We start from the raw sequence: 53,945 nt of genomic DNA on the forward strand, positions 1-53,945 counted from the left end.
GGAGGTTTTTGGTACACCAGAAACCTGCTGCACGTCAACTATCCTGTTGGAGATAGCCGCGAGATTAAAGTTCCCTTACAGCCCGTACCCTTACCATCTCCGATACCATCTCCAATACCTCCAGTACCAGCACCAACACCTCCAGTACAGCAGCCAACACCTACCATACCAGCGCCGCCAGTTGCGCCGTCTTTCAGGATTTGGCAAAGCACTTTAGCTGCTCAATTCAATCCTAGGAATCTTGCTCACTGGCAAACTCTCGGCTGGCAAATTATCGTAAGATTGCAACTGCCATTTATAGCGATCGCGCTTCAGGCCTTAGCAGCACCTGTGGCTGTATTCCAAGGTAAAACCAAAATTAGCAAGCAAAATAATATCATACTTTTGGTACTGCTGGCGGGGACAGGAATTCTGTATCTCGTTACACCTTACACCTCAGGTACGGGCGGAGAGTCGATCGGTCAAATCAGCCCTTTACTCGGTTTCAATCTCAGATACGGATTTCCCTTTTTAAACTTGTTGGGCGTCGCCGCCGCAGCTACAGCAACCAAGTTAAAAACTGCCAATCAAGTTGTAGTAGCAGTTGTTTTAATTAGCAGCATTTCAGGAATTGTCAGCAGCACAATTTTTGACATCATTAAAAAGGCTTCTTTTAGCGGCACCAGTATTATTTGGGGGAGCGGGTTAATTGACACCTTTAAATCTAATTTCGGTGCAGCCCTCAGTCAAACAACAAAAATATTAGCTCCCAGTTGGCAGTATTTAGGGATATATCCGTTAATTTATATTGGATTGCTGGTGCTGGCTGGGATTTGGTTCCAGCACAATCTTAGCTTGATGCGGTTGAAGAATTCCCTGGCGCGCCTGAAAAAGTCGAGCAAAATCGCGATCGTCTGTATCTGCATAGTATTGATGGTAAGTGCGAGTTGGGTGGCGAGGGAAAAGCGGGATCTTGCTCGCGCCGAACTCTATCGCAACATTTACGAATATATCGATCGCCATACAGCACCAAATGAAAGAATCGGCTTCAGTTTGAGTTCCCGCAGCTACCTGTTTTACGGGAAAAATTTAGACAGACAAGTTTTATATGTGCCGTTTAGAGCCGATCGACTTTCTGCATGGATTGACAACCTCAAAAAGCAAAAAATTAGTACCGTAGGATTCGGGCCCCTGACTGAAACAGACTACTATACCAAACAAGCATTATCTTGGCTGACAAGTCCCGAGGGCCCGCTGCAACCAGTTTTCGGCAAAGATTTTCATACTGAGTCAGTGCTGTATCGCTTAAAAAATTAAAATAGCACTTCCCACCTAAACTATAGCCTTTGTCAGAAAAGTGATGTACAGGTTTAGGTTTTGATTTTAGATATAAGATTAGATTTATTGCCAAAATAGCTAGGCACAGGCAAGATGCCTGTTCCACAATAAATTTGGCACAGGCAAGATGCCTGTTCCACAATAAATTTGGGACAGGCAAGATGCCTGTTCCACAACAAATTTGGGACAGGCAAGATGCCTGTTAAAAAAATTAATTAAAAAGACTGGACACCCCACAAACTTGTGCAAGTTATAAAATTTTCATTCCTTAGGTGGAACAGGCATCTTGCCTGTTCCAAAATTTAATTAAAAAGACTTTTGCAAAATCTCTATTTTAGATTAACCAATCATCTCAATTCCGTTAGCAGCGGTTAAATCATGCCGAGCGAACCAAAATTGATATGATTGCTCAACACCTCATTTTTTTGAGAAATGCTACAGACATCCTGTCAAAATAGCTAGGAATGGACAGGAGAACAGTTCCCAAATTTAATTGAAAGGAATTTTGCAAGAGATATAATGAAATCAGTTACATCCCCTATATTGTTCGTTTGACGAACTTCATTCTATAATGAACAAAGCTAAAACAGTATTTTCAATTATTGTCCCGACTTACAATCGCCCCGAAAAATTAGCAGCGTGTCTTCAGTCGTTTGTGGAACTAGAATATCCGCGCGATCGATTTCAAGTCATTGTCGTCAACGACAGCACCGAAATATCAGTAGAAACTGCAATATTCCCTTTTCAAAATCAGTTAAATCTCACACTTCTAACACAACCAAACTCCGGCCCTGCAACGGCGCGAAATACTGGATCTTCAGCAGCAGTCGGCAAATTTTTAGTATTTGCTGACGATGACTGCACTGTGGTGGCAGATTGGCTGCAAAATCTGGAAAAGCGATTTGTGGAAACACCAGACTGCTTAATCGGAGGTCGAACTCTCAACGCGCTGCCGGATAACATTTATTCTACGGCAAGCCAGCAACTGATCGATTATCTTTACAGTTATTACAATGCGATTGGCGATCGCGCGCAATTTTTCACTTCTAACAATTTTGCCCTACCTGCTGAGGCTTTCCAAAAAATCGGCGGCTTTGACACAACTTTTGCTCTAGCGGCTGGAGAAGACCGCGAATTTTGTTTTCGCTGGCTCAATTCCGGGGGGCGCGCCATCTACGCTCCGGAAGTTACAGTTTATCACTCCCACGCACTAACTCTGCGGAAGTTTTGGCAGCAACAATTCAATTACGGCAGAGGAGCGTTTTTGTTTGGGCAAATTATCTCGAAAAGCGGGACTCAGGGGAAAATGCAACATCCGTCATTTTATTTAAATTTGCTAACTTATCCATTTTTCCACACAGCGGGGATTCAAAAGCTATTAATTGCAGCATTATTTTTAGTTTCTCAGGCGGGAATTGCGGCGGGATTGTTTTGGGAGAAAAACGTTTTTGTTGAGAAATTAGACGAGCTTCCTTAAAACAAGCGTTATCAGGTTCGTAGTGAGGACTTTAGTCCGCAAAAAAACAGAGGACGGAAGTCCTCACTACCAAAAAAATTGGGGCAGGTTCGTAGTGAGGACTTTAGTCCGCAAAAAACAGAGGAATCAAGTCCCAACCAGCGAACCAACTTTGTACAAGTTCGTAGTGAGGACTTTAGTCCGCAAAAAACCGAGGAATCAAGTCCCAACGAGCGAACCAACTTTGTACAGGTTCGTAGTGAGGACTTTAGTCCGCAAAAAACAGAGGAATCAAGTCCCAACGAGCGAAAAAACTTTCAGAAAAAAGAGGACTGAAGTCCTTACTACAAACCAATTTGTGATTACATAAATCCGTGTTCAGCTAAGAATTCAGGTGTAATTGTTCCTAAACTGTTGGCAGGTGTTTCTTCCCATGGTTCGGAATGGTGTTTTGAGCCACTGCGGATAAATTTTGCTACGTATTTGCCGAGGATATCTGCTTCTAAATTGACCAAGCTTCCTGGCTGTAAATAACTGAGATTTGTCTCAGAAAAACTGTGGGGAATTACGGCTATAGCAAACCAAGTTCCGTCTGCATCACAATCGGCTACCGTGAGGCTGATGCCGTTGACGGCGATGCTGCCTTTGGAAACGATGAATGGTGCAACTTGACGCTGCCATGCTGAATGGGCTGCTGGTGGGGCAGCAAACGTCATTTCCCAAGCGTTGGCGGTTTGGGTTGATGTTGCTAAAGCGCCGATCGCATCTACGTGTCCCGTCACAAAATGTCCGCCCAATTTGCTGCCGGCGCGCAGGGAGGTTTCTAAGTTTACCCACGCATCGGGGACTGCTCCCAAAGTCGTGCGGCGCAAGGTTTCTGGCGAAGCGACGGCAACAAAACCTTGCGGCAGAACTTCTACTACTGTCAAACACACTCCATCTACTGCTACGCTGTCCCCTACGGCTAAATCTTGTAAAATCTGGTAGGAGTTGCTTGAGGTGCAGGAAATTTGGAAGTAATCGTTGCCTAGCGGCTTGAGTTTTCCTAGAGATTGAATTAGTCCCGTAAACATAAGTATTTTCCTGTATTCGAGAGATTATTTACCTGAAAGAATTGGTTGAAAGCGCATCCCTTGTAAGGAGAAATTCAAAGCAGGCTATTGATTGCTCAAATCCTCTTGGTTCCAGGTAGAGGTGCCCGTCATTCTGTCAAGTGTCAACAGAATGAAATCCAACGGCCGACCGAAAGCAGGCTCAGGAGATTTTGCGATCGCCGTCTCCCCGCCAGCCACAGGATTTTCGATTTTTCCACTTTTCCATTTGAGATTAAAAAAACTGATACGCCAGCTTTCCCCCCTGCTGTAGAGTCTATAGCAGCTAATCTCAAATTGCCGATCGACTCACAGGCCAGCTTTCCTGCACAGCCGTGTTGCAGGCTCGATCGAAAATCTCCAATGCTGAGGATGCCACAACGCGATCGACGAATAGTTCCAAAAAACCTAGACAATTTTTGTAATACTGGATTCAGGTTATCTCTATGCCCAAGTTCTCCACCGCCTTACGGTTTCTTAATTCTATGAGGCCGATCGAATGATTGAAATGAAAGTCGCTGGAATTGCCTTAGATGCAGCCACGCGCAGTCCTATTGTCTTATTGAGAGACGCTACTGAGCGGCGCGCTTTGCCTATTTATATCGGTCAGGAGCAGGCAAAGGCGATCATTAGCGCCCTGGAAGGCCACAAGCCTCCTCGACCTTTAACTCACGATTTGATGGTCAATTTCTTAGAGGCCTGGAATCTTACCTTGGAGCGCATAGTTATTCACTCGCTGCAAGATAACACGTTCTATGCCGTGCTGATCGTCCGTCAGGGTGAAGTTAAAAAAGAGATCGATGCCCGCCCCAGCGACGCGATCGCCCTGGCCCTGCGAACGAACAGCCCCATCTGGGTGATGGAAGAAGTCGTCGCGGATGCTTCGATACCGGTCGATCGAGATGCTGATGAAGCCGAACGCCGAGCCTTCCGAGAATTTATCTCAAACCTGCGCCCGGAGGATTTGATCAAAAGAAGTGGCTTGGGCCAAGGCGAAACTTCGTAACCTGTATGCGCTATCGACGGTTTGGCAAAACAAAGTTGCACTTGTCTGTATTTTCCTTAGGAACCATGCGTTATTTGGCTTCTGAGGAAATTGCCTGTCAGACTGTGCGGCAGGCGGTGTCTCTGGGTATCAATCACTTAGAAACTGCTGCGGGTTACGGTTGCAGCGAGGAATATCTCGGCGCGGCGCTAAAATCTGGTTTGTCTGTCGATCGATCGCGCCTCCACATTACTACGAAAATACCCCCAACGGAGGATGCAGCAGCAACGGAACGCTGCATCGATTCATCTCTGAAACGCCTGAATTTAGATTATATCGACTGTCTGGCAATTCACGGTTTGAATACTTGGGAACATTTGGCGATCGTGCGATCGCCCGCAGGCTGTATGTCATCTGTAGCTAAAGCTGTGGCTGACGGCCGCATTCGCCACGTGGGCTTTTCCACTCACGGGCCTTTGGAGCTGATTTTGGCTGCGATTGAAACTGATTTGTTTGAATTTGTCAACCTCCATTATTACTATTTTTTTCAGCGCAACGCCCCGGCAATTCAACTCGCCAAAGACAAAGATTTGGGCGTTTTCATTATTTCCCCGGCAGACAAAGGAGGGCAACTCTACACGCCGCCGTCCACTCTGGCACAATTGTGCTCGCCTTTCTCGCCTTTAGAGCTGAACTATCGGTTTTTACTGAGCGATACTAGGATTGGGACTCTGAGTGTGGGGGCTGCAAACCCGATCGAATTACAGCAACCTCTGGAATATGCCGATCGCGACTTTCCCCTCACCTGCGCCGAAATCGCTGCCTTCGGTTCGATAGAATCAGCGATGGCAGAGCGTTTGGCAACCGACAAATGCAGTCAGTGCCATGCTTGTTTGCCGTGCCCAGAAAACATCAACATTCCCGAAGTATTGCGGCTGCGGAATCTCGCCGTCGGCTGCGATATGACAGACTTTGGCAAATACCGCTACGCCATGTTTGAAAATGCCGGACATTGGTTTCCCGGTAACAAAGGCAACCGCTGCACCGATTGTGGAGAATGTTTGCCCAAGTGTCCCGAAGAGTTAGACATCCCCACCCTGCTCAAAGATACTCATCAGCGACTGGGCGGCAAACCAGGGCGGCGGTTGTGGGATTGATTTGAAGCAGCCAAAAGGTAGATTGAGGCGATCGAAGGTGAATGAAATAATTAAGTTCTATGTAAGTCATGCCCGCAGCAAAATATGGAAGAGTTGCGAGAAATACCTGTAATTTTATTGATGTGTTTGGTTTTGTTAAAGCAAACAATGGATTTTAGATAAGATCAAAAAATCTAAGATCGAGACTCGATTTAATCTCGTTTAGGCGCGCACCGGCATCAGATTTTGATAACCGCAGCGTTCTGGTTAACAGAGATCGAGACGCTCGGAATGCAGTATAATTTCGATCGAATCGAAAATCGAACTCAGTCGAAAATCAAAAATCGAAAATCGAAAAATGGGTCGCCTGTCATCTACAACCGATTCAGCATCTACCACTATGGCTCAAACTCAGTTAAACGATAGCCAGCCAAATTGTCTGGAGCCAACTTTAGTTGGGACTTCCCCAAGATTTAAAGCAGCTTTAGGCTCGTGTACCTACAACTTGTCTGTCACCAAAAACCAGCTAATTGGACTGCTAGCTTTACAAACAATCTTGCCAGCAGGACTAGCGGGAGCAGCATTTTGGCTAACATCGGCAGTGGCCAGCCACCAACTGCAAAATCAAGCTAAATCAGAACTGAGTCAGAGCGAAACTAACTACAATGTCCCGCTAGCTCGCGCCGCCGAGCGTTTGCAAAAGTCTTCTGACAGCAAAAAAATCGCCGAAATAGCGTTAAATTCAAACAGCGGTAAAAATATATTAAAATTGCGAAACTCAGTTAAGCAAATACTAGAAAATCGAATAAAAATAGGGGAAATTGACAGCGCTGCATTAGTTGGAAAAAACAGGGAAATCTTGGTAAATATCAATCCCAATCACAAGGGAAAAAGTTTTAACCTGCAAACAATAGTCGATCGAGTATTCGCGGGGAAAGAGCCAATAACTGCCAGCGAAATTATTGCTAAATCGGAAATTGACAAACAATTCCTATCTGTGCCTTCGGGAATCGGCGATCGTCCGGTTATCGTCCGCTATGCAGCAATTCCGGTAAAAGATCCCAAAAATCAGACAGTGATTGCTGTCTTAATATTAGGAAAAATTCTGAGCCAAAGGCCGGAAGTTACTATCCGCGAAACCGTCAAGTTACACGGCGGGTACGGCGCTGTGTACGCACCGCTTCCAGACGGCAAATTTGGGCTGGCCAGTTGGGAAACAGCCACCACAAACCAACGATTACCCGATGTGCTGAACCCAGACACATCGCTGCTACAATCTGCACTCGCCGCGGCCGGCAAGCCCGCGATTGGATATCTACCAAGCAGCAGTCAAACTGATGCAGTAGCTGCTAAATCCCTGGAAAATTTGGCTGGAAAGCCCGCAGCAATTTTAGTGCGGGGCATCCCCAAAACTTCGATCGAAAGCTGGTGGCTTGACAGTTGGCTGCTGCTGGCACTATTTTCAGCAGCAGTTCCCGTCGCTTTGGCTGTTGCGGTAGTCCGCCGGAATCGCCAAGCCGTTAACTCAGATTTACCGACAGCAGACGCGAACGCACCGTCTAATTCTACCGCCGAACCGCCGCAGCAATCTCAGAAGCTCGATCGCACTGCTGAAAATTCATCTGACAATTTAAATGTGGGCGAATTCCCCGGCTTGTTCGCCAAAAAACCGATTTTAGACAATCGATTATCGCTGGATTTTAAATATAAAATATTTGCGGGCGATCGCCCGATATTCAATTTGCCCATCCCGGTAACTGTGGAAACCCTACAATTGCCCGCAAACTGCCTGTCACAACAGCGGCGGCAACCAAATACAGGATTAGACAAAAGCGCGATCGCCCTAACTCAAGTCCAAGAAGCTTGGCAAGACTTAAATCGCGTCAACTTGGAATTGGAGCGAGAAATACTCGAACGCCAAAAGGTTCAAAAAGCCCTGCACAAGAGCGAAGCACTGCTGCAAGCGATTTTAGACAACTCAACAGCGATTATTTACATCAAAGATGTTGAGGGAAAATACCTGCTCACTAACCGCCATTTTGACAAGTTGTTCCACTTGGAAAAAGAGCAAATCACCGGTAAAACCGACAGCGATATTTTTCCCGAAGACAAAGCAGCAGCCAGGGAAGAAAACGACCTGAAAGCGATCGCCACCTGCTCGCCCCTAAGTATTGAAGAAGTCATACCTCAAGACGACGGGCCGCACACTTATATTTCTCTCAAATTTCCCCTTTGCAACTCCACAGGGAAAGCTTATGCAGTCGGTACAATTTCTACAGATGTGAGCGATCGCAAACAAGCCGAACTCACCCTAGAAAAAGCCAAAGCAGAATTAGAAAAACAAGTCGAAGAGCGCACCCTATTCCTCAAACAAGCCAACGAAATTTTGCAGTTTGAACTCGCTGCAAAAGTCCGCGGCGCCATCACAGTCAGACAAATGACGGCTCAAGTAGCCCGACACGCCAGAACAGTTGACGGCATTCTCGGCGCTTCCCTCGACCTGATCTTTCTAGTCGATCGGTCAGGAAAGTATACTTATATCAGCCGCACCGCAGCCCAAGCCTGCGGCATGAACGCCAGAGACGCGATCGGCAAAACCTGGCGCGAATTAGGTTGGTCGCCTAAAATTTTACAGCGAGTTGAGGACGAATGCAGCAGCGTATTTGCCACAGCCGAGCCAAGCAAAGGCGAAGTAACGATCCCCACCGCAACCTCGGGAACCCGCGACTACGAATACATTCTCAGCCCGGTGTGTGCCACAGACGGCAGCGTGGAAGCCGTGGTAGCGACACTGCGGGATATCACGGAACGGAAAAACGCCGAGGAAGCGTGGCAATTGGCAAAAGAAGCGGCAGAAATCGCCAATCGCGCCAAGAGTGCTTTTTTGGCAAACATGAGTCACGAGTTGCGGACTCCCCTGAACGCGATTATCGGCTACAGCGATATGCTGGTGGAAGATGCCGAGGAGTTGGGCAATTTAGAAGTAGTTTCGGATTTAGACAAAATTCGGACTGCTGGGAAACACTTGCTGCGACTGATTGACGACATTCTAGACATTTCCAAAATAGAAGCTGACAAGATGGAGATTTATCTCGAAAGCTTCGATGTCGGCGGCTTGATCGACGAGGTGGCGACAACTGTCAAACCGTTAATGGAGAAAAACGGCAATACCTTGCAAGTATTGAGTGCCGAGAATATTGGCGCCATGCACGGCGATTTGATGAAAGTGCGGCAAGTAATGCTGAATTTGCTCAGCAACGCAGCTAAATTTTCATCCGATGGGGCGATCGTACTTACTGTCGAAAGAATTACCAGCGACGAGTTAAAAAATAAATATCAACCGCAAGTTGCTCAACTGTTAATTTTGGATGCAGAATTTTTAGTGTTTCGAGTCAATGACACGGGAATCGGCATGACACAAGAGCAGCAACAGCGACTGTTCCAACCTTTCACCCAAGCCGACAATTCAACTACTCGCAAGTACGGCGGTACAGGTTTGGGACTGACAATCAGCCAGCGTTTTTGTCAGATGATGGGCGGCGATATTGAAGTTAGCAGCGAGTTAAATAGCGGTTCAACATTTACTGCTTTTCTGCCCGCTTCCTTATTTAGGCGATCGGAATTTTAACTTTTTTGCAGGTTCGTAGTGCGGACTTCAGTCCGCAAAAATCCCAGGTTCGTAGTGCGGACTTCAGTCCGCAAAAATCCCAGGTTCGTAGTGCGGACTTCAGTCCGCAAAATCCCAGGTTCGTAGTGTGGACTTCAGTCCGCAAAAAATCCCACAAAACTCGCATTCCTGACTACAAACCGACTTGAGAGGACTAGAAACGAACAAATAACTTTTGTAAAAAATCGACCTCGGTAAATTTATGAATTACCACAAAAATCATCGCAAAAATCAAGTTTTCCGCCCCCGGCACAGCATTTTGACAAAAACTTTATTTTTGTGGTCGATTGCCAGTTTTAGCTGCATCACAACCTTGCTGTGGGGACAATCTGTGGCATTATCCCAGCAGCCGGTTTGCCCGACTGGCGATGCTGCCAATTTTCCATCGCCACCGCTTTCGCAAACCGAAAAGAGCACGCCGAGTCTGTGGTTGGCTCAAAAACAGTTTGGTGGCAAATTGCTCGATCGCTGGTTTGTCGATCGCACCAACACTTGGGTGATCATCATCGTCAACCGCCAACTGTGGAGTTTACTAGATTATATGGAGCGCTATCAGTTTGTCAACCGCTTCGGCGCTGCGTCGAACGAATACGGTTACAACCTGCGAGTTTGCAATCGTCAGGGGACGGCTTTAGCGGTTTATGCGTGTAAGGGCGATCGACAAAGCTGTAAAATAGACTTAGAATCTCTCTCAAATCCCGGTCTCCGAGGCAAACTGAAGGGCTTTTAGTAGGGTGCGTCAGCAGCGATTTGTTTTCGGGATAATCGATAAATCAAGAGCTGACGCACCTGCATTTTAGCTAATACAATATCTTTTGTTATTCGGTGAAAAACAATGAAAACAACCCTTGAACTTCCGGGTGAATTAGAACCTTTTCGCCAAGAAATTGAAAGTTCAGAACAGCCTGTTATTAAAATCACTTACGAACGAAAGGCTACTGATTTCTGGTCAAGCAAATTTGGCGGAGTGCCTTACTTGCCCAAAGGTTACGATTTTCCCAAAGATAGTGATGGAAAATATATGCACATTTTGGCACAACTCAATTTTGAGGAAATCTTTGCCCAAGTGCCAGATTTAGCACCTTTCCCCAAAAAAGGAATTTTGCAGTTTTATATCGGTGGCACAGATTTTTATGGCATGGATTTAGACAATTTGGACAACCAAAAAGATTTTAAAATATTGTATTTTCCCGAAATTGACACAAATAATTATCAAACAGATTTTGCTTTTTTGTTGAATCAAGAAGTTAAGGGATTTTTACCTTTAAACTATAAATACGTGAATAATCCGCAAGAATGTTTGGCTTTACAGTTTAGTCCTGACAATGAGTGGGTTTGCCGAGAAGACTATCAAATTAATAATTTTCTTGGACAACAAAAGCTTAAACAATTCTTTGATGTAATGGATGCAGATGATTACAAATTAAATGATTGGTATTATGCTAATTTATACGAGATTGACCATAAAATAGGGGGATACGGCTACTTTACGCAAACTGATCCTCGTGAGTATAGTCCGCAATACCAAGACCATAAAGTTGTACTCTTACACATGATTAGTGATAATGAAATTTGTTGGGGTGATGATGGAGTAGGTAACTTTTTGATTCGTGCTGAGGACTTAGAAAAATTAGATTTTTCTCAAGTGATTTATAATTACGATTGTTATTAAAATTAAAATAACAACACTTCAACCCGTGCTATTTTTTTATTTTGCTAAGGTACGTTGTTGCGCTTCAGCACTCTTTGGAAGCATCTCCTTTTTGCAATAAGCATTTTTTCTTTGAGTGCGAGCTTAAGAACTCGCGTATTTTACAACACGCGAGCGGGGAAAGCACTATAAATGCAAAACTGTGATTCTCCCCGCTCTTTAATAGATTAAAGAGCGCTGAATCGCAACTAGGTACCTCAAAACGTAGTGAAATTTTAGCCTTTCACTACTTGCCTAGTTTCTTGCCAGAGCGATCGATATTGGGCAATGCCCGCGTCCCCGAAAGGCAGCAGAAAGTCGCTCGCAGCAAGAATCTTAGCATCCGGCAGCAACACCGGATTAGTGCGAATATCCGCAGGCAAATCCTCGGGTTTCATGCCGACAATTATCGGCGAACTAGCCTTAGCCAGCAAGGATAATTGAGGCGCAATCTGAGGCTGCAAGCAAAAATTAATCCATTTTTCCACTAACGAAACTGGCTTTCCTGACGCGGGTTGTACCCACAAATCTGTCCAAAGTGCAGTTCCAGAAGCAGGAATTACTACGGCTATATCGCTTTGAGTTTGCAACAGCGGCAGCACGTCGCCAGAAGAACCTACGGCTAACCAAGTATCGCCTAAAATTAACGGTTGCAGGTAAGCGTCAGAACTGTAAAATTTAGCTTGAGCGTGCAGCTTTGCGAGTTCTTGTTTGAGGTTGGGAACTTTATCTAATTGCTGGGTATTGTAAGATTTTCCGAGTTTTTTTAATGTTAAACCTATCACTTCTCTTGCACTATCCGGTAGCGAAATTCGATCGCGCAATTCGACTCGCCACAAGTCACTCCAATCTTTCGGAGTCCACCCCAAATCCTTAAATTTGTCGGTGCGATAGGCAATTACCGTACTTCCCCAGCGGTAAGGTGCAGCCCAAACTTTACCTTTAGCGTCTAATTGGCCGTCATCGTTGCGCCGGACGAGTTTTTGCCATCTTTCGGGCAATTGCGACCAATTAGCAAGTTTAGCAGGATCGATCGGCTTAATCAATTTTTGCCGAATCGCCAAAGTCAGCCAATAATCTCCCAACATCACCAAATCAGCTTGATTTTTGGCTGAGGGTGTCCGTTTCCACTGTTGCAACAAAGCAAATAATTCTTTTAACTGGGCTTCTTGCGTTACCTGCAAAAGCGGAGACGGTTGTGAATCGCGGCTGAATTTGCTGACAATTTGCGCCGGAATACCGTTTTTGAGCGATCGAATTTTCAGAGTGGGTTTCGAGTCGCACCCTGCCGCCAATTGACTTAAAGTTAGGGTGGCTGCCCCCAATAGCAAAGACCTTCGTTTCACCTGTAAACCAGCTTTTCTAAATATTGACCGATGTTTTGTGTTCTGCGCCCCGGCAAATCATGGTTTGTCGAGTCCGGTAGTTGGCACCGAACGATCTTATTTCTTTTTCAAACACAAAGCCATTGTACTCGCTTCTGATGCGATCTGACTGTGTTTGGCTCAAACCGCTGGCGGCGCGCACTTAATTTAACACGAGGCTAGGCGCTGCGACTCTCAGAAACCGAGTTTTTTTAACTCTGATTGAAGGTTTGAACCAAGTATTGTAAAACTTCATTGAGTTTATAAGCAATTATAAACAATAATGGTATTATATTGTTGTGAGTGTTGAACAAGGAATACGCATAGCCCAAAAAACGCAACTCTCAAATGCAACTAACAGAGAGGCACATCATTAAATCAACGGAACACCGTTTCGCCCAAATAGACGAACTAGCTTTCAAGTCCAAAAACCTCTACAATGCAGCCAATTACGTCATTCGTCAGAGCTTTATTTATGGATGGGGTTATGTCAATTACAACGAAATGAACCGATTGATGAAGTCTCACGAAGCATATAAGGCTTTGCCTGCTAAAGTAAGTCAGCAAATCTTGATGGTGCTAGACAAGAATTGGAAATCGTTTTTTGAAGCCGTTAAAGCTTACAAAGTTGATTCTTCAAAATTCACGGGTCGCCCAAAATTGCCAAAGTACAAAGATAAGACTAAAGGGCGAAATCTTCTCGTCTACACGATTCAAGCAATTAGCAGCAAACAGTTGAAGAAAGGAATCATTAAACTTTCGGGTACAGAACTTTTAATTAAAACCCAAGTCAATCCCCACCAGGTTTGCCAAATTAGGCTGGTTCCGAAATGTGATTCCTATGTAATTGAGGTAATTTATGATGCTTGTACTGAGCGTAGTCGAAGTGAACCGGAGTCAACCCTTGGCAACGCTAATTCTGTAGCTAGTATTGATTTAGGACTGGATAATTTAGTGGCGTTAACTTCAAATCAACCGGGATTTATCCCTTTGTTGATTAACGGGCGACCATTGAAATCGATTAACCAGTTTTACAATAAGCGGAAAGCACGATTGCAATCCCAGTTAAAAGGGAATCGCAAAACTTCGCCCCGCATTCAGCGCTTAACTCGCTGTCGCCATCAAAAAGTTGATAATTACTTACATCATGCTAGCCGTCTAATTATTAACCTTTTGCTGACCAAGCAGATTGGGACGCTAGTAATTGGCAAGAACGCGCAGTGGAAAACAGAAATCGAGTTAGGGAAGAAAAAAAATCAAAACTTTGTTAGTATTCCTCACTCTCGATTAATTGAAATGTTGGAGTACAAAGCTCGGTTGGCGGGAATCACAGTAATTGTGCAGGAAGAATCCTACACATCCCGCTCCAGTTTTTTAGGTTTAGACCCCATTCCTGTTTATGGAAAAACCGAAAAAGAGCCTGTGTTTACTGGTAAGCGGATTAAGCGGGGTTTGTACAAAACATCGACTGGTCAGCTAATTAATTCCGATGTGAATGCAGCGTACAATATCCTCAGAAAAGCAATCCCAAATGCGTTCCGCAATGGGATAGGGAGCTGCGTAGTTCAGCCGAGGCGGGTCGATCCGCTCAAAGTGAAAGGGAAGGGGGAGGGACTTAACGCCTCCCATGTCATGCAATAAATGACTATACTTTTACCAGCTATAGGAGTTAACCAACCTTGTTTCAGCATCCAACACAATCTAAAATCGCCAAATGGAACATCTTAAATCCTCAAACTCAGTCCCTAAATCTACCGCCAGCATTGGGAACACAACAATTATGTCAAAAATTAAATAATTTAGTGATAAATCCCAATTATGTAAAGATTTCCCTTATATGTAAAGATATAAGTTAAATTTCTCAGGATAATTGCATGGAAGCGTTACGCCAGCAAGTTACAGTATTGACTCAACAAGTCGATGCCCTGTACAAACTCATAGAAAATCTCAATGAAAAGTTATTAGAGTCGGCTAAGGAGACAAAGCTGACCCAGCAGCAAAACGACGATCGCTCTCTTACGGTAAGAAATCACAAAACCTCGGCGTATCAAAGCTACAGCAGTCTCGACGGACTACTAGAACACAAAGACATCTTGTTAGATGACAGTTATTTTGACAATAATTCCCAAAGCCAGGAAAAAGAGCTGAGCGCCGAGATTCAAATCCAGCGCCTCACAGCTCAGCTAACAGCAGCTTACAATCGAATTGCTGCCTTAGAAGAACAGTTGCTCGCCAAAAGAATCCACTCGCAACACGTAGGTGGCTCTAATTAAATATTGCAGCTTGGGAGCTAGTCTCAATCTAGACAAAAAATACCAGCAGCATTAACTTATGCTGGTCTATTTATAAAGGGATTGCATGAAATTTTTTGTCTCGCGCAGAGAGCAGCGAAAACTCTGTTTCACAGCAAGATATTTGGGACAATATTCTGTGATTTTTCGAGCATAAAAGCTACAAAAAGTAATATAATTATTCAGCCAAAACGAAGCTGGTTTAACAGCACGACTAGCTTCGCGCGTAGCTAGGCGCGTCTGAAATTTTGATGTTTAATTCCTAACATTCTAGGAAGCACAGAAAACTAAAAATCCGGCTTGTGAGTGTATTCCTCGTCTAATATTTAATTTCGCACCGTCCGGCTAAAGCTTCAACTGCTTGCAGGAGCTGAGCAGGAGTCCAATTGGCCAACAAGCCGCTGGCGATCGCACACGCGCCCGCACCCACACCTTCCTTAACATACCCGCGATCGTAAGCTTGCAGTTGTTCGTAGCGAGAACCCCCAAAACTTAGCTGTGCAGCCAACAGAGGCACACCGCCGATATTCTTAGCGAGTCCTACAGTGTCCCCTGTCGGGTCTTCGGCCACCCAGCGCGTAGTCCCCACCGCAACTTGCTCGGGACACCAGAACAGAGCATATTCTCGGGCGATCGCTCGCATCAAAGCGTACACTGCCAGCATTTGTGTGCCCCCAGCCAGAAGTACCCCGCAACTGCGACTCGCGGCGATCGCCATTCCCGCCACCGCTACCTGCATCGGATCGCCCACCGCCGCCACCAATTCTAGGGGAGTGCTGTTTTTTGCGCCGATTTCCCACCCAGCGCGATCGAGCCCCGCTGTCACCGCAGCCAATTTTTGCTCGTGATTGCAGCTAGGATGAGAACTGTTAACCTTTCCCGTCGCTGCAATACCCAACCCCATCAACACGCCCAAAGCAGTAGTTGTGCCACCAACTACGCACTCGCCTAAAATTAAATAGCTGCGATTAGTTTGGGCCGCCAATTTAGCGCCCCAAATTAATCCTTGTTCCAGCAAATGTTTGACTGTTTCTAGTTCTAAAGCATTCCCAGAAGTCAGACACTTTGCCGCAGTACCGCCCAAATCAATTGCAGGTACGGGAGGCGGTAGGAGCAAACCAGCATTAAACAGGTAAAGCGGAATTTCCAAAGCTTCGATTACAGCGCGAGATATCAGTACCGGCGATGCTCCGGCTTCTAGGGGCGGCAAGGGATACTGCGGCGACGGTTGGGGGCCGTTATACAAGAATTCTGCATCGGCCAAACAAGTAAATTGTCGATCGCGCGGGGTTGCTCCTGCTGCGGAAATCCCCGGAATTAACCCAGTCGCCGTAAATCCTAACACGCAACCAAATATCGGTTTTTGTCCCCGATAGCGATCGAGCCACCGCTGGCCCTGTTCAATTTTTGTATAAATACCAATCATAAATTAGTCAATGGTCATTTGTCATTTGTCATTAGTCATTAGTCATTAGTCATTTGTCATTTGTCATTTGTCATTTGTCATTTGTCATTTGTCATTTGTCATTAGTCATTGTTCAAACAGGTCATTTGTCATTTGTCATTTGTCATTTGTCATTTGTCATTGTTCAAACAGGTCATTTGTCATTTGTCATTGTTCAAACAGGTCATTTGTCATTGTTCAAACAGGTCATTTGTCATTTGTCATTTGTCATGGGGAATTGGCAGCGTATCATTTTTGTAAAAAGTATTTTTTTTGTAGTGCGAGGGGAGACCGCACTACACAAGCAACACGCTTGATGCTCCCTTATTCTTCCCTCTTCCTTCTTACTTCTTCCCTCTTCCTTCTTACTTCTTCCCTCTTCCTTCTTCCTTCTTCCTTCTTCCTTCTTCCTTCGTATAACTACTCTTCATAATCGAGCAAAACTTGCACCCAGTGCGGCGGCCGGGGAATCGGATTTCCCAAACGATCTAACAGCAGCAAAGCTACTAAATGCACTACAAATAAATAAACAAGATTGCTCAGCAAAATCATGCCGGCGGCGATCGCCCCAATGGTGCCCAAACTCGGCACGCTCAGCCAGCCCAGCTTGACAAACACCCATTCCACCATCTCTGTTACCTGCACTGTGAGGTAAACCCAGAGGTTTTGGCCCACCAAAATTGACAGCAGCCAAAACCGAAAAAAGAAGCCGAAAGTGCCGATTAGCGCGCCCAAACTAATAGATACAAACCAACTCGCTTTGCGCCTCCAAAGTCCTCCCAGCAAAACTCCCATAATTCCAAAAGGAATCACGTATAAAATGCTCCGCGTCGGGCCCATGAGTACCGACAATAGCAAACCCGAAACCAAAGCCGACATCCAAGAGGCGCGGTTTCCCCAGCGCAGGTAAACTAGGGCAATGGGTACCGGGAAAAATACCCGCAGCAGCGGCCCCAGCGGAAAGTAATAATTTACCAGCCAAATCAAGCTAGCGGTACTTGCCAAAAATGCCGTTTCTACGAGTCTTAAAGGCGCTTCCCCTAATTCTGGCGTCCGGGTATCTGGATTTGTGCGATCGTCCGCCATTGCTGAAATATCGGCGGTTTGTGGCTCATTATTTTTACTGAGGGAACTGCCCGAATTAGACGCGGCATCTGCTGACAAAAAATCACTCATCCGATTTTAGATTTTAGATTTTAGGACTTGCGTTATGTGGGCAATTTCCGGTTTTTCAATTTTAGATTTTAGATGTTACCCGACTTGCGGCCTGTGTAACCCAGAACCGGTTTCGCGAGTCAATGGCTCAATCAAATCAAATCTTGCTCGCTGAAACCGGGTTGAGGTAAGAACGCTAGTCTTATTTTAGATCGATTTTCTCATCAAAAATTTTCAACTAGATCGTGTGGTCACTTTGACATCTTGAATTACAAACACCGAACACAATGCGTGGTGAACGACATAATTGCTCGCGCTCCCGAGGAAAGCTTCGGTAAGCCCGGTGCGGCCGCGCCGCCCCACTACTATTAAATCTGCGCCCCAATTTTGAGCGGATTCACAAATACAATGCCCCGGATCGCCATCAACTTTGCAGTCAAATTCCGCCTGCACTCCTTGTTTTGCCGCAGCCTCGCAGTAATTTTCGAGCAAACTTTCAGAGTGTTTTACCTCTCTTTCCAGCCGCAAATTTTGAGCTTGATAAGCTTGATCCATCAACTCGACATTCATGCCCAAATCTACTGGAATTGGCACTGCGGTCTCGCCAATCGAGCTGACAGTTACGCAGTGAAATAGCATCATTTCGGCTCGATCGCTCGCAGCTAATTCTACAGCTTGATTGAAGACGCGGTGGCCGAGTTCAGAATCATCTACAGCAGCGAAAACTTTCTTAAAACTCACAGCTTTACCTCCAGCGGCAAATCATCAATATCCGTTAGTTAACAGAGAGTGCTTGTGAATTTAATTCAAGTTAGCCATCTCTGATACTTCTAGACTAACAGACGTTCCAAGGCGTGCAGGTCTGGAATGCACAAAACGTCACGTTCGCGCTGAATAGTTCCTTTTTTTTCCAGCTTGCTGAGCACTCGCGTTACTGTTTCCCGAGCCAGCCCGCTCAGGCTGCTCAATTCTCTGTGTGGGAGGTTAGGAATTTCTGTACCTCCACTTGACATAATTTTTCCTTGCCCCTCTGCCAAAAATAATAGAATATCTGCTACCCGCGAGGTACTGTCCGACTCTCGCAAACGCAGGCGGCGGTTGACTTGGCGGAGGCGGCGGGCCATCAGTTGAGCTAGCCGAATGCCTGCTAGGGGTTCGGTATGAATGAGCTGCACAAAGTCCTGTGATGGCATATTCCCGATTAATGTCGGAGCTAGGGTGATGACATCTGTCGATCGCGGTGCTTCTTCGATCGCTGCCATTTCCCCGAACAGTTCTCCTTTACCTAAAATATTCAGCGTTACTTCTTTTCCGTCTAGGTTGTAGGTGCGAATTTTCACCCAACCATCCAATATAAAATACACCGATGTTCCCCAGTCATTTTCTAGTAAAATCACTTGATTTGACGGATGACTGCGGGTAACGATGTGAACAGTTGCTCTCTCGATTACAGGATCGGGCAATCCTGCGAAAAAAGGAGTAGAAACTATCAATTGATTTATATTAGACTGCGGATCTCGGGTGTTAAAGCGGTCTTCCATGAGGCCATCATTTTAATTTATGCGCTTGAGCAGCGCTGGGCAAATAGAAATAGCTTGAGCCGAGTCAATCGATTTGAGATTCCTGATTGGAGTAACAATTATCTAAAATCGGCAATTTTTCCTCTAAAGTTTTGCAGTCAAAGGTGGAATATGGGAATTAATAGCCTCAAGTTCTGATTGCAACCTAGAAACTAAAGACTATACCATAATTTTTTAGATACATACATACCGCTGCTTAAATTTTATTCACAAAATTTAAGCAGCGCGACAAGCCGATGGTGCCGATCGAATTAGCGAAGACAAGCACTTCGCGCAGACAAGCTTAACACTCCTGAGAGATTTGTGGTCAGCGGGTGTTGGTGGGCCGCCTCGCCTGCTGCTAGCCGGAAACAGCGCCAATCTGCAACCACGGCATTGGCAGCCACCAAACCCGACTGCCCGTGCCTCGCATCGGTCAATTGTCAGCAACAACAGCAAAATCTACCTCAGGCTCTCAAGGTTTGCGCTCGCATGGAACTGAAACCGACGCAGTTTTCAGCAACCTTGGATGCTAGCCCCAGATGATTGTACCATTAATCTCTAGCGGCGAACACAGATAAAAAGCTACTATAAAAGGTTGCTTAAATTGAAAGGACGGGCAGCATCCGGCATCCCAGCATCCCAAATGGCAGATTGTTTGAGGTATTTTCCCAGTGCGTCCGAGATCGAGACAGAGGACTGGCTGCTGTAGAAGCACGCGGGGCGAGATCGTCAAACTGCGAGTAGCACGGTGGCTCGCACGGCCCCCGACTGGGGCAAAAATTCGTCAAGCGCAGCGCCCCTGGTGCTTGCCGAAGGGCCCGGATGCCCTAAGCTTCGGCAAGCACCAGCAGAATAGGAGATTGCAGGCAGCCGATCGCGCGCCAAGCATTTGATGGGCAAGTACCAGCTAACCTATCATGGCAATAGAAGTCATCCGAAGGGAAAAGCTTGATTCAAAGTTGTCAAAAAATGTTAGTAAATTATTGACGGACTCGCATTCAGATTATTCTATAGCAACCGCCAAAGCTGTTAAGACATAGATAACCTCATGAATAAAACCCGAGACCCCTCTACCCTTAACGGTTTGATTCCTTTAACTGTCAACTGTCAACTGTCAACTGTCAACTGTCAACTCTTCGACTCCCCTCGACTTCGCGGGCGGGCAAGTCGCGAGCGCGCAAGCTGTCAACTCTTCGACTCCCCTCGACTTCGCGGGCGGGCAAGTCGCGAGCGCGCAAGCTGTCAACTCTTCGACTCCCCTCGACTTCGCGGGCGGGCAAGTCGCGAGCGCGCAAGCTGTCAACTGTCAACTGTCAACTGTCAACTGCTATATCTATTGGCATAGCTGCCACTTGACTTCAGTCTTTTTCCGCTAAAAATTTTTCTCCCAAGCCGCATTCCCAGAGGTTCCGCCCTTGAATTCTCAGAAGTACAAAATTCAAGCACTGATTGCTGAGATTGACGAGGTACTCAGCAAGCCCGCACCCCGCTTGCCTTGGACAGGTTCGATCGATACTGTCCACCAGCGCCAACTGTTAGAGCGAGTTCGCGCTTATCTGCTTTCCTCTGACTCCAAACTAGCAGCCCGCGACAGGCCCGCCCCCCCAAATGTCCGCCCGGTACCCGTTCCAGTCCCCAAAGTGCCGCAAGTGACGGCTCGCCCCTCAGCAGCAGAGCAAATCAGGCTCGCCGTCACCGGAGAAATCAACCACCTGCGTTCAACCCTGACGGTGCCCCTCCAAGAAGAAGTAGAAGCCCTGCGGCAACAGCAGCAAGCTCTAATTCAAGAAATCAAACAGCTAGAAACAAAACGGCAGCAGCAACAATCGCTAGCTCAGCAACAAGCAAACCAACAGCAAATCATCTCCGAATTCTTGCAGGTACTCAGGAGTGGCTTAGAAGAAACCTTAGAGCGCGATTTCTCCCAAATTATCGGCAGCCTAGAAAATAAGTTGTTGCCTGCTACCAACGCCCCAGAATTGGAAGCCTCGGCTTTAAACCTACAAGTCTCTTCGGAACACCCGCTGCTGACACCAGCTCAGAGACTCGAGCAAATGGAACAGTTTCAAGCTCGTGCCGACAATCTGCTGATGAGGCTCGATTCGACCATGGGTATCGTGTTCGAGGCTTTGCACGCTAATCTCGAAAGCTATCAAGCTTCCTTGGGACAAGGCATCGAAAATATGCACGGTTTGAGCCAGCAGAGCGAAGCCATGTTCGCTGCTTTGGTCAGCCACTTGGCGGCACAGTTGGGGCGAGAAGCGTCTTCCTACGTCCAGCAGCCGATCGAATTCACGAATATCGAAAGTGGCACCCCCACAGCAGCAGAGCGCTCCCAAGCCGATCGCGCCCGATCGCAGGGAGCGATCGAACCCTCTGTCCCCCAGCCTAACCGCAGCCGCGAACTCGAAGAACAAGACAGATTGCCCTACGCCGGTACTGAAATTTCTCCCCAATTCGGAGAATTGAGGCGCGAGCGCGAGCGCCTGATCTATGGGATCTCGCTCCCTGATTTGGCAGATAATTTGGCAGGTGATGCACCCGAAACATCGGGAGAGGCCACTCAGTTTTCCGGTGGTGAATCGGAAGATATATTAGCAGAAACTGGGGAAAATATTGAAGATTTGTACGCAAGTTTGTTCGCCGGAGAAGTCGCCGAACTAGAACTAGAAAACTTTACGCTCGAAAATACAGAAAATACTGCGGAAAGAACAGCGGTTCCCTCTCAAGATCAGCAATATTATACAAGCGAACCTCTAAATAATGCAGAAGATTTGTTTGTGAATTTGCTGGATGAAGGCGAATCGCTAGAAGATTTTCTATCAGTTGAAGATTCAGACTTCGTAATCGGTAATTCGGTAGAGGATATAACTTTAGACACAGAAGATTTATTTGAACCGCAACCTGCAACCGTACCATCGGTTGGGGAACCGCCACACTCAAGTTCGATCGCCCTAACATTACCATCGGTAGGGGAACCGCCAGACTCAACAGCAGCGCCGGAAATTGACGCGGGCGATCGACCAAATCTAGAAACTCCTCAAAACCGAGGCGATGGATTCGACACTGCTGCTGTAACCCAGCCACCGGATTTGAGACCTGCCGAAGTGATCTCTCAGATCCCCAGTGCCGCACCTCGCGAGTCGAGAGTTAGTGAGGTTCAAACAGGGGATTTCGACCAATCTGCTAGGCTCGATGATGCTTACATCCAAGCTTCGCCGGAGGAGGATTTGCTACCCGTCGAGGTTGTAGATGATGATGACAGTCGATCGATCAAATTGGATGTGACTACTCTAGAACTGTTGGAGAGAGACCTCTACAATCTGGAAGGGTTGGAAAAGACGCCCGCGGGACGATCGAATTTCAGCGCAGGTAACAGCTTGGATTTCGTGCCGAGTTCCTCGGAGGAAGCAGACAATCCTTTTGCTGATGATGCGGAGGATGAACTCGGCTCCCTAGAGGATTTGTTCTCTGAGGATCTGGAACTCTCATCTGAGGATGAACCCTTTGTTTTGGACAACGAATTTGGGGACGATTGGTTTGCTGGGGAAGAGGAATCGCAGTTGACGCTAGACGAGATTTTGGTGAGTTTGAACGACACCGATCGAGCAAATACCGAAATTGCCCAAACAGACGAACTGCGATCGAGTTCTCCAGAAAGTCAAAAAAAAAACCTAATTTCGACAGAGACTAAAGCAGAACTTGCTGAGGACACAACCGAGATCGGCAAGGCGAAAGAGCAGCATTCTGTGACAGGGGCGATCGCCCCACCTTTTGCTGCATCCCACCATCGATCGCGATCGAGCTGGTATTTAGGCATAGATTTTGGTTCCAGCGGGCTGTCGGCGGCTTTGCTTGATCGCGCCAGCGGTGAGTTGCACCCGATTTACTGGGAAGCACCGCAGGCTGAGAGTCCTGCTGCGGACACTTTGTTTCGGATTCCTGCGGTGGCGGTACTCTCAGCAACAACCCCAGGGAATTCCGGCGATCGAGTGAGAGTCAAATCTGTGGGATTCCGACAGTTGACCTTGCCTGCTGGAGAATTTTTATTGCAAAATTTTAAACAGCCTTTAAAGGTGAGCATTCCTTATCAGCGGGAAGCTGCTGGGATGTACGAACCGCTGTTGCAGCAGTCGCCCTCGCAGGCTGTGTCGATCGCCCTGCCGCTGCAAGGTTTGCGGGCGCTGCTGGCTACTTTGAATCCCCGGAAGCAGAAACAAAAATTTGGTCGGGCGGGGGGGGATTTGGCGCCGGAACCGCTTTCTAATTTCACCTGCAAAGCTTCGGGACTGACAGCGGAAACTCTAGAGGTGGCGCTCTTAAACTTGCAGGGTGTAATTTTGGGAACTCCCGCAGGCTGGTGTGATGCTTATCGGTTTAACCTGCGGGAGGCTGTTTTGGGTGCGGATCTGGTGGCTGCTGCGGCCCAAATTTTTGTTGTGGAAGATGCGATCGCGACTTTACTTGCTGTTTTAACTCCTGTCAAAAATTCCTCGAAATTACAATCGCCAGCCCTGGAATCTGTTCGGGAGGAAGGCCAAACATCTGCGCCGCTGGTGGTGAATGCTTCGTCTTTTAGCGGGGGAACTTTGATTTTGAATGCGGGGGCGGCGACAGTGGAATTAGCTTTAGTTGAGTTGCCTTCCAACCTGCAAAATTTAACTCGCGCTGATTTTACTTGTCAAAGTTTTGATTTCGCCGGCAATGCTTTCGATCAGGATATTGTCTGTCAGTTGTTGGCGAAAAATGAAACATGGGGAATGTCGGTAGATTTGCCGCGTCCGGGGCATCCGGATTTGCCGAGTCGCTATCAGTTGCAGCAGCGCTTGCAAGGTTCTGCTTTGGGGCTGCAATTGTTGGAGGCGGCAAGACATTTGAAAGTTATTTTGCAGCATCAAGAAAGTTTTGTTTTGGATATTGGCCAGCAGCATTGGGATGTTAAGCGCCGAGATTTGGAAAGTTTGATTTTAGTGCCTTTTGTGCAGCAGTTGAACCGCGAATTAAATGCTTTGCTCAGCCGCGCGGGAATGTCGCCGGCGGGCATCAATCAGGCGATTTGTACGGGTGGCATGGGTGCTTGGCCTGCGATCGCCCGCTGGTTGCGCCAAAAGCTGCCGAATGCGATCGTCGTTCAAGATCGGGAATCGGAGGTCGATCGACATATTTCTCAAATGCACAATTCTGCATTAAGTTCGTTACCGCCCAACACAAAATTGTCACAAACCAGCGATCGGGTTGCCTGCGGGTTGGCGAGTCTGGCTCTCTATCCTCAAATTTTGGAGGTGTCGCAGCAGCAGTACAGCGACTTTTTTCTGTTGTGGGAATTAACACAGGTTTTGGGCGCCCAAAGTCTGAGCTTTGAGGAAATTTTGCAGTTGTTGGAACGCCAAGGCGTGAATACCCGCACCTGCGAGGCCCGAATCCAGCAGATTTTGGCAGGAAAATTGCCAGCGGGACTTTTGCCAGAGGAGCAAGATTTCATGATGCTGGCCGAGGAGTCGAGGCAAAATCCCGATTGGGAAGCAATTTTGGCCGAGCCACTTTTTTTTGAAGATGTAGTTAAGGGTTATCGCTTGAATATCGAGCACGCTGGGTTTGTTCGCGAATATTTAGCCCACCTCGCCTCTAGCAGCCAGCAAAAATTATTAGAACCTCTAACAATTGCTTGGGCTCTGGGCGCCCATACCTATCGCTAAACGGTGAAAAACCGGTTTTCTAGCGTAAAATTTGCCCTGTTTTCCCAAATCTTCGTAGCAGAAACTGTTTTTTTTGGTCACCAAGACTAAGTTTTTTCAGTAAATGTACTTAAATTTACGTAATTTTTAAACATTCTGAGAGGAAATACACACAAACTTTATAAAGTGTTGCAGCTTTTTAAAGATTGTGCAAAGCTCAGAACTTCACCTTCTCGATATTTGATGAGTTTCATAAGATGGACGTGAGATATCGTTAGACTTCAGATAAATCCAGTCAGTAACTCAGCCCTTTAGGGACTGAGCTTGTAAGAGAAATCGAGCAAGCTGTACTGACCAGACCCCTCGATCGTGAGGAGCCGTTATTTAGGTCAGGACACCGGAGAATGCGACGCCAGTTTTTCGCTCTGTCATCTGCAATTAAACAGTTTTAAAGTCACTGAAACAGTGTTGCAGGTCTAACAAGCCTTTATAACCAGGTCGAGGCCAACATTACCCCGCAAGGGAGAAAGGAGACCACAATATCTCCATTGGAGGGGCAACCATACCCCTCCAACCCCGCAAGGGGGTTCACGGGGACTTTAGTCCCCCGGGTCGTTTCCCTAGGAAGGACTAAAGTCGCCGAGTTTCCCACTTACCGTATTTCTTTTTATGAAAATTGCGATGGGTGCTTCTAAATCATCAGTATTATCCGAAATGTTCTCCTTATTTATTCCCAAACCTACTTACGCAGTTTGTGTATCAAAACATCAGGTTCACCGATCGGTAACTAGCAAGCTCAAACGGTCGATCGATATTTTGGGTTCGCTACTGGGATTAGTAATTGCAGCGGCGGTGGGGGTGCCGGTAGCTGTATTAATGCTATTCGACAGCCCGGGCCCGCTGCTCTACAGTCAAGTCCGCTGCGGCTTGAAAGGGCGGCATTTCAGAATATGGAAATTTCGATCGATGGTTGTCGGTGCAGAAAATCTCAAACACCTAGTTACCAACGAAGCCAAGGGTCATATTTTTAAGAATCAAAACGACCCGCGAATTACCAGCGTCGGGCGTTTTTTGCGGTGCACGAGTTTGGATGAGTTACCTCAATTCTGGAACGTGTTAATGGGCGACATGAGTTTGGTGGGAACTCGCCCCCCAACTCCCGATGAAGTCGCAGGCTACGACGATTTTCACTGGCAGCGTTTAAATGTCAAACCGGGCTTGACTGGGGAGTGGCAAGTCAACGGACGTTCTGGGGTTAAAGACTTTGACGATATTGTGGGCATGGATCTCGACTATCAGTACAAGTGGTCTGTTTTCTACGACATCAGTCTGATTTGCAAAACAATTTTGGTTGTCTTGAACAAACACGGTGCGTGTTAATCTACTGGCTGTTTTTGGGTTGTCTGTTTTTTGTTGTAAGCTTCGATTATTAGATGAATATTCAGCTAAAAGCTGTTTTCCTCAAAGTTAAACAGCTACAAAAAAATGTTAAATTAAGGGCAATCTTGTAAAAAAAGATTGCCCTTAATTTTTTGACTGTTCCTCTATCCTTCATCCTTCGGTCAACCCTAAACTGTTAAATGTCCGCCCTTCGGCTTGCTTCGGTGAGGACAAATTGCGGGCGAGGGTTCTTCTGTCAACTATCAACTGACTCTCATCTGTCAACCATCAACTATCAACTGTCAACTGTCAACTGTCAACTGTCAACTGCCTTATGAATTTGCCTAATTTGATTACTTTTTCTCGCTTGCTGGGAGTGCCTTTTCTGCTCTACGGTTTGTACGATCCAAGCGACCAAAGCCGCTGGATTTGTACCGCGATTTTTGTGGTAGCCGCGGCTACAGATTGGCTGGACGGCTATTTGGCTAGGAAGCTGAATCAAATTACCGATTTGGGAAAGTTTCTCGACCCTTTGGTAGATAAATTGTTGGTGCTGGCGCCGCTGTTAGTATTGATAGAGTTGGGTAAAGTCCCGGCTTGGGCAGTGTTTTTAATTTTGGGGCGGGAGTTGACAATTGCTGGGTGGCGTGTTAATAAAACCACGATTTCGGGAGCGAATATTTGGGGTAAATTGAAGACGGTTAGTCAGATTGTGGCGATCGCACTTTTAATCGCTCCCCTGTCCTCCGCCTGGAACTTTCCGGCATTAATTGCGTTTTGGGTTTCTGTGGCTTTAACATTGATTTCTGGCGCTATTTATCTGTGGCCGTCCCAGACTGCTGAGGAAAAGTAAGGAGTTTGCTATATAGCGTTTCTCAGAAAGATGAGGTATGCCGAGATGCTGCAACCCTTGCAGCAGCGATCTTTTCGGTCAAGATTCGTACCTCACCTTAGTGAGAAAGGCTATACAGAACCTCTATGGTATAAGTCCAGAGCAAGTTATAGGTTTAAATGCGAAAATTTTTGTATATCCAGCAACGGTATGAATCGCGCTGGTACGAAACACCCTATTTTAAATTAGCAACAAAAATGAACTTAGGAATTCGGGCTAAATTGCTGGCTAGCTTTGGAGGGTTGACCGCTTTACTCGCAGTTGTCGGATTTGTTGGTTGGTACAACACAGTTGAATTAGGCAAAGATGCGAAAAAATTGTACACAAATCAAGTTAAGGGGACTGTGGCTCTAGCCAACGCCGAGTCGGCTTTATGGAAGCTGCGTTACGGCTTCCCACAGTTTATTGTTTTACCAGAAAATCGATCGGACATTTTGAAAGAACAGCCGAAATTGTACAAAATAATTGACGATAACCTGCGAGAATATGCCGCAGGCGAAATCACACCCGAAGAGCAAGCAGCTTTCGAGAAGGTGCAAGATGCTTATCGTAGGTATATTGCAGCCAGACCGAGGTGGTTTGAGTTGGAGCAAGCAGGTAAAATTAAGGAAGCAGCAGAGTATCGCGCGGCGACTACCACCCCTTTTGGTGCCGCCACAATTCAGGCTTTTTCACAACTAATCGAACTCCAGCGAAAAGTCGGTGAAGAAAAAAATCATCAAATTGAAACCAAGATCGAGCGTTTAAGTATTTTGCTACTGTGTACTCTGATCTTGAGTTTGTTTAGCGCAGCAGTCTTGACGGCGATCGTCAGTCGCGACATAGTTAACCCTATAGTACAATCTGTCAAGAAGATTGCCTCTTCTTCCAGGCAAATCACTGGCGCAGTTGCTCAGCAGGAATCTACTATATCTCAGCAAGCTAATGTTGTGAATCAAACGACGGCGACGATGAACGAGTTAAGTGTTGCTTCATCGATGTCAGCCAAGCAAGCAGAAGCATCAGCAGTCTCTGCCCATCAAGCGCTGACATTAGCTGAATCCGGCAATCAATCTGTAGAAAACACGATGCAGGGGATAGTCACTCTTCAAGAAAAAGTAGGTGCGATCGCCAAACAGATTAACGACTTGAACGAAAATGCTGTTAAAATTAGTGGAATTTCTGAGTTGGTAGCGGATCTCGCCAACCAAACGAATATGCTGGCTCTCAATGCTGCTGTAGAAGCAGTCCGTGCTGGGGAAAACGGCAACGGTTTTGCTGTAGTCGCCACCGAAATTCGCCGATTAGCCGATCGCAGCAAACAATCAGCCGAGAACATTAATGATCTAGTTAAAGAAATTAAAGTTGCGATCGGCAAGACGGCGATGGTAACGGATGAAGGTTCACAAACAGCAGCACAAGCAATTAAACAAGCTGAAGGGACAAAAAAAAATTTCGCCGGTGTAGCAGAGTCGATAGACAAGGTATTTTTGAACAATCAACAAATTGCGATGAATGCTAACCAACAGGCGATCGCAATTCAAGAAGTGCTCGAAGCCATGAACAATGTTAATTTAGGAGCAACAGAAACGGCTACTAACCTCGATCTAGTTAAATTAAGCACAGATCAGCTAAACCAAACCGCAGCAGAACTTAAGAAGCTATCTTGACAGTTGACAATTGACAGTTAACAGTTGACAGTTGACAGTTGACAGTTAACAGTTAACAGTTGACAGTTGACAGCGTTAAACAATTGACAGTTAACTGTTGACAGTTAACAGTTAACAGTTAACAGTTGACAGTTGACAGTTGACAGCGTTAAACAGTTGACAGTTGACCGTTGACTGAAGGAACAAGCAACAAGGAAGCCGTAGGGTGCGTCGCCATTGTTTCATTCCTTGCATAAAGAGCGACAATCTAATAGCGACGCACCTCAGAAAGCTGATTCACTCTACAAACTTCGATATATTTGTAGGGACACGGCATTGCCATGTCCTAATCTCTACAAAATATTTGTAGGGACACGGCAATGCCGTGTCCTAATCTTCGATATATTTGTAGGGACACGGCATTGCCGTTTCCTAATCGCAGCTTAATAATGACTCCCAGACTTGCGGTAATGCACCGCTGTCACCCCGTCATTTTTGAGCAAATGACCGTTTTCAACTGCTGCATAAACTACCCAATGATCGCCACATTCCATCCGACCAATTACTTCGCATTCCAGATAAGCTAAAGCATCAGTCAAAACCGGACAGCCGTTGCTAGCTTCGGTTGTTTCGACTCCGGCAAATCTGTCTTCTCCCGGAGCAAAGTTTTTCATGAAATACTTACGCAACTGTCGTCCTTCTGCTAATATATTCAAGACAAATTTATCTCCGGCGTACATCAAAGCTTCGATCGCCCGATCCTTCGCTACAGCAATCGTCAAACCCGGAGGGCTAAACGTGGCTTGCGACACCCACGAAGCCAACATCGCACTTGTAACATCTCCTCGCCGCGCCGACAGTACGCACAGCGAACCTACCAATCTTCCTACAGCTTGTTCCGTGCGATCGCTCCCACCAGTCAACTGAGGTTTCGGCGCCCGCAATTTTTGCGACTTAATCAAAGCTTGAGCAAAATCGGTTCCCGCCTCTTTGCACTCGTGAATCGTCGCCGCCGTCGGCTTAAACTTCGCTCGAATCGGCTCAAATCCGATGCGATAGCCAGCATCTTTTAATTTTCCTTCAACTAAGTCGATCGCCTCTCCACTCCAGCCAAAAGAACCGAAAACCCCCGCTAACTTGCTTTTAGTTGCGGTAGATAACACAATTCCCAAAGCAGTTTGAATTTGCGTCGGTGCGTGTCCGGCTAGCGTCGGAGTACCGATGATAAATCCGGCGCATTTCTCGATCGCCTCTTTAATTTCTCCCGGTTCTGCAAATTCGCAGTTGATAGTTTCTACAGCAACACCGGCTTTCGTAATGCCTTTGGCGATCGCCTGCGCTAGAGTCGCCGTATTGCCGTAAGCCGAAGCATAAATCAAAGCAACTGTCAAGTCTTTAGAATTTTGTTGTTGGCTCCATTCCCGATACAAATTGCTCAATTCGTGGAGGCCGTAACGGACGATCGGGCCGTGACCGGGAGCATAAAATGCTGCTGTTAAATCAGCTAATTTATCCATTGCCGTCAGCACTTGTTTCGCCTGAGAAGCGTGCAGAGAATCATAATAATAGCGCCGATCTTCGCTGTAAACGCTCCACCCTTCATCAAATACTTGATCGCCGCAAACGTGAGAACCAAAAAATTTGTCAGTGAACACGATGGTAGTTTGCCGATCGTAGGTGCAAAGTTCGTCAGGCCAGCGGGGAGTCGGAGTCGCCAGGAATTTTAATTTGTGGCCTTTTCCTAAATCGAGAGTTTCTTCACCCCGAACGATCAAAATATTTAACTGTTGTTCGGGAAAAGCCGATCGCAAACCAATCGCGGCTGGATTCGTACAAACAAAAGCTACTTCAGGAGCCAATTCTAACAAAGCTTTAATTGTCACGGCTCTGTTAGCGTTAAAATGCCCCAAAATCACGTAATCTAGCTTGGTCAAATCTAGTCGCTGCTGCAAACAATCTAGATAATTTTGGGTGAAAGATTCCCCCGGCGGGTCGAACAAAGCAGTTTTGTCGGCTTGTATGATATAGCTATTTGCTGTTGTCCCCTTTTGCAGGGAATATTCTACTTCAAATTTGAGTCTTTCCCAAGTGCGCGATCGCACCATAAATGTATCAAGTGCGATCGGGATAAATTGCACGTCGCGGGGTCTGGCATTAGATGCGAGTGTCGGAGTCAAAGTGTTAGTCATTAATTGCACCTATATAGCAGTTGACAGTTGACAGTTGATAGTTGACAGTTACATAGCACTTGACAGTTGATAGTTACACCGTTTATGGGTTATGGTTTGCGGCTCTATTCATGACGCATTTATATCCTAAGTAATGTGTCGGTTCCTATATTAAGTTTCCTGTGGGGATGGAATTGCTGTTGTGAATGAGATTTAGATTTTTTTTAACCGCAGAGGGCGCAGAGAACGCAGAGGAAGAAAGAAAGGAATAGAGAAAGCAATCAAGAAAAGCAACTGTTTCCGTTGCCGAACTTAAGTCTTCCTAACATCCGTTACCGAACTTCCCTCTTCCTTCTTCTCTCCGACTAAGGACTTAGAACTAATCACTAATGACCACTGACTAATCACTAATGACCACTGACTAATCACTAATAGTGATTTCCGACTTTGCGGTGGTGAACTGCCGGCAATGCTTCAGGATGGGATACGCGGCCGCTATCGACGATCGCATATACGATATGATGATCCGAAAGTTCCATCCGGCTGACTACTTCGCATTCCATATAAGCCAAAGCATCTGTCAAAATCGGAGAACCGTTGCTAGCGGGTTGAGTTTTGACTCCAGCAAATCGATCGGCACCCGGAGCAAAACGCTTCAAAAAGTGCTTCATCAGGCTTTGATAATTGCCTTCTTCCAGCACGTTGAGAACAAATTTATCGCCCGCGTGCATCATCGATTCGATCGCCCGATCCTTAGCCACTGCTATTGTTAAACCCAGCGGTTTAAAACTAGCCTGCGTCACCCAAGAAGCCAACATCGCACTGCTAACCTCGCCTTTTTGAGCAGTAATAATGTACAATCCGCCGCTGATGCGTCCCAAAGCTTTATCAACATCGCTATCGAGGGATTTCATCTGTTTGACAGCCTTGTCTCGCGACAGCCACTGTCCCAAGTCGGTGCCGGCTTCATCGCAAAGCTGATAAATTGCTTCTGTGGGCGCATCTTTAATCAAAATGTTGGGAAATGCTTCTTTCAAACCCAACTCTTTGAACTTGTTTCGCAGCGGATAAACCGATGCGTCATCACCGCCGCCGGACTCGCACAAACCGAAGGATTGTTTGTTGTTAGCAGCAACTAAAATTGTATTGATAGCAGCTTCGGCATTCTCCGCAGCAGCGCCATTACTCGGCGGGGAACAAATTACAATCCCCCCAGCGCTACCGACAAGTTCCCGAACTTCTTGTAAATCGGCGATTTTCAAATCGATCATTTCGACGGCGACACCGGTTTTGGTAATCCCGTGGGCGATCGCTTGGCTGAGTCGATCGCTAAATCCGTAATCGGAAGTGTAAAATACCGCTACAGTGGTTTCTGACTTAGCTTGAGCTTGGCTCCACTTTTTGTAACGTCCGGTAAGTTCGGCTACATTGTAGCGCAGTAGCGGCCCGTGACCGGTCGCCACCGTACCAATTTCTCCCAACTCGGCCATCCGCTTCATTGCACTCAGTACCGATCGAGCATTAGGAGCCATCAAACACTCATAATAAAAGTGATAATCCTCCTCAACCGCAGCTAAATCGTCATCGTAGGTGCTGTCAGAACAGTAGTGCATCCCAAAAGCATCGCAAGTGAACATCACCTGAGTTTTGCTATCGTAGCTGAAAATAGTATCAGGCCAGTGCAAATTCGGCGCCGACACAAATTCGACAACGTGGCCGTTTCCTAAATCTAGTTTGTCCCCATTTTTCACGACAAGTCGCTCAAACGGCTGGTGTACAAGGTTCTCTAAAAATTGAATTGCTACCTTCGCCCCCACGACAATCGCCTGCGGTGCCAAAGCCAGCACATCTTTGACCAAACCGCTGTGGTCTGGTTCCGTGTGGCTGATAATTAAATAATCAATCTGTTTCGGGTCAATTTCCCCCGTCAGAGTCTCCATATATTGCTGGCGGAACTTCTCGTGCGACGTATCGACGAGGGCAGTTTTTTCGCCACGAATGATGAAAGAGTTGTAAGTTGTACCGTTTTTGAGCCCGAATTCGATGTCAAAGCGGTCTCTATCCCAGTCCAGGCATCGAATTGCCGTTGTATCAGAGGCAATTTCGACTTTTTCCACCGTCAATCTGCGTTGGACTCGTTCAGTCAGGGCTACCATACTCTGCCTCCTTGTCTGTTATCCATTACCTTATTGTTTCCATTCTGACACGTTTCTTTTGTAAATCTTTATAAAATTTCTTATGAGGGAGTTAAGTAACTTCAAAGTTATTAATGTATGCAGCGGACGATTCCTACCGGATAGCTTCGCTTTACGCCAGCTTTTGCACAAATCTACCGATTGGGTATTGACAAAATTCAAATTTTACAAGCCGAGCTTTTACATAAATTGAACCGATATAGAACTCAGAAACCCAGTTTCTGGCTAAATTTCTCGTTCCTGCTACCAAAACTCGTAGCAACCGGGTTTCTAGTATTTGCAGGATGCGTCGCCATTCTTTAATCCCTTGCATCCCATCGACTTTTCGAGCGGCGGCGCACCTTTACCTTTACAACCAACTAATTATCGATCTCAAGCCTTCTGATTTGTCAGCGGTAACTCCACAATCAACTCAGTTCCTTCGCCCACCTGACTGACGCACCGAATCCGGCCACCGTGAGCTTGCACAATTACTTGATAGCACACCGAAAGTCCCAACCCCGTACCTTTCCCGACAGGTTTAGTGGTAAAAAACGGGTCAAAAATTTTGTCTTGAATTGCCGCTGGAATGCCATTTCCCGTATCGCGGACAGAGATTGTTACCCAGTCGGGTTCGCTTTGCCAACTGCGGATGGTTAATTCCCCCGGTTGGCCCGCTGAGGCGATCGCATCTAAAGCATTGTCCAGCAAATTATAAAATACTTGGTTGATTTGACCGGCATGACATTTTATTCGTGGCAACTTTCCGTATTGTTTGTCAATTTTGATATTTGTTTTCAGCTTATTTTGCAGCATCAACAAACTGCTTTCTAAACCTTCATGCAAATCGACAGCTTTAAATTCAGCGTGGTCTAAGCGAGAAAAACTTCGCAGCGTTGTCACGATCGAGCGAATCCTGCTACTGCCTTCCCGCATCGAATTGAGCAGTTTACTAAAATCTTCTCGGACGTAATCGAGTTCTAGTTCTTCATTGATTCTGACAATTGTTTCCATGGCTTCCGGGCAGGCATTTCCGCACAATTCGAGAGCTTCGTTTAAGATTTTGAAATATTCTTGAGCGTGAAACAAGTTAGCGTGGATAAAATTGTTGGCGTTGTTAATTTCGTGAGCAATTCCCGCCACCATTTGCCCCAAGCCCGACATTTTTTCGGTTTGAATCAATTGCTGTTGAGTCGATCGCAATTCTTGCATGGCGGCTTGCAATTGCTGGGTTTGAGCTTGAGATTTGACCGCAGCTTCTCGGACTTTGCTGTAAAGTTCTGCTTGCTGGATGGCGATCGCCATTTGATCGGCTAGCTGCGCCAGCAATTCCATTTCTTGGCGCTGCCAACTCCGGGTATCGTGGCATTCGTGAGCAATCAACAAACCCCAGAGTTTACCGGGAAATTTTAAATGATAATTTGTGTCTGTAGCAACTGAATTTTCTTCGCTTCTGGATGTAACAATCGGTACGATCAGATTAGCTTTTACTTGCAAACTGTCTAAGAAATTAACGTGACAAGGCTCTAAACCTGCATTAAAAATATCATTAATTGCTTTGACTCGCCCTTGCTGGTAAAGATCTGCGTAATCTCCCCTAAAACACTTATCTGCCCCCATATCTCCTAAAATAGAAGGCCAAGGAACCGTCATATCTTCAACGACAACTTTTCCTTGCCAGTTGTCATCAAATTGGTAGATAATTACTCGATCGCAGTGCAACAGTTGGCGGACTTCCCTCACCGCTGTTTGCAGGATAGTTCCCAGATCCAGGGTACTGCGAATTTGGTTGCCGATCAGGCGCAACAGCGATTCTTTTTCGGCTTGACGGCAGGTTTTGCTGTAGAGTTTGGCTTGATTGATCGCGATCGCCAGTTGCGATGCTACCCCTTCTAAAAGTTGCTGTTCCCAATCAGTCCATTCGCGTTGGCGATCGCACTGATGCAAGCCAATTATGCCATTTACTTCACCTTGATAGCGAGTTGCGACTGCCAGCATCGACTGAATTTCCAAAGCTTCGGCAATTTTTCGGGTTTGTGAGTTCAACCCGGGAAAATCGAGAAACTTCGTCACTGCTAGGGACTCTTGCTGGGACACGACAGCAGTCAAGTGCGGGTTATCAGCCATCGGTACTTTCATTCCCAATTGCATCGGATAATCCCCCGCGTTGTACTCTCCCCGCGTGACTAAAGTTTTTTCTGTATTAGATTCTTTGACTAAAATACTGGCGCGGCTGCACTGTAGCGCTTGCCCCAGCAACCTGCAAGCCGATGTTAAAATCTGTTCTATATCAAGGGTGCTGCGAATTTCGTTATTAATCTCGTTCAGCAAGTTCGATAGCTGAACTTGCTGCTGCATCTGCACTATTAGGGCTTTTTGTTCGTCTATTTCGGGCAGCGAAAGACCTTCTTCTGGTTTCCAGCTTCCTGATTCTGGCAACCGCGTAGTTAATCTGTGCCAGGAGTTTTCGTGTTGTATTTTTAAAGACATATTTACTTATTAGCAGTTGTACTGTATTTGGATTGACAATGATTTTTTACACATTTGCTTGCCCCGCCTTGAGTTCAACCGCCACTACTAGGAGTTTTGGCATATATTAAGACATTATAAATGATGCTGACCGACCATAGCAATTATTTGCTTTACAAATATTTATAAAAATAAATTAGGTGTTCTGTAGCCGAACATACTAATTAAGCGGGCGCCGTTGAAATTCGTCAAATATCAATTAGATTTACCCGCTAGGTTAAGGGAATAAAATTAATCTAAAATCTATCTTTAGTTCAATGTTAGCGCTCGCGCTCGATCGACATGGAAAACTCAATGGGCGACAATTTTCGCCCGCCAGCTTGCACAGACAACGTTACACCCGGAATGGCAGGTAAAGATGAGATTAAAATAGGTTTAGCGATCGGCAATTCCCGACTGCACTGGGGACTATTTGCGGGCAATACTCTCAAGCAAACATGGGATACAGAGCATCTCAAAGCTGATGCTGTTTCCCAACTCTCCTCTGAGCAAAAAGCCGAATATCTGGTGAAAACAGTCATGAGGTCGATCGAGCAAATAGGCGATCGGCCTCTCCCTAGTGTTCCTGCTAATCTCGCTGTTTCTCATTCTCATGAACCTTCTCTCATGCCACTACCTCTAGTTTTGGCATCAGTAGTTCCAAAGCAAACAGCAATCTGGCAGAGTTACCCTGAAGTTCAAATTATTACCTTAGACCAGTTGCCGATCGGGGCGCTCTATCCTACCCTGGGAATTGATAGAGCTTTGGCTTTACTGGGTGCTGGCAACCAATTTGGTTGGCCAGTTTTACTTATAGATGCTGGTACAGCTTTAACATTTACTGGGGCTAATGTCAATAGGTCTATAGTTGGGGGCGCCATCTTACCGGGTTTGGGTTTACAGTTGTCGTCTCTCGGTCAAAAAACCGCTGCATTGCCCTCAGTCAGCTTACCACAAACTCTGCCCCAGCGCTGGGCTACAGATACTGTCGGAGCAATTCACAGCGGAGTTGTGTATGCGGTGGTGGCAGGAGTTAGAGATTTTATTGAAGATTGGCTGCATTTGTTTCCTAATAGCAAAATTGCCGTCACTGGGGGCGATCGAACTTTGCTATTGCAATACCTCACCGCAGCATTTCCCGATACGGCTTCCTCCATAATTGACGCACCACAAGCCATTTTTTGGGGAATCAGTCAATTAGTCATCCGTCATTAGTCAATTAGTCAATTAGTCATCCGTCATTAGTCAATTAGTCATTAGTCATTAGTCATCCGTCATCCGTCATTAGTCAATTAGTCAATTAGTCATTAGTCAATTAGTCATTAGTCGCTCCAACCTCCGTTCAATCCGTTTGCATCCCGTACATTGTTCGTTGGCCGAACTTCTTTCTTTACTTTGCAAATTCGCGAATATACTTAGCAACAATATCCGGAACTTCCTGGGGCAAATTGCTTTCCCCGGGGCTGACAGATTGCAGTTCGGCATTAGGAGCCAGAGCAGCATAGGATTGACAAAGAGACAAAGCTGCGACACTATCTTCAGAACCGTGCAACAGCAAAATAGGCGCTTTCAGTAAAGGCAAATTCTCATCCACTAACTCTCCTGTAATTTCCGCCCGCCGCCGCCGGAACAGCAACTGCACCGCAACTGGCGACTGCATCAACTGCTGTCTGAACTCGAACATTTGGTCAATCTTCTTTTGACCCCCCAGCAGCTTCGCAATGGGATAGATCGATCGCAACAACCAATAAGCTAGCGGAGGTTTAGCAATCAGCCACCTAGCCGTCTGCCACCGCGCCCGTCGGTGTCCGACTTTGACGCCTTCTGGGGCCAACAACACCAAGCCCTGAACTCGATCGGGATATTTGAGCGCGTAGCTGGCGGCCACCCAGCCGCCCACAGAGTGAGCAATTAAATAAACCTCTCGCAGGTTCAAAGTATCGAGGTATTGCGCCAGACATTCTACTTCTAGCTCGATCGAATAATGAACGTTCGGGCGTTCGGAGTCTCCAAACCCCAGTAAATCCGGTGCGAAGCATTGGTAGTTGGCATTCAAAAGTTCGATCGTCCTGAGCCACTGACTGCCGTCCTCCCAAGAACCGTGCAAAAATACTAAACTTGGCCCTTGACCGATTTCGCGCCAGAAGATTTGCCCTACAGAGAGCTTGACCCGAGAATTGCGTAGCTGTGAGTACATCCGGTTAAATATTCAGCAATAAAAAGATGATTAATTTAATGTTCAGAAATTGTAAATTAAAGTAGGGAAAGATTAACAATTAATTTCACACTTATCGCTGGAAACTTTTGGCTACGCCCAAAAACGGATAATTGCTTTCCGACTGGAGTCGAGGATAATTCCCAATTTCAGACTAAGGTTCAAGTTCCCAGATTTATCTTTGAAGTAAATCTCAAATCAAAAATGTAAAATCTCCAATCGACGATGCAGCGAGCTAATTCCCGACTTAGCTCAAATTTGGACGCCCCGACAATTTAAGCCAAAGTTGTCACACCTTTAAAATAGTCCTCCAAGTGCTGGTCGTTATCATGGCTGAGCGGGCCCTGCGGCATGGCTGCGGGCAAAAAAGCCTCAACCTCGCTGACTTCCAGCGTATCCTGAACTTGCATCTTTCCCTCCACCTCTGCCGCCACTACGATACAAATCGAGTGCAGTCGAGGATCTCTATCGGCAGCCGAATAAACGCCCACCAAGCGGCGAATTTTGACTAAATCGAGTCCTGTTTCCTCTGCCAACTCCCGCCGCACTGTAGTCGGAATATCCTCTCCCCAATCCACCATACCTCCGGGCAGTCCCCAGCGACCGTTGTCGCGGCGCCGAATCAGCACAATACGCCCGTCAGGTAATACGGGAATCACCGCGGTACCAGTGACTGGATGGCGAAAAATCAGCCCTAGTACAGTTTGTAAAATTTGCCACAATCTAAGCATTTAACTCAAAAACTTGTGAAAGACAGGGAAACTAATTTCAGGTCTGCGAATTCGCAGCTTGCACAATCAAAATTTTGAATTTTTCATTCAGCCAGCGAGGTCTAGCAAGCCTGCTAAAATCTCGGCTGCGTGAGATTCTAGTTTGACGCAAGCGATAAATCTTTTCAATCCTACCATCAGGGGCGATCGCTCGCGGTCGATCGAGTGATGCACCTAAATTTTTTACTGATAATTTTTTGAGTCCGCAACACCCGCACCCACCAGCGATTTTGCCACCAGAGGCTGACTAGATTGCCCGCCGCCTCGGGCTAGCTGAAGCCAGGATCTGCCTCATTGGCCTTGAGCATCATTTGTTCTCGGGTAAAATCCGAGCAAAAGCTGCTCAAGTCTGATACAATTTACCACTGCGTCTAAAAAAATTCACTCTCGGCCTCGGTCAAAAGCGCCAATCCCGCAACCGATCGCCTGCGCCAGCTTCTGGCCCTTCGCGGTTTAGGAGACAAGCAGTGGCCGCTAGTGAATCAAACCCTTAGTATGCAACGAGATAGAGTTTGAATGTCCGCGATCTGCCAAAAACTCAGCCTCAATGGTTGAGAGAGCCAGCAGCGGTTCGCTGACAGCGCCTTTAAGAATCAAATTTTTTGCGGATTTATCCCGAAAAAAAGTTTATCCTTAAGAATCCCCTCGACGAAAGCTTGGGGAATGTCAATGTTTATTAGTGAGGTCATAATGGCTAAGCGCCGCAATCTCAAGAAAGAGAAGGCACAACGAAATCAAGCATACGCTCGCAAGTTTCGCAAGCGGAGAAATCAAGATATGTTCTCCAACAAGAGAAGACGATTTGACGGCGGCAACGGCGGCGGCATGGGCGCCATGGGCGGCGGCGGACGGGACAAAGATATGGCTGCTGCTGAAGAGTAATTGAGTCAGGCTATCTGCCGAACTTAGAACCACAGTGGACAACACGATCGTTCTAAGCAGAGATAGCCAGCCTGAATTTGTCTGATAATTCAACGGTGTTTAGGCGATCCGATCGCGCGCAGCAATCAGTGATTTTCTCACTTGTTCAAATCCGGTACCTCCGTAGCTATTGCGAGCCGCCACCACTTGCTGAGGTGCGATCGCGCTGTAAATGTCTGTATCAAAAGCTGGGTGCAACTCTTTCCACTCCTCAAGTGTCAAATCTTTGAGGAGTTTGCCCCCCGAGATGCAAGTTTTAACGACTTTGCCCACCAGGTTGTAAGCTTCCCGGAAGGGAACACCTTTAGCAGCCAAATAGTCTGCTACGTCTGTCGCATTAGAAAAGTCTTCCGTCACCGCAGCGGCGAGGCGTGAGCTGTTAAACGCGATGCCTTCCCGCAGCAAAATTGTCATTGCTTCCAAGCAGCCCTGTACAGTTTTGACACTATCGAACAAAGTCTCTTTATCTTCTTGCAAATCCTTGTTGTAGGCTAAAGGCAGTCCCTTCACTACTACCAGTAAGGCTTGCAAGTTACCGAATACCCGCCCCGCTTTGCCCCGCACCAACTCCGGCACGTCGGGATTTTTTTTCTGGGGCATGATGCTAGAACCTGTAGCGCAGCTATCTTTGAGCGTAATAAATCCAAATTCGTGAGAAGACCACAAAATCATTTCTTCTGACAAGCGGCTCAGGTGTACCATAATCAAGCTGCTGGCTGCCAGAAATTCGATCGCAAAATCTCGATCGCTCACTCCATCTAAGCTGTTAGCATAAACTTTGTCAAACTCCAAGAGTTCTGCGCTATAGTGTCGGTCGATCGGGAAAGTAGTCCCCGCCAGCGCCCCGCAACCCAGAGGCGAAACATTCACCCGCTTCGATATCTCGCCGAGGCGTTCCCAATCGCGATCGGTCATTTCAAAATAAGCTAACAGGTAATGAGCCAAACTTATCGGCTGAGCGCGCTGCAAGTGCGTGTAACCTGGGATTAAAGTTTCAACGTTCAGCTCGGCAATTTCCAGCAACACCTCTTGAAATTCCCGCAATTGCTCGCGAATTTCTGCAATGCGATCGCGCAAATACAAACGAGTATCGGTGCCTGCTTGGTCGTTGCGCGATCGAGCCGTGTGCAGCTTTTTCCCCGCATCCCCCACCAAATCCGTGAGCCGCTTCTCGACAGCGAAGTGAACGTCTTCTGCATCTACTCCCGGAACAAACATACCTTGGCGGTATTCGCGACGGATTTGTTCCAAACCATTGACTAACTGCTCGCCTTCTGCTGCTGAAATAATCCCGGTTTGGGCCAGCATCTTAGCATGAGCGACAGAACCGGTCAAGTCGTACTCGATCAATTCCATATCGAAGCCGATACTAGCATTAAATCGGGCGATCGCCGGGTGCAGCGCCGATTCAAATCTTTGACTCCAAGTTTTCTGTTGTGTGGTCATTGCTTAAAGTAAAACTAAATTATATCTCTGTTGTAGAAGTCTATAAAAACCGGTTCGCAGCATCGGACTTGAGTCCTCCGGTTTACAGCATCGGACTTTAGTCCTGCGCTTTTTATACCTGTATAAACCGTTAAAAAACTGAAGTCTTGACTACAAAATTATTAAAATTTTACTGCATCAGAAAGGAATGAAGTCCTGATGGCGAACTTTTTAACTCTCTTTCTGATGCCCCTCGGACAAAAAATCTAAGGAATAATCCCTTTAATGAACCAGCCGATAAATATACCTATAATAAAAGCTCCTATTTGACCAGTAGAAACAAAATTATTCCAAGCTTTCTGGAAATTCGTAAAAATCTCGTAGCTTTGGCCCAAAATCACAGGCGAACTCAAATGAGATTTCACAACTAACAAATGAATGGCATCATGCCAATGAATCGAGTTGGTGAATCCAGCAATAATTTCTGGCATTAAATTAACTATCATGGTGATTTTCTCCTGCTGAAAGTGTTACCCTAAGTACCACCAGTGTCATGTCATCTTCATTGCGATTGCCGATGCCGACAAACTGGTGCACCCGATCGAACAAATAATCCAAAATTTCCTCAGACTGCTGATAATTTTGACAAGCCCACTGAAAAGCCGCAGTCAAGTTATCCTCATCAAACCGATCGCCCCTTTGATTAGCAGCATCAGTAAATCCGTCGGTGTAATAAATAATAGTATCTCCCGGCTGCAATTGCACTTGAGCTTCTTGGTAGTGCGAATCGGCATCCAAGCCAATTAACATTCCCTCCAAAGTATCGAGACGGACGATCGAATTAGTTGCAGCTTGCCACAGCAAAGGCGGGTGATGAGCAGCATTGCTGTAGGACAAAACGCGAGTTTTCGGGTCGTACTCCGAATAAAACAGAGTTACAAAACGGTGGGAATTCTCCAAATCCGCGTGCATTACCCGGTTTAAATGTTGCAAAATTCTCGCAGGCGAGTGGCGGTTCAAAACCTCCGCCCGCAGCATACCCCGTGTCATCGTCATCAGCAGGCCTGCCGGTACGCCTTTGCCCATCACGTCGCCGATCACAATGCTCCAGCGACCCTTGTCGATTTTGGACTTGAGATTTTTTATTAGGGATGGGGGGTGTTCCCCCTCATCTTCCTTGCCGATCGGGTCATAGTCAGCAGGAATAAAATCATAATAATCGCCACCGACCCTGCTAGCAGTTTGGCAGCGGGCGGCCACATCAAGACCCGGAATTTTTGGACAATTGCGGGGTTGCAGGCGCAGTTGAATTTCGGCCCCGATTTCCAACTCTCTGTCCAAGCGTTCTTTTTCAGCCAACTTAGCAGTAAGTTCGTCTTTGCAGATAGCAACGGCCGTTTGATCCGCCACCAACCGAACTAATTTCTGTCTCCCGGGAGTGCAAAGATATTGTGGGTCACTGCTAAAAATATAAAGCCGTCCGCGTTCCAAATTCTTAACTAAAATTGGCGCGCCAAACAAATGAACATCCGGGCCCAAATAACGACCCACTTGCAAGTCGAGACTCGAAGTTTGCTCGGAGCTTTCGGAAAAAGATTCGCCAGCCGCCGCGCCCGCACCTGCTGTAGCTTGCCTGGTGGCTATTTCCAGCGCTTTACGCATATCTTGGCACTGCCGTCCTTCCTGACAGTGCAACTGCTGGAACCGAACTTGACCGTTGGGTTTGAAAAGCACTAGAGCTCCCCCGTCGGCGTCGGTAACGCGAGTTGCTACCAAAGGCACCAACTCCAAAAATTGGTTGAGATTGTTAAAACTCCGCAGGGCAAATCCTAGCGAACCCAACATATCTTGAACGTTGTGCTGGTATCGGTGCAAGCGCGCCACCAGTTCTTTGAGGGCAAATACTGGCGTCGCGTCGGTGGAATTGCGACCCTGAGGGCGGTCAGCAGGTTGAGGTGAGGGGCGAGGCAAAGGCACAGCAGTCATTTTTGTGTGATTTTCGATCTAAGACGGAAGATGATTGATTGAGGAATTAGGCAGCACCCGATCGCAAACCCGGTTTTTTTTAGCAAGTAGTTTGGGTAGTAGGGCATTGGTGTGAACTTAAGTCTGAAATCCTTAACAAATCTCGTTGATAGCTGAGTCTCGATCCCCCTCGCATCCCCCTGGTTGTAGGGGGACTTTGACGCTCTTCCCTCTCAATCAGGGGGCTTTGACGCTCTTCCCATTTAATCAGGGGACTTTGACGCTCTTCCCATTTAATCAGGGGACTTTGACCCTTTCCTGTCCCCCCCTTTTTTAGGGGGGTTAGGGGGGGATCGGGGAGACTGTGCGATCGGCCATCAGACTCATACTACATCCGTAGCTCAATTTGACACGCTTTGGATGGCATTGCCAGCCCAAGCCAGCAATAACAGAACGAAGGTGTTGTTTCTAGATGTTTAGTTAAAACTCGCCCGGTGGCAGTCGGCGCAAGTCCTGCGATGGTAGTTTGAGGTTAAGGATTTGATATTTTGAAGCTCTGTATCCGTTTCCCCAAATCGGGACGGCTAGAGATACCTCATCAATCTAAAATCTAAAATCTAAAATCTAAAATCGAGTAGGGCTTCCACAAATTCGTAACTCGAAAACGGGCGCAAGTCTTCGATACTTTCCCCGACTCCAATAAACCGGATGGGCAGACCTAGCTGCTGCACTACTGCTAGGGCAACACCACCTTTAGCAGAACCGTCGAGTTTTGTCAATACTACTCCGCTTAATTTGGCAGATTCTGCGAACACTTCTGCCTGTCGCAAACCATTTTGACCCAGCGTGGCATCCAAGACCAGTAGAGATTCTACGGTAGCGTTAGGGGCTTTCTTATCTACAATGCGACGGATTTTACTGAGTTCGTCCATCAGATTTTTTTTGTTTTGCAGGCGGCCTGCGGTGTCTACGATCAACAGTTGTGTGCCTCGGGCGCTGGCGGCGGCGATCGCATCAAATACTACAGCAGCCGGATCGGTATTTTTTCCTGGATTGGCAATAATTTCGACACCGCTGCGGGAACCCCAAACTTTCACTTGTTCGACGGCGGCGGCCCGGAACGTGTCGGCGGCGGCGATTAGGGTGTTGTAGCCGGATTTTTGGGCGATGTGGGCAAGTTTGCCGATCGTCGTAGTTTTGCCCGCACCGTTGACTCCGACAATTAACCAGACGTTAAAGGTGTCTTTTTCCGGGGCAAAAGTCAGGCTGTAGGCGGGATTGCCGGCGGCGGTTTCGGCTGTCGGAGCGTCGAGAATGTCCCGCAGGATGCTTTTGAGGAAGGCTAGAGCCTGTTCTGGCGGCAAGACTTCTTGTCTGAGTCTTTCTTGCAGGCGGCTGATAATGATGTCGGTAGCTGCGACTCCCACATCGGCTTGCAACAGCAAAGTCTCTATTTCGGCTACTGCATCTTGATTGAGCGGGCCTTGACCGACGATCGCCTTTAATTGATTAATTAAGCTGCGCCGAGTTCTTTCTAAACCTTTACGCAGTTTTTGCAGCCAACTGATTTCTTCAACGGATACTTGATCTGGCCGGCGGCCTTGACTGGCGAGGATTTCAGATGACCACAGGAAGCCTTCATCAAAGGCAAAACCGGGAATTTCTTCGATAATTGCGGCTCTGGCGGCGGCGGCTGCGATGACTTCTGGTTCTTCTAGGGCCGTTTCCTTGAGGCGTTCGATGCGTTCGAGCCGATCGGCCTGTGCTCTGGCCCAAAACGGCAAAGCTTCGGCTGCGGAGTCTGATGAGGCGATCGATTCTGTGTTTGCAAGCTCAGTTGCAGGTGCTGCAATTGGTATATTTTCTGCTGTAACTTCTAATTTTTGAGTAACAGGCGCCCGATCGAGCGACTCGACTTTTAGTTGCAGAGGTTCGGGAATCTCTACCGGGTTAGCTACATCTATTTCTTGACCGTCGGTAGCTTCATCCTGCGTTAAGCCTGCAACTTCTGCAACTTCTGCAACAGTTGGCACAGATTCTGCGACTTCTGTGGCGGCGGCTGCAACTTCCGCTGCTGCTGTCTGAGCAACTTCTGTTTCAGGTTGCTGCTGTTTTTGAATATTTTTGTAAGCAGCTTTCGCCCAATTGAGATAATCCTCAGCTACAGCGGGGGAACTTTCCTCAACTGCTGCATCTGTTTTAGGCTCAACCGGTGCTGATTTTGCCGGTTCATCTTGGGGCCCAGGGGTGGGAGTTTCTGGTTCAGAAGATCCGCTTTCGCTGTACTGGCGACGAAACCAATTAAAAACCATAGAAGTTAAATGGGGAATAGATTAAGAGTCATTAGTCAGCAGTCATCAGTCCTTAGTGTAGAGCGGATTGCGGATTGTAGATTGCCGATCGCTAATGACCCATAACCCATGACTGATGGCTAATCACTAATAGACTTCTGGCATAAATCGTTTGATCGATCGGTCAACCGCAGATGTAATGCAGACAAGCGCAGATAAACGCAGATAATTTTCCGAGATTTTTGGCATGAGTGCAAGAAGTCTAATCACCAATCACCAATCACCAATGCCCAATGCCCAATGCCCAATGCCCAATGACCAATGACCAATGACCAATGCCCAATGCCCTGTTTGCCCAATGCCCAATGACCAATGACCAATGACCAATGACCAATGACCAATGCCCAATGCCCAATGCCCTGTTTGCCCAATGCCCAATGCCCAATGAGCAATGCCCAATGCCCAATGCCCAATGCCCTGTTTGCCCAATGCCCAATGACTACTGACTACTGACTACTGCATTGATTTTATCGACGACTCGGCGGAGGACTCCGTTGATAAACCGATGTCCTTCCTCGCCGCTGTAGCGTTTTGCGAGTTGGACGGCTTCGTTGACGCTGACTTGTTCGGGTAAGCCGAGATAGAGGATTTCGGCGATCGCGATTCTCATGATATCTCGATCGATCCGGGCGAGCCGATCGATTTGCCAGTCTACGAGGGCTTCGGAGAGCAATTCGTCAATTTGAACGCGATTGGCGCTGACTTTGGTCAGAATTTGCAAAGCATAAGTGCGGACATCTTGCTGGTTGGCTAGCTGGATCAGTTCTGGAAACTCCATTGCTGAACCGAGACGGTTAATGGCGGTTTGGGTGAGTTCGATGGCTTCGCGCACCATTGCTCTAGCACTTTGGATGTCGGCGGCGCGGATTTCGCTCGCTAGCAGTTTGTCGCTACCCCGCTGCACTTCGGAGGCTGCTGCTTCTAGGGATTCTTGAACTTCTGTTGTCAGGGTGCGGATGGCTGCGAGGAGAACATCTTGCAGTTTCTTGGCTTCTAAGAGTTCTGGATTCGCGGGTAGTTGGCTGATGCCGAGGAGTGCGAGTTCGCGTGAGGTTTCGCGGGATTTTTTCATAGTTTTTAGATAAAAATTGGGAGCTTAGGAATTTGGGAATTGTTGAGATTGCGAGCGTGTTGGTTGAGTCCGATCGCACAGAACATCGACAACAAATATGACGATTGCTTCGCCCCTGCGGGCTGGCAATTACACAAATAAGTCGATCGGTCTCGGACGTTGGTTGAAAGCATAGACTTGGACTTTAGCAGAAAACCTCGCAAAAAACCTGCCCTCACTCACGATTGTTTCTGGGCAGGTTTTGGACAAATATTATCGGTTACTGGGAAAGTTGAGTATTTCCAACCCGATCGAGCTCGATCGGCTTGGGTTAGTGCGGGTGGTTGTGTTGATTTAATCTTCTTCGACTGGGACAGGGTGGTATCTTGGTTCGGATCTCAAGGGTTCGAGTGTTTTTCCCGGGATGGTGTCGGCGGTGACTGCAACTGAGTTGCTGGGGTTGACGATGCCACCGGAGATGACCACTTTAAACGCATCTTCGATCGACATTGACAAGTTGACTACATCTGCTTCGGGGACTATAGCGTACCATCCGGTGGTGGGGTTGGGTGTAGTGGGAATGAAAATACCGATCGGGCTTTCGCCGGAAAGATGAGACGGGATGTCGTTACTCTCGATCGTACCGGTGACAAATGCTAAAGTCCAAATTCCGCGCCGCGGATACTCTACCAACACTACGCGGCGAAACTTGTCATTAGATTTGAGGATAGTTCCCAGCAGTTGTTTGAGAGTTTTGTAAACCGAACCTGCTAGGGGAATTGCCTGCAACAAACGTTCGCCAAAGTCTAGCAGCCACTTCCCGAAGATGTTGCGGGCCATTAAACCGATGACTAAAATGCTCAGCAGGGGTACAGCCAGCCCTACTAAGAGATTTAGCAGATTTACCAAAATCGGGTGGAGTCCGTCAAAAGGGTTGATCTGCTTGGGAATTTTCGTCAGAAAGTTGATCACCCAACTGGCTACGGTAATTGTCAGCCAGATGGTGGTAGCTAATGGTATAACTACCAGCAGACCTGCGATCAGGTCGTTTTTTAAGTCTTGTTTGATGCGTTGGAGCACGGCGGGTCAAATCTCCTCGTAACTGGCTGCAAGAACCTAATTGACACTCCCCAGCTATCGAGGCGTGGGGATTCTTGCTTCTACGAATCGACTTGCCGATGCAGAATTACTTCAACATCGGTAGCGGTCAATTCTCCACAAGCGTTCAGGGTATTACCCCAAGTTCCGGTATGCCCTACCGTACTTAATCCCCGACTTAGGATGTTTCTAGCCGCATTCCAATCTCTATCCATCACACATCCACAACTACAGACGTGGGTTCTTGTTGATAGACTTTTTTTCACAATTGTTCCGCAGTTAGAGCATTCCTGGCTTGTTCCATTGGGCGAAACGGCAATCGTGATTCTTCCGAATACTTTGCCGAAATACTCCATCCAAATTCGGAACATATACCAAGAAGCATCGTTAATGGATTTTGCTAAGCAGTGATTCTTCACCATGTTTTTGATCCTCAAATCTTCGTAGGCTACACAGTCGTTGGACTGGATCACGTATCTTGCTAATTTCACAGCAAAATCTTTACGTTGCCTACTTATTTTGAGGTGGCGCTTGCCTAGAATCACTCTAGCTTTACCTCTGTTTTTGGAGCCTTTGACGCGCTTGGAAACACGCCTTTGAGACTTCTTTAGTCTGCGTTCTCCCTTGCGGATAAATCGTGGGTTCTCTACTGCAACACCGTTAGAGTCGGTGTAGAATTCTTTCAACCCTACGTCTAATCCAATGGAATTTCCAGTTATTTCTATATTCTCAGAGCGGTCAACTTGAATGCAAAATTGGACGTAATGCCCATCTGCACGTTTTACTAATCGTACTCGTTTGATTTGAGTAATTTGGTAAAAGTGCAAGTCGCGCGTCCCTTTTAGCTTCAGTTTCCCAATCCCTTTTTGATCGGTAAATGAGATGGATTTTCGGTCATTTGCCAATTTCCAGCCGCTAGTTTTATATTCAACTGAGCGGTTGTTTTTCTGGAATTGTGGAAATCCTTTTTTGCCGGGAACCTTCTTTTTACAGTTGTCGTAGAATCGGGTGATTGCTGACCATGCTCTTTCGGCGCTTGACTGTCGAGCCATGCTATTCAATTCATTACAAAACGGGAATTCTTTTGCTAGGATAGCGCTATACTTGTTTAAGTCAAATTTGTTGACTTTTTCGTTGTCCATCCAGAAGCGCAATGCTTTGTTGCGAATGAACTGGACTGTCTTAATCGCTTCGTCAATTGCACTGAATTGCTGTTGTTTTCCGTATGCTTTGAATTCAAAAACTAGCATGGCATGATTTCGACCTCATCACGATATTCTTACTCTAGCCCCGTTAGACTAAGATCGTCCTTCTCTGTTACAAGTTTTTACACTAAAGCCGTCTTGAAAGACGGGGTTTTAAACCCATTTCTTTGATAAACTTGAGACTAAAGCAACTGCACGGGCTTTACTGAAAGTCACTGGGGACGATCGTGTTTTCTTGTCCTCAACCCTATCCTTTCCTGAACGGCAGAGTTAGGGTTCGGCGCTGCTGTACCTATATTTTAAAGAATTATTGCAATTTAGCGCTGATTTTTAATATATGGGGGCTGTCCGACAACTCACCTTACTGTATATTTTAAAACACTTTGGCTCTGACTCAATCAATCAACAGGCTGATGCTGCCTGCCCCGGAGTCTGCGTGTAGCGAGCCTCGCGATCGAATTTTCTGTAATTTGAGGCGTCGGCGCAGTTCGTTCTACCCCTGTCAGCGCTAGTTCTGCGGGTTGATAGCTGTTACCTGCTGCATCATGGTTAGGAGCGCTTGTCTGCCGTGGCATTATTTTTTTTACTAAAATGACTCGATGTCTTCACAAAACTATATCTTTCGATAGATGCGGTTTGATATTAATTATTTATAAATAATTACTTGACAATAGTAAGAATATGTAATACATAAATCTTCGCCAAGTTTCAAGTGTAGCACGGTAGGGAAATCCGGCCAAAAGTCAAGAAGAAAAACTTGTAAATTGAGTTTATGGCACAGGAGCGATCGCAATTTGGGAAATCAAGCCAGAATTTGAGCGAATTTGCGATCGAGCAGACAGGGCAAACGATATAAAATTAACTCGGCTATTATTACAAACAAATAATCTGGCAAACGAGTAGCCGGTAGTTGTGGGAAATGGCGAAAGTAGAGGGAAAGCAAGGGCGCCAGCCATCGAATCAGACTCGGGATTCATCAGGCTGCAACCACCAAAAGCCTAGAGTAGAAGCTAGTATTGAGATGTAAATTCTGAACAAATGCCACCGATTAATGTTTACCATTTTTTAATGCGATTCCCAACACCAGACTTTTTGGGGCGGTACTTAAACTGCCGCAGCAATGATATTGTGTGTCCCTTAACTGATATTTAAATAAAAGGAATTTTTGTGAAAACGCTGAATATCCTCTTAGTAGAAGACAGTCCCCAAGATGCCGAATTGATTGAGGCATATCTGATGGATGGCGGTCTCGAATTTTCTTTGCTGTGCGTGGAAACTCGCGAAGAGTTTGTAGCAGCACTGGACAAACAGTGTTTTGATATTATTTTGGCAGATTATATGCTGCCTTGTTTTAACGGGATAGTGGCACTGTCGATCGCCCGCGCTACTTGTCCGGGAGTGCCGTTTATTTTTGTGTCGGCTACTTTGGGCGAGGAAGTGGCGATCGAAACTTTGAAAAGCGGCGCTACAGATTACATTCTCAAACGCCGTTTGACGCGCCTGGTGCCTTCGATCGAGCGGGCACTGCGAGAAGTTAAAGAGCGGCTAGACCGCCAAGCAGCTCAAGCGCAGCGGATCGAGAGCGAAGCCAGATTTCGGATGATGGCAGATACCGCACCGGTGATGATTTGGATGTCGGATACCGATCGGTGTGGCGATTACTTTAACAAAGTTTGGCTGCAATTTACGGGTAAAACTTTAGCCCAAGAAGTCGGCAGCGGTTGGATGGAAAACTTGCACCCGGATGATTTGCCAGAATATTTAGAGGTTTGCTGTCAAGCCTTTGACGATCGCACAGAGTACCGGCTCGAATACCGCATGAAGCGCTATGACGGGGAATATCGCTGGGTGGTGAGTACGGGCGTACCCCGTTACAGGCCCGATCGCACTTTTGCAGGCTACATCGGTTCTTGCATCGACATTAGCGATCGCAAACTGGCAGAACAAGAACGCGTTGCTGCTTTGTCAAGCGAACAAGCAGCTCGCAAGCAAGCAGAAGAAACAGCTCAAGCGCTACTATCGGCAAACGCTCGAATTACTAACATTCTCGAAAGCATTACCGACGCTTTTGTCGCCTTCGATTCCAACTGGAAATTTACCTATATTAACCACAAAGCTCAAGAGCTTTTTGGCAACGTACAAGCGGAACTGTTTGGAAAAAATGTTTGGGAAATCTATCCTTGGGCAGTCGATTTACAGTCTTACAAAATCGCCACCAAAGCATTAGCAGAAAAGCTGACGGTCGAGTATGAAGAATTCGTGCCGTTATGCAATAAGTGGCTGAAGGTGCGTTTTTATCCTTCTGATTCAGGTGTGTCTGCTTACATTCAAGATGTTACAGATCGCAAGCAAGCAGAAGCTGCACTCAAAGCTAGTCAAGAAAAGCTGAGAATGTTGGCAGAATCTAACTTGATCGGAATTCTCTTCGGTGATGTTGACGGTGGTATCAGTGAGGCAAATGACGAATTTTTGCGGATGGTTGGCTACAGGCGGGAACAGTTGCAGCGTGGGGAACTCCGCTGGATTGACATCACACCGCCTGAGTACATACCGCTGGACGAAATCGGCATCGCAGAGGCCAAGGCAGAGGGCGTTTGCACTCCTTACGAAAAGGACTACATTCGACTCGATGGCAGCCGGATTCCGGTGTTGGTCGGGTATATCTTGCTGGGGGAAAAGCGGCAAGAATCTGTGGCTTTTATTCTCGATTTGACGGTTCGCAAGCAGTTGGAAAAAGAACTGCACGATCGAGCCCAGGAATTGGCACGGGCGAACCGGATTAAAGATGAGTTTATCGGAACTTTGTCCCACGAATTGCGGACGCCGTTGAATGCGATGCTGGGATGGGCGCAACTGCTTCGCCACCGCAAGTTTGATGAAAAAACGACTGTTAAGGCTCTGGAAACGATCGACCGCAATACGCGCTCGCTGGGGACGTTAATTGAGGATTTGCTGGACGTATCGCAGATTATGACCGGCAAACTGTCGCTGAATTTGCGGTGGGTAGATTTGATTTCGACAGTTGAAGGCGCGATCGAAACTCTCGCCCCCGCGATTGGGGCAAAAAATATTGAGCTTGTGACTGAGTTCGACCAAAATGCGGGGCGGATTTTTGGCGATTCGGGCCGCTTGCAGCAGGTGGCGTGGAATTTGCTGTCGAATGCCATTAAGTTTACTCCTGAGTGCGGACAGGTGAGGGTAGCCCTGCGGAAAGTGGAGGGGGCGGTGCCGGCTGTCCAATTCGCCTGCTGTGACAATGTGTCGCCAGCTAGTGTGGAAATTGAGGTTAGCGACACGGGACAAGGGATTGCGACAGAGTTTTTGCCACACGTTTTCGAGCGCTTCAGCCAAGCTGACAGCTCTATGGCGCGATCGTACAACGGATTGGGTTTGGGTTTGGCCCTGGTGCGCCATTTTGTCGAACTGCACGGGGGGACAGTGCAAGCGGAATCGGCTGGAAAGGGACAAGGAGCGAGGTTTTTGGTAAGATTGCCAGTTACACAGCCAATGAGCGACGGATTTTCTGTTGCTTCTTCCAAAGAGTTCAGGCTTCGAGAAACCCCGGCTAGAGTTGCTGTAAATGAGTTGTTTGTCAGCAGCAACCTTCGGGGAGTAAGGGTTTTAGCGATCGATAGCGACTCCGATTCCCTGGATTTTGTGCGTACAGTGCTCGAAGATTGCGGCGCCGAGGTGGAGGTGGCTGTCTCGGGAATCGAAGCTTTGGAGGCGATGGCGCGGGTGAATCCTGATGTGTTGGCGATCGATGTCGGGATGCTGTCGGAAAATGGAGAAGCTCTGATCCAGCAAGTGCGATCGCAAGCTGAAAACAAAGAAATTCCGGCGGTGGCGTTTACGGTGGCTGGTAGGGTACAGGAACGGGTATGGGCGCTGCGCCAAGGTTTTCAACTTCACCTGTCTAAGCCTGTCGATCCTGCTGAGTTGGTGGCTGTGGTGGCAAGTTTGGCGGGACGATCGACAGTTGACAGCTTGCCCCGAGCGGAGTCGAGGGGTTGACAGCTCTTTGGGTTGACAGTTGACAGTTGACAGTTGACAGTTGATAGAAGGAACAGTTGACAGTTGACAGTTTGCCGCTTGCTCGCTTGCGAAAGAGAACGGTTAATATCGTTTATGCTCGATTAAGTAAGCTGTCCTACATTTAAATTGTATGTCAAAAATCGCTTAAACACTCTTGTGGGACGTTGCTCTGAGCATCGTCCCGAATATACAATTTAAATAAGCTACAGCTTACCCTCACAAAAATTGTTTGTAGTCCCCCTTTGATTCGTAAAATGCTGCGGACGCCAGGACGCACTACGAACCGTTTGTATTTGGGTTTATACTGTTTATCTGTAACGGATTTTGTTTTGATTCATCAGGTTATTTAGCTCCGCACCCGATGTGATGGTCGCTAAGCTGTCGCGCATTTAAATTGGGAATTCGGAACGGGCTAGAAGCCCATTCCACTCATTCTTTGATTTTTTTTGATATGCAATTTAAATGCAGAACAGCTTATTGCTAAATCAATACGCACAAGCATTGTTTTGTACTAAAAAATTGGACAAGCTATATAATAATAAATCTCAATTCCTCAAATATCAAATAAATTGACTGTGTTTTGCAAATTAGAAGATTTGCATTTCTGGCGGTAAAGCAATTTTGGAAGCTGCGAGCTAACGCTTTTTGATGTTATATTTTTGATTGAATCTACTAAGATTTTTGACCGTATAACTCGTGCAATTCAAAATTGCACGAGTTCAATCTTCTTCGGTGCTATGCTTTGAAACCCACTCATTTATGCCTTCATCCGAAATAACGTACCGATAGTGAGTAGAGCCTCGAATAATTACTTTTATTTTTTTGGCACTGATTTTTTCACTCTCAATAGTTAGGCATCCGTGCCCGGTTTCTTGCCAAGCCTGCATTAGCAAGCTCTCGATTTTGGAAAACAGGCTGCTGACGGAAGTTTCGGTGCTTTCTGGTTTTCGTGCCATATTATATTGCTTGAGATACAAGTTTACCGACTATTGCCTCCCTAGGCGCTGGCCTCTCTATTTCTGCTATCGGCGCAACTTGTTCTTATTTATGCAAATTATTGCGGTTTGTTACAAAATTTTACACAACTGGCGATCGTGCCTGATTTATTTGAAGCGCCTTCATTCAGTTGACAGTTGACGGTTGACGGTTGACAGTTGACAGCTACCTCTACCTCGAAGCAAGAGGATGGGAGTAATCAACAGATACATTTAACCCGGCAATTCCCGGCAATCCTCGGCAAGCTGTGTATGGCAAAACCTGAAAATCGGTCAGGATTCCGGCTTGGGAGGTATCTCTCAAAGCTTTCAATAAAATATTGAAAGCGCC

Annotated in this window: 43 protein-coding genes (1 of these 43 only partly in view); 17 read left to right on the plus strand and 26 right to left on the minus strand. The window is 46.8% G+C overall.

The genetic code is table 11. The features are described from left to right. A protein-coding gene (locus QZW47_RS21365; protein ID WP_293131007.1) for a hypothetical protein crosses the window boundary here: on the plus strand, positions 1-1,296 show its 3' portion. Its footprint begins 1,014 nt before the window's first position; the window shows 1,296 of its 2,310 coding nt (coding positions 1,015-2,310); its start codon lies beyond the left edge, outside the window; it ends in the stop codon at positions 1,294-1,296. 592 nt (positions 1,297-1,888) lie between these two features. Further along, positions 1,889-2,794, plus strand: coding sequence for a glycosyltransferase (locus QZW47_RS21370; protein WP_293131010.1), 906 nt, complete (start codon positions 1,889-1,891; stop codon positions 2,792-2,794). Between the two features lie 341 nt (positions 2,795-3,135). Here the strand turns inward: QZW47_RS21370 and ribE are convergent, their stop codons facing one another. Beyond that, on the minus strand, positions 3,136-3,846 hold the full coding sequence (gene ribE / locus QZW47_RS21375; RefSeq protein WP_293131013.1) for a riboflavin synthase: 711 nt from the start codon (positions 3,844-3,846) through the stop codon (positions 3,136-3,138). 143 nt (positions 3,847-3,989) lie between these two features. Further along, positions 3,990-4,280 carry a hypothetical protein gene (locus QZW47_RS21380; RefSeq protein WP_293131016.1) on the minus strand — a complete coding sequence of 97 codons (291 nt, stop codon included), beginning with the start codon at positions 4,278-4,280 and terminating at the stop codon, positions 3,990-3,992. Positions 4,281-4,363: 83 nt separating this feature from the next. On the opposite strand from QZW47_RS21380, the gene QZW47_RS21385 reads away from it, so the two are divergent. From QZW47_RS21385 to QZW47_RS21405, 5 genes are all read left to right on the plus strand, one after another. Continuing rightward, positions 4,364-4,870, plus strand: a complete 507-nt coding sequence (locus tag QZW47_RS21385; protein WP_293131019.1) for a bifunctional nuclease family protein — start codon at positions 4,364-4,366, stop codon at positions 4,868-4,870. A 5-nt stretch (positions 4,871-4,875) separates the two neighbouring features. Next, on the plus strand, positions 4,876-6,006 hold the full coding sequence (locus tag QZW47_RS21390; RefSeq protein ID WP_293131022.1) for an aldo/keto reductase: 1,131 nt from the start codon (positions 4,876-4,878) through the stop codon (positions 6,004-6,006). 337 nt (positions 6,007-6,343) lie between these two features. Beyond that, positions 6,344-9,613, plus strand: coding sequence for a PAS domain-containing protein (locus tag QZW47_RS21395; RefSeq protein WP_293131025.1), 3,270 nt, complete (start codon positions 6,344-6,346; stop codon positions 9,611-9,613). Between the two features lie 241 nt (positions 9,614-9,854). Further along, positions 9,855-10,382, plus strand: a complete 528-nt coding sequence (locus QZW47_RS21400) for a hypothetical protein (protein WP_293131028.1) — start codon at positions 9,855-9,857, stop codon at positions 10,380-10,382. A 105-nt stretch (positions 10,383-10,487) separates the two neighbouring features. After that, positions 10,488-11,324: a DUF1963 domain-containing protein gene (locus QZW47_RS21405; RefSeq protein ID WP_293131031.1), complete on the plus strand. Its 837-nt coding sequence runs from the start codon at positions 10,488-10,490 to the stop codon at positions 11,322-11,324. A gap of 254 nt (positions 11,325-11,578) precedes the next feature. Here the strand turns inward: QZW47_RS21405 and QZW47_RS21410 are convergent, their stop codons facing one another. After that, positions 11,579-12,688, minus strand: a complete 1,110-nt coding sequence (locus QZW47_RS21410; protein ID WP_293131034.1) for an extracellular solute-binding protein — start codon at positions 12,686-12,688, stop codon at positions 11,579-11,581. A gap of 366 nt (positions 12,689-13,054) precedes the next feature. On the opposite strand from QZW47_RS21410, the gene QZW47_RS21415 reads away from it, so the two are divergent. Together QZW47_RS21415 and QZW47_RS21420 are read left to right on the plus strand one after the other, a co-directional pair. Then, entirely contained in the window at positions 13,055-14,347 is a 1,293-nt protein-coding gene (locus tag QZW47_RS21415) for a transposase (protein WP_293131037.1), read from the plus strand. Positions 14,348-14,580: 233 nt separating this feature from the next. Continuing rightward, positions 14,581-14,979, plus strand: coding sequence for a hypothetical protein (locus QZW47_RS21420; protein ID WP_293131040.1), 399 nt, complete (start codon positions 14,581-14,583; stop codon positions 14,977-14,979). Between the two features lie 337 nt (positions 14,980-15,316). Here QZW47_RS21420 and cobT read toward each other — a convergent pair whose 3' ends face one another. From cobT to QZW47_RS21440, 4 genes are all read right to left on the minus strand, one after another. Then, positions 15,317-16,423, minus strand: a complete 1,107-nt coding sequence (gene cobT, locus QZW47_RS21425; RefSeq protein ID WP_293131043.1) for a nicotinate mononucleotide-dependent phosphoribosyltransferase CobT — start codon at positions 16,421-16,423, stop codon at positions 15,317-15,319. A gap of 438 nt (positions 16,424-16,861) precedes the next feature. Further along, complete coding sequence (locus tag QZW47_RS21430; protein WP_293131046.1) at positions 16,862-17,617, minus strand: DUF2232 domain-containing protein; 756 nt, start codon at positions 17,615-17,617, stop codon at positions 16,862-16,864. 213 nt (positions 17,618-17,830) lie between these two features. Further along, the gene (locus QZW47_RS21435) at positions 17,831-18,337 is read right to left on the minus strand and encodes a universal stress protein (RefSeq protein ID WP_293131049.1); all 507 of its coding nucleotides are present in this window, start codon (positions 18,335-18,337) and stop codon (positions 17,831-17,833) included. Positions 18,338-18,426: 89 nt separating this feature from the next. After that, on the minus strand, positions 18,427-19,137 hold the full coding sequence (locus tag QZW47_RS21440) for a Crp/Fnr family transcriptional regulator (RefSeq protein ID WP_293131052.1): 711 nt from the start codon (positions 19,135-19,137) through the stop codon (positions 18,427-18,429). A 342-nt stretch (positions 19,138-19,479) separates the two neighbouring features. Here QZW47_RS21440 and QZW47_RS21445 point away from each other — a divergent pair, with 342 nt between their 5' ends. The 5 genes from QZW47_RS21445 to QZW47_RS21465 all read left to right on the plus strand — a co-directional run bounded on the left by QZW47_RS21445 (position 19,480) and on the right by QZW47_RS21465 (position 28,754). Continuing rightward, the gene (locus QZW47_RS21445) at positions 19,480-19,701 is read left to right on the plus strand and encodes a hypothetical protein (protein ID WP_293131055.1); all 222 of its coding nucleotides are present in this window, start codon (positions 19,480-19,482) and stop codon (positions 19,699-19,701) included. Positions 19,702-20,573: 872 nt separating this feature from the next. Then, entirely contained in the window at positions 20,574-24,854 is a 4,281-nt protein-coding gene (locus tag QZW47_RS21450) for a hypothetical protein (protein WP_293131058.1), read from the plus strand. Between the two features lie 648 nt (positions 24,855-25,502). Then, the gene (locus tag QZW47_RS21455; RefSeq protein WP_293131061.1) at positions 25,503-26,213 is read left to right on the plus strand and encodes a sugar transferase; all 711 of its coding nucleotides are present in this window, start codon (positions 25,503-25,505) and stop codon (positions 26,211-26,213) included. Positions 26,214-26,547: 334 nt separating this feature from the next. After that, entirely contained in the window at positions 26,548-27,066 is a 519-nt protein-coding gene (gene pgsA / locus QZW47_RS21460) for a CDP-diacylglycerol--glycerol-3-phosphate 3-phosphatidyltransferase (protein ID WP_293131064.1), read from the plus strand. 158 nt (positions 27,067-27,224) lie between these two features. Beyond that, the gene (locus QZW47_RS21465; RefSeq protein ID WP_293131067.1) at positions 27,225-28,754 is read left to right on the plus strand and encodes a methyl-accepting chemotaxis protein; all 1,530 of its coding nucleotides are present in this window, start codon (positions 27,225-27,227) and stop codon (positions 28,752-28,754) included. Positions 28,755-29,176: 422 nt separating this feature from the next. Here the strand turns inward: QZW47_RS21465 and QZW47_RS21470 are convergent, their stop codons facing one another. The 4 genes from QZW47_RS21470 to QZW47_RS21485 form a co-directional block, all read right to left on the minus strand. Next, positions 29,177-30,922 carry a diflavin flavoprotein gene (locus QZW47_RS21470; RefSeq protein ID WP_293131070.1) on the minus strand — a complete coding sequence of 582 codons (1,746 nt, stop codon included), beginning with the start codon at positions 30,920-30,922 and terminating at the stop codon, positions 29,177-29,179. Positions 30,923-31,329: 407 nt separating this feature from the next. After that, a complete protein-coding gene (locus QZW47_RS21475; RefSeq protein ID WP_293131073.1) occupies positions 31,330-33,057 on the minus strand; it encodes a diflavin flavoprotein in 1,728 nt (575 codons plus the stop codon). Positions 33,058-33,208: 151 nt separating this feature from the next. After that, entirely contained in the window at positions 33,209-33,409 is a 201-nt protein-coding gene (locus QZW47_RS21480; RefSeq protein ID WP_293131076.1) for a hypothetical protein, read from the minus strand. 59 nt (positions 33,410-33,468) lie between these two features. Further along, a complete protein-coding gene (locus QZW47_RS21485) occupies positions 33,469-35,565 on the minus strand; it encodes a GAF domain-containing protein (protein ID WP_293131079.1) in 2,097 nt (698 codons plus the stop codon). 333 nt (positions 35,566-35,898) lie between these two features. On the opposite strand from QZW47_RS21485, the gene QZW47_RS21490 reads away from it, so the two are divergent. After that, on the plus strand, positions 35,899-36,798 hold the full coding sequence (locus QZW47_RS21490) for a pantothenate kinase (RefSeq protein WP_366930913.1): 900 nt from the start codon (positions 35,899-35,901) through the stop codon (positions 36,796-36,798). 175 nt (positions 36,799-36,973) lie between these two features. Here the strand turns inward: QZW47_RS21490 and QZW47_RS21495 are convergent, their stop codons facing one another. The 3 genes from QZW47_RS21495 to QZW47_RS21505 form a co-directional block, all read right to left on the minus strand. Then, a complete protein-coding gene (locus tag QZW47_RS21495; RefSeq protein ID WP_293131082.1) occupies positions 36,974-37,780 on the minus strand; it encodes an alpha/beta hydrolase in 807 nt (268 codons plus the stop codon). 293 nt (positions 37,781-38,073) lie between these two features. After that, entirely contained in the window at positions 38,074-38,529 is a 456-nt protein-coding gene (locus QZW47_RS21500) for an NUDIX hydrolase (protein WP_293131085.1), read from the minus strand. An 87-nt stretch (positions 38,530-38,616) separates the two neighbouring features. Beyond that, on the minus strand, positions 38,617-38,742 hold the full coding sequence (locus QZW47_RS21505) for a hypothetical protein (RefSeq protein WP_293131088.1): 126 nt from the start codon (positions 38,740-38,742) through the stop codon (positions 38,617-38,619). Between the two features lie 516 nt (positions 38,743-39,258). On the opposite strand from QZW47_RS21505, the gene QZW47_RS21510 reads away from it, so the two are divergent. Next, positions 39,259-39,450: a hypothetical protein gene (locus QZW47_RS21510; RefSeq protein WP_293131091.1), complete on the plus strand. Its 192-nt coding sequence runs from the start codon at positions 39,259-39,261 to the stop codon at positions 39,448-39,450. Positions 39,451-39,549: 99 nt separating this feature from the next. Here the strand turns inward: QZW47_RS21510 and argH are convergent, their stop codons facing one another. The 11 genes from argH to QZW47_RS21565 form a co-directional block, all read right to left on the minus strand. Next, a complete protein-coding gene (gene argH / locus QZW47_RS21515) occupies positions 39,550-40,935 on the minus strand; it encodes an argininosuccinate lyase (RefSeq protein ID WP_293131093.1) in 1,386 nt (461 codons plus the stop codon). Positions 40,936-41,180: 245 nt separating this feature from the next. After that, complete coding sequence (locus tag QZW47_RS21520; protein ID WP_293131096.1) at positions 41,181-41,420, minus strand: hypothetical protein; 240 nt, start codon at positions 41,418-41,420, stop codon at positions 41,181-41,183. Next, positions 41,410-42,900, minus strand: coding sequence for a PP2C family protein-serine/threonine phosphatase (locus QZW47_RS21525; RefSeq protein WP_293131099.1), 1,491 nt, complete (start codon positions 42,898-42,900; stop codon positions 41,410-41,412). The genes QZW47_RS21520 and QZW47_RS21525 overlap by 11 nt, the downstream gene beginning before the upstream one ends. Positions 42,901-43,496: 596 nt before the next feature. Beyond that, a complete protein-coding gene (gene ftsY, locus QZW47_RS21530) occupies positions 43,497-45,191 on the minus strand; it encodes a signal recognition particle-docking protein FtsY (RefSeq protein ID WP_293131102.1) in 1,695 nt (564 codons plus the stop codon). A gap of 245 nt (positions 45,192-45,436) precedes the next feature. Further along, positions 45,437-45,643, minus strand: a complete 207-nt coding sequence (locus QZW47_RS21535) for a hypothetical protein (protein ID WP_293131105.1) — start codon at positions 45,641-45,643, stop codon at positions 45,437-45,439. Positions 45,644-45,669: 26 nt separating this feature from the next. After that, a complete protein-coding gene (nusB, locus tag QZW47_RS21540) occupies positions 45,670-46,302 on the minus strand; it encodes a transcription antitermination factor NusB (protein ID WP_293131108.1) in 633 nt (210 codons plus the stop codon). Positions 46,303-46,307: 5 nt separating this feature from the next. Then, entirely contained in the window at positions 46,308-46,475 is a 168-nt protein-coding gene (locus tag QZW47_RS21545; protein WP_293131111.1) for a hypothetical protein, read from the minus strand. A 160-nt stretch (positions 46,476-46,635) separates the two neighbouring features. Then, positions 46,636-47,361, minus strand: a complete 726-nt coding sequence (locus QZW47_RS21550) for a DUF502 domain-containing protein (protein ID WP_293131114.1) — start codon at positions 47,359-47,361, stop codon at positions 46,636-46,638. A gap of 80 nt (positions 47,362-47,441) precedes the next feature. Next, on the minus strand, positions 47,442-48,629 hold the full coding sequence (locus tag QZW47_RS21555; RefSeq protein WP_293131117.1) for a transposase: 1,188 nt from the start codon (positions 48,627-48,629) through the stop codon (positions 47,442-47,444). Positions 48,630-48,982: 353 nt separating this feature from the next. Continuing rightward, complete coding sequence (locus QZW47_RS21560) at positions 48,983-49,159, minus strand: hypothetical protein (protein ID WP_293131119.1); 177 nt, start codon at positions 49,157-49,159, stop codon at positions 48,983-48,985. Between the two features lie 195 nt (positions 49,160-49,354). After that, positions 49,355-49,561 carry a hypothetical protein gene (locus tag QZW47_RS21565; protein ID WP_293131122.1) on the minus strand — a complete coding sequence of 69 codons (207 nt, stop codon included), beginning with the start codon at positions 49,559-49,561 and terminating at the stop codon, positions 49,355-49,357. A gap of 190 nt (positions 49,562-49,751) precedes the next feature. Here QZW47_RS21565 and QZW47_RS21570 point away from each other — a divergent pair, with 190 nt between their 5' ends. Further along, the gene (locus QZW47_RS21570) at positions 49,752-52,598 is read left to right on the plus strand and encodes a PAS domain S-box protein (protein ID WP_293131125.1); all 2,847 of its coding nucleotides are present in this window, start codon (positions 49,752-49,754) and stop codon (positions 52,596-52,598) included. A gap of 740 nt (positions 52,599-53,338) precedes the next feature. On the opposite strand, the gene QZW47_RS21575 is transcribed toward QZW47_RS21570, so the two are convergent. After that, positions 53,339-53,575 (minus strand): hypothetical protein, encoded by a 237-nt coding sequence (locus QZW47_RS21575; protein WP_293131128.1) that lies wholly within the window; start codon positions 53,573-53,575, stop codon positions 53,339-53,341. Positions 53,576-53,945 lie beyond the last annotated feature (370 nt).

Source organism: Microcoleus sp. bin38.metabat.b11b12b14.051 (assembly GCF_013299165.1).
Taxonomy (GTDB): Bacteria; Cyanobacteriota; Cyanobacteriia; order Cyanobacteriales; family Microcoleaceae; genus Microcoleus.

Bases quoted from the DNA above. Each gene is read 5' to 3' on its own strand.
- QZW47_RS21520 (WP_293131096.1), bottom strand. From the start codon at position 41,420: ATGATAGTTAATTTAATGCCAGAAATTATTGCTGGATTCACCAACTCG.
- argH (WP_293131093.1), bottom strand. From the start codon at position 40,935: ATGACCACACAACAGAAAACTTGGAGTCAAAGATTTGAATCGGCGCTG.
- QZW47_RS21455 (WP_293131061.1), top strand. From the start codon at position 25,503: ATGAAAATTGCGATGGGTGCTTCTAAATCATCAGTATTATCCGAAATG.
- QZW47_RS21390 (WP_293131022.1), top strand. From the start codon at position 4,876: ATGCGCTATCGACGGTTTGGCAAAACAAAGTTGCACTTGTCTGTATTT.
- QZW47_RS21395 (WP_293131025.1), top strand. From the start codon at position 6,344: ATGGGTCGCCTGTCATCTACAACCGATTCAGCATCTACCACTATGGCT.
- QZW47_RS21370 (WP_293131010.1), top strand. From the start codon at position 1,889: ATGAACAAAGCTAAAACAGTATTTTCAATTATTGTCCCGACTTACAAT.
- QZW47_RS21470 (WP_293131070.1), bottom strand. From the start codon at position 30,922: ATGACTAACACTTTGACTCCGACACTCGCATCTAATGCCAGACCCCGC.
- QZW47_RS21385 (WP_293131019.1), top strand. From the start codon at position 4,364: ATGATTGAAATGAAAGTCGCTGGAATTGCCTTAGATGCAGCCACGCGC.
- QZW47_RS21495 (WP_293131082.1), bottom strand. From the start codon at position 37,780: ATGTACTCACAGCTACGCAATTCTCGGGTCAAGCTCTCTGTAGGGCAA.
- QZW47_RS21545 (WP_293131111.1), bottom strand. From the start codon at position 46,475: ATGCTTTCAACCAACGTCCGAGACCGATCGACTTATTTGTGTAATTGC.
- QZW47_RS21485 (WP_293131079.1), bottom strand. From the start codon at position 35,565: ATGTCTTTAAAAATACAACACGAAAACTCCTGGCACAGATTAACTACG.
- QZW47_RS21480 (WP_293131076.1), bottom strand. From the start codon at position 33,409: ATGCAAGGGATTAAAGAATGGCGACGCATCCTGCAAATACTAGAAACC.
- QZW47_RS21475 (WP_293131073.1), bottom strand. From the start codon at position 33,057: ATGGTAGCCCTGACTGAACGAGTCCAACGCAGATTGACGGTGGAAAAA.
- QZW47_RS21510 (WP_293131091.1), top strand. From the start codon at position 39,259: ATGGCTAAGCGCCGCAATCTCAAGAAAGAGAAGGCACAACGAAATCAA.
- QZW47_RS21560 (WP_293131119.1), bottom strand. From the start codon at position 49,159: ATGCCACGGCAGACAAGCGCTCCTAACCATGATGCAGCAGGTAACAGC.
- QZW47_RS21430 (WP_293131046.1), bottom strand. From the start codon at position 17,617: ATGAGTGATTTTTTGTCAGCAGATGCCGCGTCTAATTCGGGCAGTTCC.
- QZW47_RS21525 (WP_293131099.1), bottom strand. From the start codon at position 42,900: ATGACTGCTGTGCCTTTGCCTCGCCCCTCACCTCAACCTGCTGACCGC.
- cobT (WP_293131043.1), bottom strand. From the start codon at position 16,423: ATGATTGGTATTTATACAAAAATTGAACAGGGCCAGCGGTGGCTCGAT.
- ribE (WP_293131013.1), bottom strand. From the start codon at position 3,846: ATGTTTACGGGACTAATTCAATCTCTAGGAAAACTCAAGCCGCTAGGC.
- QZW47_RS21415 (WP_293131037.1), top strand. From the start codon at position 13,055: ATGCAACTAACAGAGAGGCACATCATTAAATCAACGGAACACCGTTTC.
- QZW47_RS21405 (WP_293131031.1), top strand. From the start codon at position 10,488: ATGAAAACAACCCTTGAACTTCCGGGTGAATTAGAACCTTTTCGCCAA.
- QZW47_RS21400 (WP_293131028.1), top strand. From the start codon at position 9,855: ATGAATTACCACAAAAATCATCGCAAAAATCAAGTTTTCCGCCCCCGG.
- QZW47_RS21465 (WP_293131067.1), top strand. From the start codon at position 27,225: ATGCGAAAATTTTTGTATATCCAGCAACGGTATGAATCGCGCTGGTAC.
- QZW47_RS21440 (WP_293131052.1), bottom strand. From the start codon at position 19,137: ATGGAAGACCGCTTTAACACCCGAGATCCGCAGTCTAATATAAATCAA.
- QZW47_RS21490 (WP_366930913.1), top strand. From the start codon at position 35,899: ATGGGCGACAATTTTCGCCCGCCAGCTTGCACAGACAACGTTACACCC.
- QZW47_RS21420 (WP_293131040.1), top strand. From the start codon at position 14,581: ATGGAAGCGTTACGCCAGCAAGTTACAGTATTGACTCAACAAGTCGAT.
- ftsY (WP_293131102.1), bottom strand. From the start codon at position 45,191: ATGGTTTTTAATTGGTTTCGTCGCCAGTACAGCGAAAGCGGATCTTCT.
- pgsA (WP_293131064.1), top strand. From the start codon at position 26,548: ATGAATTTGCCTAATTTGATTACTTTTTCTCGCTTGCTGGGAGTGCCT.
- nusB (WP_293131108.1), bottom strand. From the start codon at position 46,302: ATGAAAAAATCCCGCGAAACCTCACGCGAACTCGCACTCCTCGGCATC.
- QZW47_RS21500 (WP_293131085.1), bottom strand. From the start codon at position 38,529: ATGCTTAGATTGTGGCAAATTTTACAAACTGTACTAGGGCTGATTTTT.
- QZW47_RS21565 (WP_293131122.1), bottom strand. From the start codon at position 49,561: ATGAATCCCGAGTCTGATTCGATGGCTGGCGCCCTTGCTTTCCCTCTA.
- QZW47_RS21575 (WP_293131128.1), bottom strand. From the start codon at position 53,575: ATGGCACGAAAACCAGAAAGCACCGAAACTTCCGTCAGCAGCCTGTTT.
- QZW47_RS21555 (WP_293131117.1), bottom strand. From the start codon at position 48,629: ATGCTAGTTTTTGAATTCAAAGCATACGGAAAACAACAGCAATTCAGT.